This window comes from Rheinheimera sp. NSM (assembly GCF_052380015.1).
Lineage (GTDB): Bacteria > Pseudomonadota > Gammaproteobacteria > Enterobacterales > Alteromonadaceae > Alishewanella.
Map to the genome: position 1 here is coordinate 576,716 of NZ_JBQTCI010000003.1, position 40,893 is coordinate 617,608.

Annotated in this window: 45 protein-coding genes (1 of these 45 running past the window's edge); 16 read left to right on the forward strand and 29 right to left on the reverse strand. The window is 49.8% G+C overall.

The features are described from left to right. From dnaE to rpsB, 16 genes are all read right to left on the reverse strand, one after another. Positions 1-844 carry the 5' end (the start) of a DNA polymerase III subunit alpha gene (gene dnaE, locus ACTZWV_RS12080; RefSeq protein WP_444786779.1) on the reverse strand. The gene continues 2,627 nt to the left of window position 1, outside the view, so 844 of the gene's 3,471 nt are visible here — the first part of the coding sequence; the start codon lies at positions 842-844; its stop codon lies beyond the left edge, outside the window. Then, on the reverse strand, positions 841-1,440 hold the full coding sequence (gene rnhB / locus ACTZWV_RS12085; RefSeq protein WP_444786780.1) for a ribonuclease HII: 600 nt from the start codon (positions 1,438-1,440) through the stop codon (positions 841-843). Before rnhB ends, dnaE begins: the two co-directional genes overlap by 4 nt. Further along, positions 1,418-2,584 carry a lipid-A-disaccharide synthase gene (gene lpxB, locus ACTZWV_RS12090; protein WP_444786781.1) on the reverse strand — a complete coding sequence of 389 codons (1,167 nt, stop codon included), beginning with the start codon at positions 2,582-2,584 and terminating at the stop codon, positions 1,418-1,420. Before lpxB ends, rnhB begins: the two co-directional genes overlap by 23 nt. Beyond that, positions 2,584-3,375, reverse strand: coding sequence for an acyl-ACP--UDP-N-acetylglucosamine O-acyltransferase (gene lpxA, locus ACTZWV_RS12095; RefSeq protein WP_444786782.1), 792 nt, complete (start codon positions 3,373-3,375; stop codon positions 2,584-2,586). The genes lpxB and lpxA overlap by 1 nt, the downstream gene beginning before the upstream one ends. Further along, entirely contained in the window at positions 3,356-3,808 is a 453-nt protein-coding gene (fabZ, locus tag ACTZWV_RS12100; protein WP_444786783.1) for a 3-hydroxyacyl-ACP dehydratase FabZ, read from the reverse strand. Before fabZ ends, lpxA begins: the two co-directional genes overlap by 20 nt. A 14-nt stretch (positions 3,809-3,822) precedes the next feature. Further along, complete coding sequence (gene lpxD, locus ACTZWV_RS12105; protein WP_444786784.1) at positions 3,823-4,875, reverse strand: UDP-3-O-(3-hydroxymyristoyl)glucosamine N-acyltransferase; 1,053 nt, start codon at positions 4,873-4,875, stop codon at positions 3,823-3,825. After that, positions 4,875-5,393 (reverse strand): OmpH family outer membrane protein, encoded by a 519-nt coding sequence (locus ACTZWV_RS12110; RefSeq protein ID WP_444786785.1) that lies wholly within the window; start codon positions 5,391-5,393, stop codon positions 4,875-4,877. Before ACTZWV_RS12110 ends, lpxD begins: the two co-directional genes overlap by 1 nt. Positions 5,394-5,417: 24 nt before the next feature. Next, complete coding sequence (bamA, locus tag ACTZWV_RS12115) at positions 5,418-7,907, reverse strand: outer membrane protein assembly factor BamA (protein WP_444786786.1); 2,490 nt, start codon at positions 7,905-7,907, stop codon at positions 5,418-5,420. 26 nt (positions 7,908-7,933) lie between these two features. Beyond that, positions 7,934-9,289, reverse strand: a complete 1,356-nt coding sequence (gene rseP, locus ACTZWV_RS12120) for a sigma E protease regulator RseP (protein WP_444786787.1) — start codon at positions 9,287-9,289, stop codon at positions 7,934-7,936. Next, on the reverse strand, positions 9,289-10,482 hold the full coding sequence (gene ispC / locus ACTZWV_RS12125; protein ID WP_444786788.1) for a 1-deoxy-D-xylulose-5-phosphate reductoisomerase: 1,194 nt from the start codon (positions 10,480-10,482) through the stop codon (positions 9,289-9,291). The genes rseP and ispC overlap by 1 nt, the downstream gene beginning before the upstream one ends. Then, positions 10,482-11,345: a phosphatidate cytidylyltransferase gene (locus tag ACTZWV_RS12130; RefSeq protein ID WP_444786789.1), complete on the reverse strand. Its 864-nt coding sequence runs from the start codon at positions 11,343-11,345 to the stop codon at positions 10,482-10,484. Before ACTZWV_RS12130 ends, ispC begins: the two co-directional genes overlap by 1 nt. A 5-nt stretch (positions 11,346-11,350) precedes the next feature. Beyond that, positions 11,351-12,115 carry a polyprenyl diphosphate synthase gene (gene uppS, locus ACTZWV_RS12135; RefSeq protein WP_444786790.1) on the reverse strand — a complete coding sequence of 255 codons (765 nt, stop codon included), beginning with the start codon at positions 12,113-12,115 and terminating at the stop codon, positions 11,351-11,353. A gap of 131 nt (positions 12,116-12,246) precedes the next feature. Continuing rightward, entirely contained in the window at positions 12,247-12,804 is a 558-nt protein-coding gene (frr, locus tag ACTZWV_RS12140) for a ribosome recycling factor (protein WP_444786791.1), read from the reverse strand. 59 nt (positions 12,805-12,863) lie between these two features. Next, positions 12,864-13,604 (reverse strand): UMP kinase, encoded by a 741-nt coding sequence (gene pyrH, locus ACTZWV_RS12145; protein WP_173500900.1) that lies wholly within the window; start codon positions 13,602-13,604, stop codon positions 12,864-12,866. A 119-nt stretch (positions 13,605-13,723) separates the two neighbouring features. Beyond that, entirely contained in the window at positions 13,724-14,596 is an 873-nt protein-coding gene (gene tsf / locus ACTZWV_RS12150; RefSeq protein WP_444786792.1) for a translation elongation factor Ts, read from the reverse strand. Between the two features lie 106 nt (positions 14,597-14,702). Next, positions 14,703-15,431, reverse strand: coding sequence for a 30S ribosomal protein S2 (gene rpsB, locus ACTZWV_RS12155; RefSeq protein ID WP_444786793.1), 729 nt, complete (start codon positions 15,429-15,431; stop codon positions 14,703-14,705). A gap of 310 nt (positions 15,432-15,741) precedes the next feature. Between rpsB and map the strand changes: the two genes are divergently transcribed. The 3 genes from map to dapD are packed head-to-tail and all read left to right on the forward strand — an operon-like array spanning position 15,742 to position 20,009. Next, entirely contained in the window at positions 15,742-16,530 is a 789-nt protein-coding gene (gene map / locus ACTZWV_RS12160) for a type I methionyl aminopeptidase (RefSeq protein ID WP_444786794.1), read from the forward strand. Positions 16,531-16,551: 21 nt separating this feature from the next. Continuing rightward, positions 16,552-19,176 (forward strand): bifunctional uridylyltransferase/uridylyl-removing protein GlnD, encoded by a 2,625-nt coding sequence (gene glnD / locus ACTZWV_RS12165; RefSeq protein WP_444786795.1) that lies wholly within the window; start codon positions 16,552-16,554, stop codon positions 19,174-19,176. An 8-nt stretch (positions 19,177-19,184) separates the two neighbouring features. Next, the gene (gene dapD, locus ACTZWV_RS12170; RefSeq protein WP_444786796.1) at positions 19,185-20,009 is read left to right on the forward strand and encodes a 2,3,4,5-tetrahydropyridine-2,6-dicarboxylate N-succinyltransferase; all 825 of its coding nucleotides are present in this window, start codon (positions 19,185-19,187) and stop codon (positions 20,007-20,009) included. Between the two features lie 63 nt (positions 20,010-20,072). Here dapD and ACTZWV_RS12175 read toward each other — a convergent pair whose 3' ends face one another. Then, on the reverse strand, positions 20,073-20,267 hold the full coding sequence (locus tag ACTZWV_RS12175; RefSeq protein WP_444786797.1) for a hypothetical protein: 195 nt from the start codon (positions 20,265-20,267) through the stop codon (positions 20,073-20,075). A gap of 210 nt (positions 20,268-20,477) precedes the next feature. Between ACTZWV_RS12175 and cysZ the strand changes: the two genes are divergently transcribed. Then, on the forward strand, positions 20,478-21,239 hold the full coding sequence (gene cysZ, locus ACTZWV_RS12180; protein ID WP_444786798.1) for a sulfate transporter CysZ: 762 nt from the start codon (positions 20,478-20,480) through the stop codon (positions 21,237-21,239). Between the two features lie 9 nt (positions 21,240-21,248). Here the strand turns inward: cysZ and ACTZWV_RS12185 are convergent, their stop codons facing one another. From ACTZWV_RS12185 to ACTZWV_RS12195, 3 genes are read right to left on the reverse strand one after another with little or no spacing between them, the layout of a single operon-like run. Then, on the reverse strand, positions 21,249-21,698 hold the full coding sequence (locus ACTZWV_RS12185; RefSeq protein ID WP_444786799.1) for a flavodoxin: 450 nt from the start codon (positions 21,696-21,698) through the stop codon (positions 21,249-21,251). After that, positions 21,686-22,492 carry a tRNA pseudouridine(65) synthase TruC gene (gene truC / locus ACTZWV_RS12190; RefSeq protein ID WP_444786800.1) on the reverse strand — a complete coding sequence of 269 codons (807 nt, stop codon included), beginning with the start codon at positions 22,490-22,492 and terminating at the stop codon, positions 21,686-21,688. Before truC ends, ACTZWV_RS12185 begins: the two co-directional genes overlap by 13 nt. After that, positions 22,489-22,809: a YqcC family protein gene (locus tag ACTZWV_RS12195; protein WP_444786801.1), complete on the reverse strand. Its 321-nt coding sequence runs from the start codon at positions 22,807-22,809 to the stop codon at positions 22,489-22,491. Before ACTZWV_RS12195 ends, truC begins: the two co-directional genes overlap by 4 nt. A gap of 109 nt (positions 22,810-22,918) precedes the next feature. Between ACTZWV_RS12195 and ACTZWV_RS12200 the strand changes: the two genes are divergently transcribed. After that, entirely contained in the window at positions 22,919-23,218 is a 300-nt protein-coding gene (locus tag ACTZWV_RS12200) for a DUF3301 domain-containing protein (RefSeq protein ID WP_444786802.1), read from the forward strand. Here the strand turns inward: ACTZWV_RS12200 and ACTZWV_RS12205 are convergent. Further along, entirely contained in the window at positions 23,211-23,528 is a 318-nt protein-coding gene (locus ACTZWV_RS12205) for an Mpo1-like protein (RefSeq protein ID WP_444786803.1), read from the reverse strand. The genes ACTZWV_RS12200 and ACTZWV_RS12205 overlap by 8 nt on opposite strands. A 20-nt stretch (positions 23,529-23,548) precedes the next feature. Next, complete coding sequence (locus tag ACTZWV_RS12210; RefSeq protein ID WP_444786804.1) at positions 23,549-24,199, reverse strand: GNAT family N-acetyltransferase; 651 nt, start codon at positions 24,197-24,199, stop codon at positions 23,549-23,551. Between the two features lie 134 nt (positions 24,200-24,333). Between ACTZWV_RS12210 and ACTZWV_RS12215 the strand changes: the two genes are divergently transcribed. Beyond that, a complete protein-coding gene (locus ACTZWV_RS12215; protein ID WP_444786805.1) occupies positions 24,334-24,561 on the forward strand; it encodes a DUF2789 domain-containing protein in 228 nt (75 codons plus the stop codon). A 35-nt stretch (positions 24,562-24,596) separates the two neighbouring features. Here ACTZWV_RS12215 and ACTZWV_RS12220 read toward each other — a convergent pair whose 3' ends face one another. Further along, entirely contained in the window at positions 24,597-24,956 is a 360-nt protein-coding gene (locus ACTZWV_RS12220) for a DUF3192 domain-containing protein (protein WP_444786806.1), read from the reverse strand. 176 nt (positions 24,957-25,132) lie between these two features. On the opposite strand from ACTZWV_RS12220, the gene ACTZWV_RS12225 reads away from it, so the two are divergent. Together ACTZWV_RS12225 and ACTZWV_RS12230 are read left to right on the forward strand one after the other, a co-directional pair. Then, positions 25,133-25,423 carry a hypothetical protein gene (locus tag ACTZWV_RS12225; protein ID WP_444786807.1) on the forward strand — a complete coding sequence of 97 codons (291 nt, stop codon included), beginning with the start codon at positions 25,133-25,135 and terminating at the stop codon, positions 25,421-25,423. A gap of 2 nt (positions 25,424-25,425) precedes the next feature. Beyond that, positions 25,426-26,205 (forward strand): Zn-ribbon-containing protein, encoded by a 780-nt coding sequence (locus ACTZWV_RS12230; RefSeq protein WP_444786808.1) that lies wholly within the window; start codon positions 25,426-25,428, stop codon positions 26,203-26,205. Here ACTZWV_RS12230 and syd read toward each other — a convergent pair. Next, the gene (syd, locus tag ACTZWV_RS12235) at positions 26,190-26,741 is read right to left on the reverse strand and encodes a SecY-interacting protein (RefSeq protein WP_444786809.1); all 552 of its coding nucleotides are present in this window, start codon (positions 26,739-26,741) and stop codon (positions 26,190-26,192) included. The genes ACTZWV_RS12230 and syd overlap by 16 nt on opposite strands. A 20-nt stretch (positions 26,742-26,761) precedes the next feature. Between syd and queF the strand changes: the two genes are divergently transcribed. From queF to ACTZWV_RS12275, 8 genes are all read left to right on the forward strand, one after another. Further along, a complete protein-coding gene (queF, locus tag ACTZWV_RS12240; RefSeq protein ID WP_444786810.1) occupies positions 26,762-27,658 on the forward strand; it encodes an NADPH-dependent 7-cyano-7-deazaguanine reductase QueF in 897 nt (298 codons plus the stop codon). Between the two features lie 442 nt (positions 27,659-28,100). Next, positions 28,101-29,669, forward strand: coding sequence for a GGDEF domain-containing protein (locus ACTZWV_RS12245; protein WP_444786811.1), 1,569 nt, complete (start codon positions 28,101-28,103; stop codon positions 29,667-29,669). Between the two features lie 33 nt (positions 29,670-29,702). After that, on the forward strand, positions 29,703-31,061 hold the full coding sequence (gene ppnN / locus ACTZWV_RS12250) for a nucleotide 5'-monophosphate nucleosidase PpnN (RefSeq protein WP_444786812.1): 1,359 nt from the start codon (positions 29,703-29,705) through the stop codon (positions 31,059-31,061). Then, positions 31,061-31,873, forward strand: a complete 813-nt coding sequence (gene xni, locus ACTZWV_RS12255) for a flap endonuclease Xni (RefSeq protein ID WP_444786813.1) — start codon at positions 31,061-31,063, stop codon at positions 31,871-31,873. Before ppnN ends, xni begins: the two co-directional genes overlap by 1 nt. 22 nt (positions 31,874-31,895) lie before the next feature. Continuing rightward, complete coding sequence (locus ACTZWV_RS12260) at positions 31,896-32,300, forward strand: DUF3192 domain-containing protein (protein WP_444786814.1); 405 nt, start codon at positions 31,896-31,898, stop codon at positions 32,298-32,300. Then, positions 32,290-33,693, forward strand: coding sequence for a hypothetical protein (locus ACTZWV_RS12265; RefSeq protein WP_444786815.1), 1,404 nt, complete (start codon positions 32,290-32,292; stop codon positions 33,691-33,693). Before ACTZWV_RS12260 ends, ACTZWV_RS12265 begins: the two co-directional genes overlap by 11 nt. Positions 33,694-33,857: 164 nt before the next feature. Next, positions 33,858-34,865, forward strand: coding sequence for an isocitrate dehydrogenase (locus ACTZWV_RS12270; RefSeq protein WP_444786816.1), 1,008 nt, complete (start codon positions 33,858-33,860; stop codon positions 34,863-34,865). Positions 34,866-34,934: 69 nt separating this feature from the next. Next, positions 34,935-35,159, forward strand: coding sequence for a VF530 family protein (locus tag ACTZWV_RS12275; RefSeq protein ID WP_444786817.1), 225 nt, complete (start codon positions 34,935-34,937; stop codon positions 35,157-35,159). Positions 35,160-35,172: 13 nt separating this feature from the next. On the opposite strand, the gene ACTZWV_RS12280 is transcribed toward ACTZWV_RS12275, so the two are convergent. The 5 genes from ACTZWV_RS12280 to ACTZWV_RS12300 form a co-directional block, all read right to left on the reverse strand. Beyond that, on the reverse strand, positions 35,173-35,742 hold the full coding sequence (locus ACTZWV_RS12280; RefSeq protein WP_444786818.1) for a nucleoside deaminase: 570 nt from the start codon (positions 35,740-35,742) through the stop codon (positions 35,173-35,175). Positions 35,743-35,894: 152 nt separating this feature from the next. After that, positions 35,895-36,365, reverse strand: coding sequence for a xanthine phosphoribosyltransferase (gene gpt / locus ACTZWV_RS12285; RefSeq protein ID WP_444786819.1), 471 nt, complete (start codon positions 36,363-36,365; stop codon positions 35,895-35,897). 30 nt (positions 36,366-36,395) lie between these two features. Further along, complete coding sequence (deoD, locus tag ACTZWV_RS12290; protein WP_444786820.1) at positions 36,396-37,097, reverse strand: purine-nucleoside phosphorylase; 702 nt, start codon at positions 37,095-37,097, stop codon at positions 36,396-36,398. A 9-nt stretch (positions 37,098-37,106) separates the two neighbouring features. Beyond that, positions 37,107-38,321 (reverse strand): phosphopentomutase, encoded by a 1,215-nt coding sequence (locus tag ACTZWV_RS12295; protein ID WP_444786821.1) that lies wholly within the window; start codon positions 38,319-38,321, stop codon positions 37,107-37,109. Positions 38,322-38,534: 213 nt separating this feature from the next. Further along, on the reverse strand, positions 38,535-40,700 hold the full coding sequence (locus ACTZWV_RS12300) for a prolyl oligopeptidase family serine peptidase (RefSeq protein ID WP_444786822.1): 2,166 nt from the start codon (positions 40,698-40,700) through the stop codon (positions 38,535-38,537). Positions 40,701-40,893: the final 193 nt, after the last annotated feature.

Genomic DNA, 40,893 nt, shown 5'->3' on the forward strand with positions numbered 1-40,893 from the left:
GAAACGCCGGCAAAAAGTATTCACCCAGGCGGATGGTGACATTACAGCGTTTGGCAATTTCGACTGAGTTTTCCAGCGCTTCGGGCAAGTCAGCAAATAACTGCAGCATGTCTTGCTCAGATTTCAGGTATTGCTGCTCTGAGTAGTTTTTCGGCCGGCGCTTATCATCCAGCGTATAGCCGTCATGAATCGCCACCCGAATGTCATGCGCCGGGAAGTCTTCCGGCAGTAAAAACACCACTTCATTGGTGGCAACCAGCGGTAACTCATGTTGCTCTGCCAGGGTTACCGCTTTTTGAATATACAGTTCTTCATCCGGCCGGCCGGTGCGGGTAAGCTCGAGATAAAAACGTTGCGGAAAATACTGCTGATAAAATGCCAGTAACTCTGTCACGCTCTGGTTATTTTCTTTTAGCAACGCTTTACCGAGCAGGCCGTCTTTGCCGCCGGACAAGATAATAACACCTTGCGCGTACTGTGCTAACCAGTCATGGTCAATTTGTGGTTTACCCTCGACATGGCCGCGCAGATAAGCTTTAGATATCAGCTGGCTGAGGTTCTGATAGCCGGTATTGTCGGCCGCAAGCAACAACATACGGCTGCTTTCACTGCCAAACAGCGGGTGCTGCACCCAACAATCTACGCCGATAATGGGTTTAATGCCGGCCTCGTGCGCAGTGCTGTAGAAGCGTACCAAACCACAGAAGTTCATCTGATCGGTTAACGCCAGTGCCGGCATACCGAGCTTTTGTGCTGCTTTAATAATGGGTTTTACTTTGGCAACACCGTCGACCATAGAAAAGTCGCTGTGCACGCGCAGATGAATAAAAGCCGGCGCGCTCATAGGCTCTGTTGCTCCAGTACCAAGCGTACCGGTTTAAAGCTGCGCCGGTGTTGGCTTAACACGCCGTGTGCCGCTATTGCCGCCATATGCGCAGCAGTCGGGTAGCCTTTGTGGGCGTCAAAGCCATACTGCGGATGCGCCTGATGCAGACTGTGCATTTCAGCGTCACGCGCTACCTTGGCCAAAATAGACGCTGCACTGATTTCCGGCACTAACAAATCGCCTTTTACCACGGCCGTGGCCGCAATGCCAAAATCGGGTGTACGGTTACCGTCTACCAATACCCATTGCGGTTTAATACTCAGGCCGGCCACAGCGCGACGCATTGCCAACATAGTGGCGTGTAGAATATTCAACTCGTCAATCTCGTCAGGTTCAGCACGGCCGAGCGCCCAGCACAGCGCATTTTGCTTAATCAGCTCAGCCAGTTCCGTGCGGCGTTTTTCCGATAATTTTTTTGAATCTGTTAAGCCGGCTACAGGTTTGGCCGGGTCAAGAATAACCGCCGCGGTTACTACAGCACCAATCAGCGGGCCACGACCCACTTCATCCACGCCGCAAATAAGCTGAACATCAGGCCGCTGGTACAGCATCATTTTTAACTACCTGTAGTATCGCCTGCGCAGCTTTGGCACTGGCGTCGCACTTAATGCTTTGATGAATGGTACGGTACTCTGCCAGTAAGGCATCGCGTTCGGCACTAAGCTGCGGTGTCATCGCCTCTGCCAGCGCCTGTGGCGTAACCTGATGCTGCAACAGCTCAGGCACCATAGCGCGGCCGGCTAATAAATTCGGTAGGCTAAAATGCGCCAGCTTTACCAGCCGCCGGCCAATTTGATAGGTTAACCAATTGGCGCGATAGGCTACCACCATTAAACACTTGGCCAGCATTGCCTCAAGCGTCGCCGTACCTGAAGTTATAAAGGTCGCATCGGCAGCCAACAGCACCTGGCGTGCCTGGCCGGTAAATTCGCTGATCTGCAGCTGCGGCGCTATTTGCTGTTTAATCGCATTAAATTGCGCCGCCTTAGCCGGCGTCACCATATTGGTAACGAACTGTATATCAGGGAACTGCTGTTGCAGCAGTAAGGCTGCCTGCAGAAAGTCAGGTGCCAGCAGTTTAATTTCGTTAGTACGGCTGCCCGGCATAATCGCCAGTACCAGCTTATCCGGTTGTAACCCCAGTTCGGCTTTTGCTGCGGCTTTATCCACATCCAGCGGCATCGTATCGGCCATGGTGTGGCCAACAAAGGTGCAAGGTACCTGATATTTGTCGTAAAAGGCTTTTTCGAACGGTAACAGCGACAACACCATATTGGTGGCCGCGGCAATTTTAAAGATACGTTTGTGCCGCCATGCCCACACTGATGGGCTAACGTAGTGCACAGTTTTAATACCGGCCTGTTTCAGCTTTAGCTCAACCGGCAGATTAAAGTCCGGCGCGTCGATGCCAACAAACACATCGGGTGTATCGGCGAGCAAAGCAGCAAGAATTTCGCGTTTAACCTGCAGCAAACGTGACAAACGGCCCAGCACCTCAACAATGCCCATTACCGCCAGCTCTTCCATATCAAACAGGGCGTTAAAGCCCAGCGCCTGCATACGCGGCCCGCCAATGCCGTAAAATACCGCATCCGGATGAACAGCTTGCAATGCTGTGATCAGATCAGCACCTAAAATATCGCCGGAGTGTTCTCCGGCGATAATAGCGACTTTTAACGGCCGTTCAGTTGCAAGCATCAGCGCACTATACCTCTGCTGGCGTTGGCGATAAAATCGGTAAACAGCTTAAGCTCGGGCACTTCAGCGGCTTTGTCCTGCAGTGCGGCTAAGGCCTCGGCTACGGTTTGACCTTTACGGTACACTTCTTTATAAGCACGGCGAATTTCTAACAGCGCTTCGCTGCTGTAGCCGCGGCGTTTTAAACCTTCAGTATTAATACCGGCCGGCACGCAGGGCGCGCCATGCACCATCAGATAAGGCGGTACATCCTTCAGTACAATAGAACCACCACCGCAGAAACTGTGGGCACCAATATGCACAAACTGATGCACGCCGGTCATACCGCCCAGAATAGCCCAATCGCCAACATGTACATGGCCGGCAGCCTGAGCACCACTGGCGAAGATGGTATGGTTGCCGATAACACAGTCATGTGCAATGTGGGTGGTATTCATAAACAGGTTATGGCTACCGATAATGGTCTTCCCCTGGTCCTGCACCGTACCGCGATGCACCGAGCAGCCTTCACGAAATACGTTGTAGTCACCAACAATAAGTTGGGTGGCTTCACCTTTATACTTTTTGTCCTGGCACGACTCACCGATACTGGCGAACTGAAAAAAATGATTACCCTTACCAATGACGCTGGGGCCTTTAATCGCCACATGCGATTCCAAAACGCAGTCGTCACCAATAACTACATCATGGCCAATGTAGCAAAACGGCCCGACTTTAACGTTATTACCCAGTTTGGCACTGGCTTCAATTACAGCAGATGGATGGATCACGTTATAGCTCTCTTCTGGCACACATCAGCTCAGCCGAGCAGACAATTTGGCCTTCAACCTTAGCTTCGCCGTAAAACTTCCACATGTTGCGGCGTTCTTTTAAAAATTTCACTTCGAGGATCATGGTATCACCGGGCACCACCGGCTTTTTAAAACGGGCTTCATCGATAGCGGCGAATAAGTACAGCTCGTTTTCAGAGCGCTCGGTCACTGTTTTAAAACCGAGAATACCGGTAGCCTGCGCCAACGCTTCAAGAATTAATACACCAGGGAAAATAGGCATGCCCGGAAAATGACCGGTAAAAATAGGCTCATTAATAGTGACGTTTTTAAGTGCCGTCAGACTTTCACCCGGAGTGTAGTCTAATACACGGTCAATCAGTAAAAACGGATAGCGATGTGGCAATAAGGCCATAATCTCCTGCACCTGGAGACTATTAAGTTGGTTAGCCAAGGTTGTTCCTCTGTTTAGTGATCAGCACCAGTTGCAGTTTGCATACTGGTCAGCTGTTGTTCCAGCTGCTTTACCCGCTGATAAAGTTGGTCTATCTGACGTAACTTAGCGGTATTTTTACGCCAATCTAAATTGCTGACGGCAGGAATACCGGAAGAGTATACGCCTTTTTCCGTAATGGGTTTCATCACCATAGCCATACCGGAAATATGCGCACCATCACATATTTCAATATGGCCGTTAATCACCGCCGCACCACCGATAATACAATAGCGGCCAATACGGGTACTGCCGGCCACGACAGTCGCACCAGCAATTGCGGTATGCTCACCGATATGCACATTGTGGGCAATCTGGCACAGGTTATCAATAATCACATTATTGCCAATCACGGTGTTATCTATAGCACCACGATCGATAGTAGTATTAGCACCAATTTCGCAATCAGCACCAATCACCACAGTGCCGGTTTGCGGGATCTTAACCCAGTTACCCCGCTCATTGGCAAAACCAAAGCCATCAGAACCAAGCACTGCACCACTATGCACTATAGTATTACTGCCAATTTTAACAGCATGATACACCGAAACATTAGGCCAAAGCCGCACATTATCGGCCAATACCGCCTGCTCGCCGACAAAACAGCCGGCGCCAATCTGAACATTTTCGCCAATAACGGCACCTGCAGCAATAACAGCATTCGGGCCTATAGCCGCCGAAGCCGCAACATCGGCAGTCGGGTCAATACTGGCTGAAGGATGCACACCGTTGGCAGCTGCAGGAGTAGAATCCAGCAACTGTGCTACCCGGGCAAAAGCCACATAAGGATCTTTTACCAGCAGTGCATTTACTCCCGGTGGTACAAAGGCGCTATCGTCAGCACTTACCAGCACAGCTGCAGCCCTGGTTTCGGTCAAATATTTACGGTACTTGCTGTTAGACAAAAAACTGATTTGCCCCTCACCGCCACGCTCCAATGTCGCGGTAGCTGTGATGCTGCATGTCGCATCACCAATCAGTTCAGCGCCCAAATGCTCAGCAAGTTCAGCCAGACAGTAACTACGCATTATTTAGCTTTACCTACCTGAGCAGCAACTGCCTCAGAAATATCATATTCCGGTTTAGCAAACACCGCAGCGCCTGAGTTCAGAACCATATCAAATTTTTCACGTTCTGCTACAACATCAATAGCGGTTTTGATTAATGCCAACACTTTATTGCGTTCTTCAGCCTGGCGGTTACGAATTTCTTCGTCCAGTGGCCGTGCTAACTGCTCATACTGTTGGCGCTGATTCGTCACTGCTGTCTTTAATTCTTCCTGCTGTTTTTCGCTCATGGTAGGGCCATCACGACGCAGCTTTTCAATATTAAACGTAATGTCTTTTTCCAGCTTTCCTACCGCTTCAATACGCTGCGCGAATTCATTTTTAATCGTTTCCTGCATAGCGGCAGACTGTGGGATTTTTGCCGCTACAGCTTGCACATCCACAAAACCGATTTTCATTTCCTTTGCTGCTACAGTGCCGGCCAACATCATGCCGGCTAACAATACCAAAGCGGATTTTACTACACGTGTATTCAACATCTTTTATTCCCTATATTTTCTGTTCTAGAAAGTTGTACCAATATTAAAACTGAAGTTTTCCTGCAAATCGCCTTCGTACTTTTTGATGATTTTAGCCAAACTAAAGGTTAATGGTCCCATCGGCGAAATCCACTGTAAAGATACACCAGCCGTAGCACGAATCAAACTGGCATCTGAATAATCCTGCAGCGCAGGCTCATTCTGAAACCTTACAGTCTGAGTCAACGTTGCATAACGATTGATATCAAACTCACTGTCCCAAACATTACCTGCATCAACAAACAAGCTGGTGCGCACAGAATTACGATAATCATCACTTAAAAATGGTGTTGGCGTGATCAGCTCCAGTGTTAATATACCCATGGCATTACCGCCGATAGACCGTGGTGATACCGAGTAGGTATCATTTTCCGGACCTGACGGGAAGTTGCTACCACCAGTATTAGGATCGGGCAAGCCCGGTACCGATTGTGCTTGGCGGAAAATCGCATGCGGCCCGATAATGCGGCTTTCAAAACCACGTAAGTTCTGACCACCGGCATAGAAGTTCTCAGTAAACGGCAAGGTGTAATCATAACCATTTTTTGAGCCATAACCATTACCGTAGCCCAGCTCTAACTTCGCCAGGAATGACCAGGCATGATCATTACTCAACGGAATATAGTTACGCCCTTCAAAAGAGGTTTTAAAGTAAGTTAGATCAGAATTAGGTGTAGTCGCTTTTATGCTGGCACCTAAATAATGCCCCGCCGTTGGAAACAGACCACGATTTAGCGTGCTACGTACCCATGACGCAGACATCTCGTAGTTGGTAAAGTGATAACCACCATCAGGGTTTTGCGCGTCAAGTAACACGGCACGGAAATGGCGTAATTGATCATACTCATTAATTGAGTTGATCTTGTTAACGATATAGTTGGCGCCAAAATTTAACCGGTTATATTCATTGATCGGATAACCGATATTGGCACCAAAACCATAGCGCCGCTGGTTATAAGCTTCAAGGTTGGAAGAGGCACTGCTGTAATCGATATCAGAATAAAACACCTGGCCACCCAAGCTAACACCATCAAGGGTGAAGTAAGGGTCGGTATAGCTGAAATTAATCGACTTCTGATATTTATTGGTATTCAGGCTGACACCGGCGCTGTTACCGGTACCAAAAAAGTTTTCCTGCTGCACACCGATCTGGAACGACAACCCCATGTAATTTCCGTAGGAAATACCGGCATTAAAACTACCTGACGGTTGCTCTTTAATATTAAAACCTATATCAACTAAGTCGTCGATACCGGCCACCGGCTTAGTGGCAAAATCTACGCTCTCAATATACGGCAAACGCTGAATACGCTGTTTAGACAGCTCCAGCGCATCATTAGACAACCAGGCGCCTTCCATTTGTCGCAACTCACGGCGCAACACTTCATCGCGGGTATTGCTGTTACCACTCATATCGATGCGGCGTACATATACACGCTTGCCCGGATCAACGCTAATGGTTAGCTCAACCTGTTTAGTATCATCATTAATTTGCGGAATAGTCCGCACTTTAGAGTTAGCATAACCAAAGCGGGCTAATAACTTAGCAATGCTCTCTTCGGTATAAGTAACCAAAGCGCCGTTATACAGTTCACCGTTTTTTAACGGCAGGATCTGGCGGATAAATTCGTCCTGGCCAATCAAGTCGCCAACAAACTTCACACCACTGATGGTGTATTTTTCACCTTCGGTGACGTTCAATGTTACATAGACAGATTCTTTGTCAGGACTGACCGATACCTGTGATGAGTCGATGTTAAAGCGCAGATAACCACGGTCTAAATAGTGGCTGTTAATCTTTTCTATATCACCCTGCAGCGTTTGTTTTTGATAACGGTCGGAGGATAAAAAACGCCACCAGGGCAAATCCTGTTTAGACTCGATGTCTTGCAGCAGCTCTTCATCAGAAAACAGCTGGTTACCCACCACGTTTATCTGGCGGATAGAGGCAGCGTCACCTTCTTCAAATTTAATTTTCAGATTTACGCGGTTTCGCGGCAGATAAGTAACTTCAATGTCTACTTCCGCCTGGTACTTACCCACACCGTGGTAAAACTCTGTTAAGCCGTTTTCAATGCTTTTTAAAATGGTTTTGTCCAGCGGCTCGCCTACTTCAACGCGGTTACCGGCTAAACTTTCTTTAAGCTGTTCTTCTTTAATATCTTTATTGCCATCAAACTCTATCAGGTTAATGGTCGGGCGCTCACGTAACCGGTAAATAACCGTATTGCCATCGCGATATACTTTAATGTCATCGAAGTGGCCGGCGGCATAAAGTGTGCGGATACTGCGGGATAAATTGTACTCGGTTACCGTATCGCCAACATTAAAGGGTAAATTATTCAACGCCGCGCCCAGCGCAACGCGTTGCAGGCCTTCAACCTGAATATCCTGAACCGTAAATGATTCTTCAGCGAGCAGCGGGTTACTGGCAGAGGCAAGTAACATCGCAGCTACTAATCGTTTAATTGTCATTATTTGAACTACTTATGATTAGTTATTTACAAACGAGAAATATCGTTGAGCAGCGCAATTCCCATTAACGTCAGCAGGATTAACGCTCCGAACCGGAAACCTATTTCCTGCGTCTTTTCAGAGACAGGTTTGCCACGTATTAGTTCCAGCAGCATGTACATTAAGTGCCCGCCATCCAGTACCGGCAACGGCAGCAAATTGATGACGGCTAAGTTAACACTTATCAGCGCTAAAAACGATAGAAATGCCACCAAACCTATACTGGCCGTAGTGCCGGCACCCTGAGCGATAGAAATGGGGCCGCTTAAATGCTTAACCGACACATCGCCGGTGACCAGCTTGCCAATCATGGCAACGCTAAGCCGGGTTAGCTGCCAGGTATGCGCCACACCGGCACCTACCGCATCCAGCACACCATAGCGTTGGGTATACAATACGCCGGCCGGCCAATCACTGACTTTAGGTGTAATGCCCAATATGCCCTGCGAAAAACCATCTTCGGTTATCGATAAGGCCGGAGTTACCGTGAGTGTTAACTCATTACCGTCCCGTAACAACAACAGCGTTAAAGGCTGCTCAGCAGCATTAACAATAATACCCTGCAGTTGTGGCCAATCGCGGATAACCACATCATCTATCTGTAAAATTTTGTCATTAGCCTGCAGCCCTGCAGCTTTGGCCGCTGAGTCTCCGGCTACTGAAGCAACTTCGGTTAATGCTGTTGGCCGCGCTAACTGCAGGCCCAGGCTGTCAAACACACTTTGTGTTTCCGGATCAAATTGCCAATTACGGGTATCCAGTTGCACATTACGCTGTTGTTGGGTGGCAAGGTCTTGCAAGCCCAGTGTTATGCTGTCACTGCCGATTTGCTCCACTAACAGTAAATTAACGCTGCTGGCATCGGTGGCCTTGCGCTGATTCACCGACACGATTTGCTGCTGTGCGTTAATACCGGCCTGCGCCGCTATAGACTGCGGCGCCACATCAGCAATTATCGGCCGCATAGTTTGCACGCCCAATATATACATCAGCCATAAAGCAAACACAGCAAAAATAAAGTTTGCCGCCGGGCCGGCGGCAATAATTGCCATCCGTTGCCACACAGTTTTGTGGTTAAACGCGAGGTCTTTAAACTGCGGCAACACGGGGTCTACCCGCTCGTCCAGCATCCGTACATAACCGCCCAGTGGAATGGCGGCAATAACAAACTCAGTACCCTGTTTGTCACGCCAGCGCAGCAAGGCTTTACCAAAGCCAATGGAGAATCGTTTGACCAATACTCCGTTTTTTCGGGCAACCCAAAAATGGCCGAATTCATGCACCGTGATCAGTACACCCAGGGCGACAATAAATGACAACAAATTCCAAATCGCACCAGACATTAACGTAGTTTCCTTAGCTGTAACCGCGCATGCTCACGTGCCTGCTGATCCAGCGCCAATATATCATCCAGCGTGCGGACACGAAAGCCGGCAAATTGTTCCAGGCTATGCCTATTAACAGCGGCAATGTCGGTAAAGCGGATTTGCTGCTGCAAAAAGGCTTCAACAGCGATTTCATTGGCAGCATTAAGCGCCGTGGTCGCGCCCTGACCGTGTTGGCATGCCTGCATCGCCAGGTATAAATTCGGGTAGCGCTCAGGCTCAGGCTCAGTAAAAGTAAAATCACGCATCTGTTTAAAACTTAATGGTGACACCGGGCTGGCCATACGCTTTGGAAACGCCAACGCATGCGCGATAGGTGTACGCATATCCGGCTGACCTAACTGCGCCAGCACAGAGCCGTCGGTGTATTGCACCATAGAATGAATAATACTTTGCGGATGGATCACTACCTCTATATCGCCGGCCTGACAGTTAAATAACCAACGCGCTTCAATAAACTCCAGACCTTTGTTCATCATCGTCGCGCTGTCGACAGAGATCTTATGCCCCATGCTCCAGTTCGGATGCGCCACGGCCTGCGCCGGGGTAATCGAGGCAAAGTCGGCTAAAGGCAAGGTCAGAAAAGGCCCGCCACTGCCGGTTAGTAATAACTTACTGATACCAAATTCGCTGATTTGCTGATCATGGGTATGCTGCTGTAACGCGGCGGGTAAACACTGAAATATCGCATTGTGCTCGCTGTCTATCGGCAACAAGGTGGCACCATGGCGCTTCACTTTGTTGATAAACAACTCACCGCTCATCACCAGCGCTTCTTTGTTTGCCAGCAGTATGGTTTTACCCTGCTCTACTGCCGCCAGAGTTGGCAACAAACCGGCTGAGCCGACGATAGCGGCCATCACAATATCAGCGTCAGGGTGCGCCGCCAACTGGCACAAGCCGTCAATACCGGCTAACACTTCTGTACGGCTGCCGGCTTGCTTTAGCGCTACTGCCAACGCCTTAGCTGCATTGCTGTCCAACATAGCAGCAAAGCGCGGTTGATACTGCAAACACTGCTGTAACAGCTTATCGCTTTGCGTGGCAGCCGTTAGCGCCAATACCTGGTAATCCTGCGGGTGCGCAGCCAGTACCGATAAGGTACTAACGCCGATAGAGCCGGTGGAACCGAGGATAACCACCTGACGCATCAGTAAAAACCACCAAAAATAGCCAGAAAAATAGCAAACAGCGGCGCCGTCGCCGTTAAGCTGTCGATACGGTCTAAAATACCGCCATGGCCGGGCAAAAATGCCCCGCTGTCTTTTTTACCGGCCACGCGCTTAAACATGCTTTCGGTCAGATCGCCAAACACAGATAGCACGGTAAGTAAGAAGGCTGCGATATACCATACTGTAGTCTGTGCCGGCCAATCCTGTAGTGCCGCAACCACGGTTACTACTATGCCAACAAACAGCAGGCCACCAAGCATACCCTCTATTGTTTTGCCCGGGCTGACTTTGGGCAACAATTTATGTTTGCCAAACGGCTTGCCGACAATATAACCACCAATATCGGCGGCCCATACCAGGCCAAGCAAGCAGCAAATTAACCAGGCACCGGTAAAGTTTGATGCAGCATAATCCGTCGAACGGATAAATAACACCGCAGCCCAGGCAGGGATCAGCGTTAACCAGCCCATCAGGGCTTTGCGCCAATCACTGTTAGCCCACAATCTCTGGCTACGCGGATAAGTAAGCACTAACACTATTGCCAGCAACCACCAAGCCACGCCAGCCAGCAATAAGCTGCTGAGCAGCACATTGCTTTCAACCGGCCAACTGGCCTGTACCGGCAATAGCCAATATAACAGCGCCAAGATAGCCGCTGTCAGGCCAACGTAAACCCAGCGCATCGCTTTGGTTGCTAAACCACAAAAGCCGCTCCACTCCCAAGCGCCAAGCAAAAATGCGGCTGAGATAAATAGGGCAAAACCGGCCAGCGGTAAATAAAATACGGCCATTAAAGCCAGTGGCGCCAATATCAGCGCGGTAATTACGCGTTGTTTAAACAATATAGTTATCCTTTACCCAGCGTCGCCAACTGCCGGATTTGCTCCCCGGTACAGCCAAAACGACGCTCACGGTTAACAAAGGCGGCTATGGCTTCTGAGAACACCTGTTGATCAAAGTCAGGCCACAGCGTGTCTGTAAACCAAAGCTCGGCATACGCAGCCTGCCACAGTAAAAAATTGCTGATGCGTACATCGCCACCGGTGCGGATCAATAAATCCAATTCCGGCTGTTCTGACATCTGTACCTGTGCAGCAAAAGTGTGTTCGTTAATATCCGCTACCGTCAGCTCACCGCTTTGTACCTGAGTGGCCAACATACGGGCCGCATTCACCATGTCCCAGCGGCCGCCGTAGTTAGCGGCAATATTCAGTGTCATCGCAGTATTAGCTGCGGTCAGCTGCTCGGCTTTAGCGATATTAGCCTTTAATTTATCACTGAAAGCCGATAAATCACCGACAATTTTCAACCTGACATTGTGCTTATGCAGTGTTTTTACTTCGCTTTGCAGCACCATCAGAAACAGCTGCATTAAAGTTGATACTTCTTCTTCCGGCCGGCGCCAATTTTCGCTGCTAAAGGCAAACAATGTCAGCGAGCTAATTCCCAGCTCACGACAGAAGCTGACGCTGCGGCGTACCGCTTCCACGCCTTTTTTATGGCCCCACACCCGCGGTTTACCTTGCCGCTGTGCCCAGCGACCGTTGCCATCCATGATAATTGCCACATGCTGCGGCAAGTTTTGCGGCTTGAGCTGCGAGTCTGCAGTCATAACGTGCGACCTGTCCTTAACTTGTACTACCCGTCAGTCTGCTGCTGACGTCAGATAAAACTATTACCGGATAGAAAAAAGCGCCGTAATGCCAAAGCGTCACGACGCTATAATGTTAACAGAAGGCCAAATCAGACTTCCATTAGTTCCTTTTCTTTCTCTGCCAACACTTCGTCAATTTTCTTGACGAAAGTGTCAGTAATTTTCTGGATCTCATCCGCTGCGCGACGCTCGTCATCTTCGCTGATTTCTTTATCTTTTTGCAGCGCTTTTAAATCCGCATTGGCATCACGGCGAATATTACGCACGGCAACACGGCCATTTTCGGCTTCAGCGCGTACCAATTTCACCAGGCTTTTACGCCGCTCTTCGGTCAGTGCCGGCAAAGGTACACGAATGATGGTGCCGGCAGACATCGGGTTTAAGCCCAGGTCAGACGCCATAATGGCTTTCTCTACGGCAGCTGTCATGCTTTTATCGAATACGGTAATGGCCAGGGTGCGGGCATCATCGATAGATACGTTAGCCACCTGGCGCAGCGGTGTATCTGTACCGTAGTAAGAAACGGAAATGCCATCCAATAAGCTTGGGTGAGCACGGCCGGTGCGCACTTTGGTTAACTGTACTTTAAGCGCATCAACGCTTTTTTCCATCCGTACTTTGCTGTCTGTAATAATGTCGTTAATCACGATCGGTATCCTTGTTTGTTCATGGCGTCTATTTCGCACGCCTTACTCAGCGGGCTAGTTTACTGTAAATTTTCCGCGTGGTCGATGACCGTGCCTTCCTGCTCGCCCATAATCACCCGTTTCAGCGCGCCGGCAGTATTCATATTAAACACACGAATTTGCAAATTATGGTCCCGCGCCAGCGTAAAGGCAGCTAAATCCATCACTTTAAGCTCTTTATCCAGCACTTCGTTATAAGTCAGCTGACTGTATAGCGTTGCAGTCGGGTCTTTTACCGGGTCGGCCGAGAACACACCGTCAACCTTAGTGGCTTTTAATACGGCGTCGGCTTCAATTTCAATACCGCGTAAACAGGCCGCTGAATCGGTGGTGAAAAACGGGTTACCGGTACCAGCAGAGAAAATAACCACCCGGCCCGATTTTAACAAGCTGATGGCCTCAGCCCAGCTGTAGTTGTCACAGACGCCATTTAACGGAATGGCGCTCATCATTCGCGCGTTCACGTAGGCACGGTGCAATGCATCACGCATTGCCAGACCATTCATTACCGTCGCCAGCATCCCCATGTGGTCACCCACTACGCGGTTCATCCCGGCTTTGGCCAAGCCTTCACCACGGAAAATATTACCGCCGCCGATTACTATGCCAACCTGTACGCCTAATTCGACCAGTTCTTTTATTTCCTGCGCCATCCGGTCCAGCACTTTGGGATCAATACCAAAGCCCTCATCGCCCATCAGTGCTTCGCCACTGAGTTTTAATAAGATCCTGCGGTAAGTTGGTTTTGGATTCGTGCTCATGAGATCCCCATAGTGCGTGGTTAATTAGGATTATTGCGGGTAAAAAAAACCGCGGCCAGGTTGTTAGACCTGAAGCCGCGGTTATTCTAGCGGGTTTTGCCGTCAGGCAGAAGAATAAATTACTTCTTCGCTGCCGCGATTTGGGCTGCAACTTCAGCCGCAAAGTCTTCTTCTTTCTTCTCGATGCCTTCGCCTACTTCCAGGCGAATGAAAGAAACAGCTTTAGCACCATTTTGCTTCAGGAATTCACCGGTCGTGATTGACGGGTCTTTCACAAAAGGTTGACCAGTTAAGCTCACTTCACCGGTGAACTTGGTCATACGGCCGGCAACCATTTTTTCAGCGATTTCTTGTGGCTTACCAGAGTTAACCGCAATTTCAACCTGGATTTGACGCTCACGCTCAACCACTTCGGCAGAAACATCTTCCGGGTTAACATAGCCAGGGTTATTCGCAGCAACGTGCATCGCTACGTCTTTAGCGATATCTTCGTTACCGCCTTCTAACACGGCTAATACACCGATACGGCCAGAGTGCACGTAAGAGCCAATCACGGCGCCTTCAACTACTGCAGCACGGCGTACGTTGATGTTTTCACCAATTTTGGCAACCAAAGTAGCACGGGTATCTTCAACTGAAGTACCGTTTAAATCAGCGGCTAAAATTGCTTCAGCAGTGAACAGCTTGTTAGCGTGGGCTAAATCAGCAACCGCGTTAGCAAAGGCCAGGAAGCTGGCATCACGGGCTACGAAGTCTGTTTCACAGTTAAACTCGATAGCTAAGCCGTAACCGTTAGCTACGCGGGTTAAAATAGTACCTTCAGCGGCAATACGGCCTGCTTTCTTGGCAGCTTTGGCCAAACCACTTTTACGCATCGCATCGATTGCTGCTTCGATATCACCTGCAGTTTCTTCCAATGCTTTTTTACAATCCATCATGCCAGCGCCGGTGCGCTCGCGAAGTTCTTTTACTAAAGCGGCAGTTACAGCCATGGGAGCTTCCTCGTATTAATTCGGGTTGGACAAACAGGGGCCGGGGCCCCTGTCGCAATTTGGCACTGTGTTAGCGCAAGCTTAGCCTGCGCTAATGACAGAGAAATTACTCTGCTTCAACGAAGGCTTCGGCTTCAGCCTGTACTTCGATGTTTTTGTCACGACCTTCCAGGATAGCCTGACCTACAGCAGCCAGGTATAACTGGATAGCGCGGATCGCGTCATCGTTACCCGGTACTACAAAGTCAACGCCTTTTGGATCAGAGTTGGTATCAACGATAGATACAACCGGAATACCCAGGTTGTTAGCTTCTTTGATCGCAATGTGTTCATGGTCAGCGTCGATCACGAACAGCACATCTGGCAAGCCGCCCATGTCTTTAATACCGCCTAAGCTCTTTTCCAGCTTGTCCATTTCACGGGTACGGTCTAAAGCTTCTTTCTTGGTCAGCTTGTCGAAAGTACCGTCCTGGCTTTGCGCTTCCAGATCTTTTAAACGCTTGATTGACTGACGAACAGTTTTCCAGTTAGTCAGCATGCCACCTAACCAACGGTGGTTTACGTAGAACTGATCAACTTTGCTTGCCGCTTCTTTGATTGCTTCAGAAGCCGCACGCTTAGTACCAACGAACAGGATCTTGCCCTTTTTCGCTGCTACTTGCTGAATGAATGCCAGTGCATCGTTCATCATAGGAACAGTTTGTTCCAGGTTGATGATATGTACCTTGTTACGCGCACCGAAAATGAATGGCTTCATTTTTGGATTCCAGTAACGGGTTTGGTGACCGAAGTGCACGCCCGCCTGGAGCATGTCGCGCATAGAAACTTTTGCCATGATTTATTTTCCTGTATAAGGGGTTAAGCCTCCATGTATCCCATATGCCGACCTTGGTCTGGCTGTGGTTCAGCGCAGAGCAAAGCACCCCGGAATATGTGCCGATACATGTGTGTTTTGTTTAGATTCCGCCAATTAACTAAGCGCTATCTCTATCTAAGAACAAAAGGTTCTGCAATAAAAGATAAAGCAATTTGCTAATTTGCGGCGCGCTTTATACCATAGGCACCTTACAAACACAATCAAATGTGTATTTTTGCAGCAGTACGGCGGGCAACATAGTCCTTCGGTATAACCAGAGAGAACAGGCATGACAGCAAGCATCAAAACCCCGGCCGAAATTGAAAAAATGCGTGTCGCAGGTCGCCTCGCCGCCAACGTGTTGGAAATGATTGAGCCCTATGTAACAGCCGGTGTTACCACCGATGAGCTGAACACCATCTGTCACAATTACATTGTTAACGAGCAGCAGGCGATACCCGCGCCGCTGAACTACCACGGCTTTCCCAAATCCATCTGCACCTCGGTTAACCAGGTGATTTGTCACGGCATACCGGCCGACAAAAAACTCAAAGAAGGCGATATTATTAATATCGACATCACGGTCATTAAAGATGGCTACCACGGCGATACCTCGAAGATGTTCGTTGTTGGCAAGCCAAGCATCATGGCCGAGCGGCTGATCCGCGTTACGCAAGAGTGCATGTACCTGGGCTTGAAAAAAGTAAAAAACGGCGTGCGCTTAGGCGATATCGGCCATGTTATCCAGCAACACGCAGAAAAGCACAGCTACTCGGTGGTGCGTGAATACTGTGGCCACGGTATAGGGGCGGTATTTCATGAAGACCCGCAGGTACTGCATTACGGCAGACCAGGTACCGGTGAAATACTGAAAACCGGCATGTGTTTAACCATAGAACCGATGATTAACGCCGGTGGCCGCCACAGCAAATTGTTGGCCGATGGTTGGACAGTGGTAACCAAAGATCGTAGTTTATCAGCCCAGTTTGAACATACTATTTTAGTCACCGATACCGGCTGCGAAATTTTAACCCTGCGCAGCGACGATACCATAGAGCGGATCTTAACGGCGGAGTAACCGCCCCAACGGAGTAGCAGTATGAGCCAGGCGGTAACCTACAGCAAAGCGCTTCCGGACAGTTACAGCCTGGAAGCTTATAAAAAGCATTTTGCTGACTTTCATGACTGGCTAAGCCGCAGCTTCTCGCAGCATCCGGTTAATGCGCTGGTAAAAGCCCGCGCCCGTTTTATTGACGATGTACTGGTACAGCTATGGCACAAGTACGAGTTACATAAAAGCAAAGACTTAAGCCTGATTGCCGTGGGCGGCTATGGCCGCGGCGAGTTGCACCCCTGCTCTGATATTGACTTACTGTTACTGGCCGATGGCCGGTTATCCGCAGCGCAACAAGATGCTATCGCGCAGTTTATTACCGTGCTGTGGGATTTACGCCTTGAAGTTGGCCACAGCGTGCGCACGGTAAAAGAATCAATAAAACTGGGCAAAGACGATATCACTATTGCCACCAACCTGCTGGAAATGCGCCTGCTCACCGGCAATAAACCGCTGTTTGAGCAACTGCAGGTTGAAGTCAGCAAAGACAGCTTCTGGACCAGCCAGGCATTTTTTCAGGCCAAACGCCACGAGCAACAACAGCGCCATGCGCAGTATCACGGCACCGCCTATAACCTGGAGCCCAACTTAAAGGCCAACCCGGGCGGCCTGCGCGATATTCAAACCATTGGCTGGGTGGCCAAACGCCATTTTCAAACCCGCACCATGCGCGAGCTGGTGGCCTACCAGTACCTGACTGAAGATGAATACCAGGAACTGATGGAATGTGAAGCCTATTTATGGCAAATGCGCTTTGCGCTGCACATAGAAGCCGGCCGTAACGAAAACCGTATCCTGTTTGACTACCAGCCGGCAGTCGCAGAGCGGCTGGGCTTTGGCGCCGACGGTAAGGCTTCGGTGGAACGGATGATGAAGCGGTTTTTCCGCACCGTACAGCGCGTGGCAGAGCTAAACGAAATGCTGTTACAACACTTTGACGGCAGTATTTTAAACCACAAAGAAAAAGTGAAAACCCTGCTGCTGGATGACTACTTTGAACTGCAGGGCCATTTGATCGCCGCGCGCGATAACGCGGTATTTGCCAGGCGCGACAACCTGCTGCGGCTGTTTTGGCATATTGCCAATAACTCCAATATTACCGGTGTACATTCTTCGACTATGCGGCTGATCCGCCAGGTGCGGCGCCGTTTAATGGGCGATTTACAGGACTATGAAGCCTGCCGGCAGCTGTTTTTAGCCATTATCCGCCATCCGCGTGGTATGGATAAAGCCATCACCTTAATGCACCGTTACGGTGTGCTGGCGGCTTACCTGCCGCAGTGGCGCAATATTGTCGGCCAGATGCAGTTTGATTTATTCCACGCTTACACCGTGGATGAACATACCCACCGCTTGCTGAAGAACCTGTATAAATACACGCTAAGCGAACACGAAAGCGAGTTTCCGCTCTGTAGCGATATCGTGAAAAAGATGGAAAAACCGGAGCTGCTATACCTGGCCGGTATTTTCCATGATATTGCCAAAGGCCGCGGCGGCGACCACTCCGAGCTTGGTGCTATGGATGTGCGCGAATTTGCCAAGTTGCACAAACTCAGTGAGTTTGACAGCAAACTGATTGCCTGGCTGGTTGAGCACCATTTGCTGATGTCGGTCACGGCACAGCGCCGTGACATTCACGACCCGGCGGTAGTGGCTGAATTTGCCGAAAAAGTCCGCGACGAAACCCGGCTGAATTATCTGTACTGCTTAACACTGGCCGATATCCGCGCCACTAACGACAACTTGTGGAATGACTGGAAAGGCTCCTTACTGCGCGAGCTGTTTTTAGCCACGCAAAAAGCCTTTCGCCGCGGCCTGGAAAAACCGATGGACCTGCGCGACCTTATTCGCGAAAATCAAAGCGAAGCCATGCCACTGCTGTTAAAGCAAACCTTCAGTGAAAGCGAAATCCTGCAGTTATGGAGCCGGATTAAAGCCGATTACTTTGCCCGCTACAGCGCGCGGCAAATTGCCTGGCACTGCGAACATATTTTGCGGCATAAAAACCCGGACGAACCGCTGGTGCTGATCAGCAAGGCGCCCATCCGCGGTGGTACCCAGGTGTTTATTTACACTAAAGATCAACCTAAGCTGTTTGCCCGGTTAGTGGCGGCGCTGGACAGTAAAAAGGTGAATATTTTCGATGCCCAGATCATGACCAATAAAGACGGTTATGCGATGGACACCTTTGTTATTCTGGAGCAAAACGGCGAGGCGGTGAATTCGCCGTCACGCCAGCAAAGCATTAAACGTGCGTTGGAGCTGTATATTCTGGACAAACCGGATTTATCGCGGCAAAAAACGAAGTTATCGCGCCAGATGCGCCAGTTTAACGTGCCACCCAAGGTCGTGTTTTTACCCGGCAACACTGCCAGGCGCACTATGGTAGAACTGGCAGCATTGGACACCCCGGGGCTACTGGCCAATATCGGCGAAGTATTTCAGCGCTGCGATGTCAATATCCATGCGGCTAAAATCACCACCATTGGCGAGCGGGCAGAAGACTTTTTTATGATTTCAAATAGCGACGATCAGGCCCTTAGCAGCGAGCAACAAAGCGCGCTGAAACGGGCACTGATCGAGCAACTATCACAGCAAACAGAAGGCTAACAAAGACAATGTCAGAGTTAAAAAGCATTATCGAACAAGCATTTGAACAACGTGCCGACATCACCCCTGCTACTGTCAGCAGCGAAGTAAAACAGGCAGTAGAGTCGGCCATCAGCATGCTGGATAACGGCAGTGCCCGGGTGGCGGAAAAAATTGCCGGCGAATGGGTAGTACATCAGTGGCTGAAGAAAGCCGTGTTGCTGTCGTTTCGTATCAACGACAACCAGGTGATGGACGGTGCAGAAAACCGCTTTTTCGATAAAGTACCGATGAAATATGCCAACTACAGCGATGCGCAGTTCCGCAGCGATGGCGTGCGCGTAGTGCCGCCGGCCGCGGTACGCCGCGGCAGCTACATTGCAAAAAACGTCGTGCTGATGCCCTCTTACGTCAATATCGGCGCCTATGTCGGTGAAGGTACTATGGTAGACACCTGGGCTACCGTGGGCAGTTGCGCACAAATTGGTAAAAATGTGCATTTATCCGGCGGCGTCGGCATCGGCGGTGTATTAGAGCCGCTGCAGGCTAATCCAACCATTATTGAAGACAACTGCTTTATCGGCGCCCGCTCTGAAGTGGTAGAAGGCGTGATCGTTGAAGAGGGTGCCGTGCTGTCGATGGGTGTATACATCAGCCAGAGCACACGTATTTATGACCGGGAAAGCGGTGAAATCAGTTACGGCCGCGTACCGGCCGGTGCAGTGGTAGTGCCAGGCTCAATTCCATCAAAAGATGGCAGCCACAGCTTATATGCCGCTATTATTGTGAAAAGAGTCGATGCACAAACCCGCGCCAAAGTAGGCATTAACGCCCTGCTGCGTAGCATAGAATAACTTACTGCTACAAAAGCAAAACGGCAGGTATAACCTGCCGTTTTTTATTGCACTGCTGCAGCGTTAGCCGATATACAACATCACCGCAAAGCTGACTAAACCCACAGCGGCAAACATACCGTACTCCAGGCGCTTTTCAAATTGTTTCTCCGCCCCCACTTCCGCCGGCACCAACAGCGCCGAAAACAAACAGGTTAATCCTGCCAGTAAGCACAGTGTGGTTACCCCAAACACCAGCGCAGAACCTAACATCGCCATATGCCACCCTTAGTTGCTGTTAAAACCGGTTAAGCCGCGTCGCGGCAAAAAAACTGCGCGCATTCTAGCATAAAAATACCACTGTTATGCCAGAGCTCTGTTACAGCGTTATATTCTGTTACCAAAAAACCGCCGTCAATACAGCGGAATGTCAGCCAAACACCTTATACTGCCTGCATAGCTGTTGCCGGTATTTTAGCTGAGGATGTAATGTACTACTTTTTTCGTGGCCTGAGTTTGATCCATACCAAGGGTTTAAAGCGTTTTGTGCTGGTACCACTATTGATCAACCTGGTGCTGTTTTCCTTTGCGTTTTACATCTTACTGGCTCAGGTAAATGCGATGGTCGCGGCTGTGCAGCACTATCTGCCTGGCTGGTTGCACTGGTTAGAGTATTTACTGATCCCGCTGGGCGTAATGACACTGGTGATTGGTTTAGCCTACAGCTTTACCATGGTGGCTAATTTTATTGCCGCGCCCTTTAATGGCTTGCTCAGTGAAAAAGTGGAAGCACATCTCAGTGGTAAAACACTGCCCGATGTCGGCGTAGCAGGCTTTATAAAAGATGTCCCGCGTATGCTGGGCCGCGAATGGCAAAAACTGCTGTACGCCCTGCCGCGTGCCATCATTTTATTTGTACTGTTTTTGTTTCTGCCGCTGGTAGGCCCTGTACTGTGGTTTTTATTTACCAGCTGGTTGCTGGCGATACAGTACGTCGATTACCCGTTTGATAACCATAAAATTGACTTTCGCACTATGCGCACGCAACTGCGCAACCAACCCGGAACCAGTTTTGCCTTTGGCATAACGGTCAATATCGCCTGTATGATCCCGCTGTTTAACCTGGTTGTGATGCCGATAGCCGTATGCGGCGCCACCGCCATGTGGGTTGATAAGCTGGCAGCGCAAAACGACCCGGCACTAAAAGCACCAGGCGCTAAAGCCTACAACAAGCTGGACAAATATTGTTGATAAGTACTGTTAGCTTTGTGCAGTAAACTGCTGCTCAAGCCACGGCAAAGCAATCGTCTCCGGCTCCAGCGTTTCGCCGGCGTCTATGCGCAGCATCGGCGCCAGCTCTGTGCCCTGAATTTCCAGCAACAAGGCGCGTAGCTGCTCGCCGGCACCGCAGAAGGTATCGTAACTGCTGTCACCCAGCGCAATAACCGCAAATTGTTTGCCGGTTAACAGCGGAAAGCGGCTTTGTACATCAAGGAAAAACGGCAGCAGGTTATCCGGAATATCGCCCTGCCCGGTGGTAGAGCTTATCAGCAACCAGATATCAGCATTAAAGCTTAATACCTCATCCAGTTTTGCTTCCTCATACAGCGCCACCTCGTATCCCAAGCCGGTTAATAACGGCTGTGCCTCTTCAGCTACATACTGTGCAGCACCATATACGCTACCGACAATCAGGGCTATTTTTGCCATTTTTCCTCCATAAAAAGCTCAGCAAATTGTTGCTGATAATAAGTGTCATCTACCGGCCAGCCAAATTGGGCAAACAACGGTGCAAGCTCGTTCAGACCAGCATTGAACTGCAAAGTTTCAGCGGTGACCGGATGCGGTAACTGTAATTGTTTAGCCACCAACATTAAGCGACGGCAATTAAAGTGCTGTTTAAACAACGCATTGTGTTTGCCATCACCGTGGCTGGTGTCGCCGACAATCGGATGGCGTAAATGCGCCAGATGGCGGCGCAACTGATGTTTGCGGCCGGTTATTGGCTGCAGTGCCACTAACGAGTAACGCGCAGCCGGGTATCTACTTACCGGTATGGGCAATTCTATCTGCTGTAACGGCAGGTAGCGGGTAATGGCCTGCTGCGGCGCTTTATCGTCACGACTGAATTTGTCGGCAATTTTATCCAACTGTTCTTTAAGCGGGTAATCCAGCTCGCCGCCCTGCGGCAAAAAGCCGCGCACCACTGCCAGGTAGTGCTTACGCCACAGCTTTAGCTGCTGTTGCTCGCCCAGCAGGCGCGCGACATCAGCAGATAATGCAAACAGCAGTACGCCTGAAGTGGGCCTGTCTAAGCGGTGCACCGGGAAGACATGTTGGCCGATCTGATCGCGCAGCGTTTGCATAACAAACACCGTTTCGTGCTTATCTAAAAAAGAACGATGCACCAACATGCCGCCGGGTTTATCTATCGCCACCATATATTCGTCCTGATACAGGATAGTCAGCGGCGCTTGTAACACAAAGGGTTCAGCTGAGCTCATGCATCACCCGATAGCGTATTATCAATACGCGCAATAATACCCAGCAGCGGGGCAAGCCGCGCACCGTAAGCATTAAAAGCATGTTCTGCCATCGGCAGTACGCTGATCTTGGTCGGTAAGGCTGAGTGTGCATCCAGCAATGCCTGCAGCCGTGGCAGAAAGATAAATTGCAGCCATTGCTCAAGTCTCATAGTGTCGCAGCAAAATGGTGCCGTACTGGCCATCGCTTTAGCATCGGGCGGCGCAGCACTCCAGAGTTGCTGCTGTTTCAGCTCGCTTTCCAGTTCAATAAGCAGGGTTTTAACCGCGTCTGACATAACTACCTCATAGTAAGCAGCGCAGTTTAGCATAAGCAAAAGCCACAGCCAGCCCTTGTAAAACAGCACGCTAATCAGCATTATCAGCCAATAGCTTTAGGAGTTAAGTATGGGTTCGGTATTATTGCTGCTGGCGATCAGCACAATTTGTTATCTGTTTTGGCTGCAGCGTAAGCAGGACGAACGTGCCGTCGTCGTAGCGCGCCAGTTGTGTCAGCAGCAGCAATTACAGCTGCTTGATTGCGGTCGTAGTGGCCATAGTTTTCGCAGAATTAACGGCCGCTTACGTTTTATTACGCTATACCAGGTCGATTTCAGCGGCGATGGTGAAAGCCGTTATCAAGCGGAACTGTTGCTAAGCGGTATGCGGTTAGCTGCCTTTAACTTACCGGCTTACCGCATTAATTAGCCGGCAATTTGCGTTTTAACTGCCCGGTAAGAAAGTCTTTTAGCATGACCCAATCAGCCGCCAGGCTGTAAAACGGATAGTCAAAGGTAGCCGGCTTATTGTGTTCAAACATAAAATGGCCAACCCAGGCAAAACCGTAACCAATAACCGGCAATAACCACAACCAGAGCCATTGCTGCGTAAACAACGCATACAACAGCACGGCGAGCACTAAAGCGCTGCCAATATAATGCAAAGCCCGGCATACCGGGTTACGGTGCTCGCTTAAATAATACGGGTAAAACTCAGCAAAACTATTGAATTTATTCATAAACTTTATTCACTGCTACATCACACAGCCAACTGCTGCCGTGGCCGGAACATCAGGGTACCGCTTACCGTATTAAACGCCAGTTCGGTCACCGGCTGATATTGATCATCAGCAAAAAAGGCCTGGTATTTCTCCAGTGTAACAAAGACACCAATGCCGGCAGAGTGCTGATCTTTGTCGACAATCGAATCCACCGCATGGATCAGATAATGCCCCAGTCCAAGATGTTGCTGCTTGGGGGCGACAGCAATAAAGGCCAGCATATGGTAGCGCTGCACCGGCATAGCGGCATGAATTTTTTGCTCTTTTTCCAACAACTGCTTAGTAGAAACGTAACCGGCCGTCAGCAGCATTTTCAGCCGCCAATGCCACAACCGCCCGGCACCGATGCCGGAGTCCGGTGCGATAACACAGGCCACGCCCAGCAACTGCTCGCCGTTAAACAGTCCTATCATTGGCTGCCTGGCTTGCCAAAAGGTATTGAGCTCTTCTCTGATCGCGGCCCGCAACCGTTGCTCATAGTCCGGCTTGTCAGCACGAAAAATTTCCATAAACAACGGGTCATCATGATAAGACTGATACAACAACGACGCTGCCAACTTTAATTCATCAGCACTGAGTAACATGGCTTTTAACCGGTCCAACTCTACTGTATTCAGTTCAGCTAACATACATTCCCCGACTGCTATTGTTGTTTTTTTATCCACAATAGCAGTGCGGCTATCAATTGCCAAGCAACCCATTGCAGCAATCAGCAGCAAAGCTGACTATGCTTACAACAAGGCTTTAAACAGGAGAAGCTTTTATGGATATGTCAGAGCACAATTTACGTACTTTGTTTGCCCAGCTCGGCCTGAGTAACAATGAACAGGCAATAGCGCAGTTTATCCGCCAACACAGGTTGGCACCGGGCGTGGCTATTCAGGATGCGCCGTTCTGGAACAGCGCCCAGGCCAGCTTTTTGCGTGAATCGTTAAAACAAGACGCCGAATGGTGTGAGATTATTGATGAGTTAAATGCTCTGTTGCATTAAGCAACAGAGCGCCATGATTACAAAGACGTTCAGGATTACAGGTATTTGTAGGCTTTATCGCCCCAGCCGGTTAAACGATTTTGTTTAAAAATCAGCGGCGTGCATTCTTCTTTGGTGGTTTTACCATCACTTTTATGATGATGGGTGCGGTAGAATAATACTGTTACCGTTTCACCCTCATGGCTGAACGACTCGGTGAAATCCGGCGTACCCAATAATGTACGTATATCTTCAGCACTGGTATCTAATGCCAGTTTACTGATTTGTTGCTGATTATACTGCTGGGTTTTCTTCCAGCTGCGATCATCATCAAACTCGTGGTCGCCGCCCACAGCAATAACACATCCCGACAACGTCACTGCCAAAGCCGCAGCAATAAAAAATTTACCTGACATAATGATTTTCCTGTGTTGTTTTAGTTAACCGGCCGCTATTTCAGGCTCCTGTGCATACAGCAAAGAGCATGCCACAGATTAAAGCCATATAAAACAGCAAGTTAACAAACACCAGCTACTCTTCAACGCGGATTAGTGGTAAATTCCGCCACTAGTTAGTCAAACAGGCAAACAACATGACAGACCCGGTACAACTGCTGCAACAAGTAGCTGCTCAGCTGCAACAGGAAGGAAAAACTCCCAGTCTGGCCCTGTTTCGCGCCCGGTTAGCTGGCCGGATTGCGCCGCAGCAGCTGTTTACGGCTTATCAGCAGTGGCGTAATAACCCTGTAGTGGCTGCAGTGACTGAAAGTGTTGAGTCCACGGCTACAATGCCTGAAACGGCGGTCGCTGATAACGAGCTGGCCGCCAGCCTGGCGCGGATTGAAGCCAAGCTGGATTTACTGCTCAGTAAGTTGGATAAGTAGCCATGTATGTGGCGCAGCTGCAATTCAAGCTGATTGCGGATACGGATTTTGGCAGCGCTGAAGCCGCTATTCGCCGCTATCTTGAAGCACTGATTTTTAACGGCCAGTTATTAGGCCGCGAATTCCCTACTGCGTGGCAGCAAGACAGCTTTAGCAGCCGCGTTGTGCTACCGGCAGAAGATGCGCTGCTGCAAAAATATCACAGTGCTCGCGGCACTGAAGCACTGGAGCAACTGGCCGCTGCCGGCCTGGCCTACCCGCAACTGCAGCTGCAGGGTATGGATCTGATGTCACAACATACCGACCCGTGCCAACAGCCGGGCTTTTACTTTCTGTACAGCCGTTTTAATGACACCTGCTCAGCGCTGCGCTGTGGTGAGCATTTCGCACCGGTGCCGTTATATCAGCTGAAAACCACACAACCGGACCATGAAAAGCTGATCCGTTGGCAGTTACAATATCAGGCGCTGGACGAAATACAGATGCAGCAAAGCCGCGTACTGCTGAAAAGCGCTGAGCGCAGTTTGCAGCAACTTAACAGCCGGTTAAACAAACAAGGCCGGCAGTTAGCACGGCAACTGGAACACGCCAACGGCAAGGCCGTGTACTACGCACTCTATAGTGGCAGCAGTAACGACTGCTCACAGGAAGCCGGAAAAACCTGCCCCGGCTGCGGGGGGAATTGGCGCTTAGCCCAACCGCTGCATCAGCTGTTTGATTTTAAATGCGAGCCATGCCGTTTAGTCAGTAATATTGCCTGGGATTGTCAGAGCCCGTCATAACTGCAAGGCGTAAGCTGCGCAAAAAAATCAGCCAGATTATCCGCCAGCTTTTCTTTTACTTCCTGCCCGACATGCTCCAGATAGACTTCACCGCTGCTATTTAACACCGAAAGTAAAATATCATCATCTTCCGTGGTGGCAAAAAATACTGTTTCACGCTGTTTTAACCGCCGTTTCATTATGATATGGCCGATGATATTTTCCTGCAGCCGTTTTACATCTTCACTGTTCCATACCATCAGCAGTGCCAGTTTACCGCGCGGATGCGCAGCGGCCAGCCCGGCACCGTAATACTGCTGATAAAACGTTTTAATATCACCATGCAACTGCAGCTCCAGCGCTTGTTCTACATTACTGAAGTCTGCTGCCGGTTGCTGTAACAGCGGCTGCCATTGCACAGTGTTATCAACAATATCGCCAACCTGACAAGGCGATGGGCTGGCCGGGTCTGCCCAGGTACTGAGTGTCAGATTTTGCTGTTGATGCCATTGTATGGCTTGTTGGATAAATTGGCTGTAATTCGTTGCCAGAGCCACGCGACCTTCCGTCAAACTTTATGATAAACTTGCGCCATTGTAACGCTAACTACGCCGTGATGACAAAAGCAGACATGACCAGCAGCCATTCAGATCTTCTTGCCGGGTTAAGCCTTGGTAAAGTAACCGCCTATGCCGATAAATATGATGCCGGGCTATTACAGCCGGTGCCGCGCAGTTTGGGCCGGGATGATATTGGTTTAGACCCTGCTGCCCTGCCTTTTGTCGGCCAGGATATCTGGCACGGTTACGAGTTGTCCTGGCTTAATGCCAAAGGCAAACCCATGGTAGCCCTGGCCACCTTTGTGGTGCCGTTTGACTCTGCCAACCTGATTGAATCCAAATCGTTTAAACTGTACCTCAATAGCTTTAATCAAAGCCGTTTTCCTGATCTTGGCCAGGTATATCAGCATTTACAGCGCGATCTATCAGCTTGCGCCGGTAAGCCGGTAAAAGTCAGCCTGCACAACGTAAATGAAATTATGGCATTTCAGCCAACCTGGATCCCGGGCCGCTGTATAGATGATCTGGATATTGAAATTGATCAGTACCAGTATGATGCCAGCCTGCTGCAAACCCAAACCGACGCTGATATTGTCGAAGAGAAGCTACACTCGCATCTACTGAAATCAAATTGCTTAATTACCTCACAACCCGACTGGGCCAGTGTTTATATCCACTACCGCGGCAAGGCGCTGGATCATGCAGCGCTGTTACGTTATCTGATCAGTTTTCGCAGCCATAATGAATTTCATGAACAATGTGTAGAGCGTATTTTTGCTGATATCTGGTCACGTTGTCAGCCGTCTTTTCTTGCCGTCTATGCCCGTTACACCAGACGCGGCGGTTTAGATATCAATCCCTGGCGTGCCAGTGAGCTGTGCACCCCACCCGCTATCCGCCTGAGCCGACAGTAACTATGTTTTAATACATAACGGCTTTCACGGTATTAGCAATTCACTAATTCTGAAAATTAATTTAAGTGCTATTTATCAATAACTTCAGTAAAAAGCACTTAACTGTACACTTTGCAGAACAGGTAAAATCTGTAATTCAGCATGAAATAGTACAGATCAACTTTCAAAAATAACTGATTTCTGCTTAAATAGTCGGCGTTTGGCAGACGGACTGCCGGACAGTAGTTCCAACAAGGAATGCTGATTATGCAATATCTTACCTCTACTGAAGAACAATCCTGGTTACCTTATTACCTGTGTAAAAAGTAAACCGGTAAAAAAACATCCCCTACCACAGCGGGCTTTGCCCGCTGTTTTTTTTCCATTCAGCTCATTTCTGTACAAACAGTGATCGCATTTACAGCGATAGTCGATATACTTAAGCCTAAACATGCATTTAACCATGAACTCTCAGGTGGTGGCCTTGCAGGACGACTCTAAACAACAGCTGACTAATGCTTTGAAAGCGCGCAAAACGCTGGAAGACACTTATGAAGCGCAGTTTAAAATCCTGGCGTTATTTGTGTCCAGATTATCATTGGCATGTAAAGGTGTTGATATTGATCTGGATAACCGGTTAGCGAAACTTCGCACCGAGCTTAATCGCGGCACCGACCTCGAAAAGCTATTGCCTTTTATTGAAGCTACCAGCGACAACCTTAAACTGTTGGAATCACGCCACCAGGCGGACATTCAGCGCATGCAACAGGGGCTGGCTGACGCCGGTAAAATGTTGCAACAACAAAAAGGTCTGCCGGATCAACTGCGCCGCGATTTACGCCTGCTGTTGGGTAAAGTTGGCCAGCCCTCCGCCACCGTGCATGCCTTTTTACCGCATTTAACCGAACTGGCCAAACTGTATCAAAACGTACTGCAAGCTAAACATCAACTGGCAGATGACAGTGAAGATGATGTGCGCTACGGCCATATTTGCCGCCAAATCAGTGTCGAGTTAACTAACCTGCTTAGCGAGCTGGCTTTTGCCGAAGAAAGCGCGGCTGAAATTGATGAAATTCGTCTGAGCTTGTTGGGTAAGCTGCCGATTGATGCCCTGCTGGAAGCCTGCTTAAAAACCATCGGTATTATTATCAGCAGTATTAACCGCGAACGGCAGTCAGCTGAACATTTTCTGCTAAAGCTGAATGACGCCCTGACCAACGTGCAACAATCGGTGGTATCGTCGCTAAGCACCTCTGCTGATATGAAACAAAAAATGCAGGTGCTGAATCAACAAATTGAGCAGCAAATTGAGCATTTAGGCCATGCCAGCCAAAAAGCCACCTCGCTGGAACAACTCAAATTATTGGTCAGTGATAAGTTAACCGCTATTACCGGCTCTTTGCGCGAGAAAGAACAACTGGAACAGCAGGAGCGGCAACAGCTGCTGTTAACTTTAGGTAATATGGAACAGCGATTGGGCGAGCTGGAAACAGACGCCGGTACCTTTAAAAAGCGCATTGCCGAGCAAAATTTCCGCAGCCTGCAAGATGCCCTGACCGAAATACCTAACCGCGCCGCCTTTGATGAACGCTATCAGTTAGAAATTAAACGCTGGCAACGCTACAACAAGCCGCTTTGTGTGGTGCTGGCAGATGTTGATCACTTTAAAAACATTAATGACAGCTACGGCCACAGCGCCGGTGATAAAACGCTGAAAGTGATCGCAAAAACGCTGAAACTTAACCTGCGCGAGACCGATTTTATCGCCCGTTACGGTGGCGAAGAATTTATTATGCTGTTTCCGGAAACTGAATTGGCCGAGCTGGAAAAACGGCTTAACGCATTAAGAGAAAAAATAGGGAAAATCCCGTTTAAATTCAAAAACGTAAATGTGCCTATTACCATATCATTCGGCGCAACCCGGTTTACAGAGCAAGACACCAACCGCAGTGCTTTTGATCGCGCCGATGAAGCGCTGTACGAAGCCAAAAAAGCCGGCCGTGATAAAGTGGTTCTTAAACCTGCCTCCTGAGACGGCATTAACTGATTGTATAAAGGAGCACATATGCATGTGCAATTAAACCCGCTTGGGTCTATGGATTTATTGTCCCAACTGGAAGTCGACCATTTAAAGCAAAATACACAACAAGCTGCCTTTACCTTATTTCGTAATTGTTGCCTGGCAGTACTTAACGTAGGCAGCCATACCGACAGCTCAGCTGAAATTTACGACCAATATAAAGATTTTGCCGTTAACCTGCTCAGCCGCGAACGCGGTATTAAAATAGAACTGTTTAATCCGCCCCTGAGTGCTTTTGTCGACGGCCAGATTATTAAAGGTATCCACGAGCATCTGTTTGCCGTACTGCGCGATATTCTGTTTTACCATAGCCGGCTGCAAAGCAATAAGAGCTGGCTGGATTTAAACAACAGCACTCATATTACCCACACCGTATTTGATATTTTGCGTAACGCCCGCGTAATAGATGCCAGCAACGAGCCGAATATGATTGTCTGCTGGGGCGGCCATTCCATTAACGAAACCGAGTATAAATACACCAAAGAAGTAGGCTATGAACTGGGTCTGCGGGGTATGGATATTTGTACCGGCTGTGGCCCCGGCGCAATGAAAGGGCCAATGAAAGGCGCCACTATCGGCCATAATAAACAACGCATCAGCAGCGGCCGTTATCTTGGCCTGACGGAACCAAGCATTATTGCCGCCGAGCCGCCCAACCCTATCGTCAATGAACTGGTGATCCTGCCGGATATTGAAAAACGATTGGAAGCCTTTGTCCGCGTAGCGCATGGCATTATTATTTTTCCGGGCGGTGCCGGTACCGCAGAAGAGCTGCTGTACCTGTTAGGCATTATGTTGCATCAAGACAACCGGCAGCAAAGCTTGCCGGTTATTCTAACCGGACCAAAACAAAGCGAAGCTTACTTTCGTGAAATTGCCGGTTTTATTGAAAACACTCTCGGCAACGAAGCGCTGAAACTGATAGAAATTATCATCGATGACGCCCCAGCAGTGGCGCGTAAGCTGAAACTGGGCGCGGCAGAAGTGCGCCACTACCGTAAGTCGGTAGGAGATGCTTACCATTTTAACTGGACACTGCAAATAGAGCCCGACTTCCAGCAACCCTTTGTCCCGAATCATCAGAATATGGCCGCACTGGACTTGCACACCAACCAGGACAGCGCCAAACTGGCCGCTAACCTGCGCCGTGCTTTTTCCGGCATAGTCGCCGGTAATGTGAAAGACGAAGGCATTAAAGCCATTCGTCAGCATGGTCCGTTTCAAATAACCGGTGAAGCTAAACTGATGCAAATGATGGATACCTTATTACAGGCGTTTGTAGAACAAGGCCGGATGAAATTACCGGGTAGCAAATATGAGCCTTGTTACCAGGTACTGCGTTGATGGCACACTTGTTATTGATAGATGCCCTGAACCTGATCAGGCGGCTGTATGCCGTGCAGGAGCGGCCGTATCTGCCATTAGCAGATGATGTAGCAGAAGGCACTAAAACGCAGATCATCCGCAATACCGAAAACATGTTACGCCAGGCTCTGGCCAGATTGCAGTTGGAGTTGGAGCCAAGCCACGCGCTGCTGGTGTTTGACGGCCGTGACAGCCTGTGGCGTAAAACACTGTATGCCGATTACAAAGCCAACCGTAAACCAATGCCGGCTATTTTGGCCGATGCCCTGCCGGGCTTACAGCACACCGCGCAGACCCTGGGTTTTAACAGCGTACAACAGGCTGATTATGAAGCCGACGATGTCATAGCCTCCATTGCTGCCCGGTTAGCACAGCACGGCCAGCAGGTAACCATAGTATCTACCGACAAAGGTTTTTTGCCGTTGCTGGGGCCTCATATCGCTATCTATGATGCCTTTGCCAGACAGTTTCAAACAGAAGAGGCGGTGCTGCAAAAATTCGGCGTTGGCACTGAGCAATTGGTACGCTACTGGAGCCTGGTGGGTGACAGCACCAATAACATTCCCGGCGTACACGGCATAGGCCCCAAGGGCGCACACGATCTTATGGCACTGGGCGCAACGCTGACACAGGCGCTGGAACATCCTGATTGCCATAAAAAGCTACGCGAGAAAATTCTGCAGCACAAAGAGCAAATCAAAATTTTTATGCAGATTTTAACGTTAAAAACGGACGTGCAGTTGGGGCTTAATTTGCAAGATATGCGCATCCAACAGCATGCAAACCCTTAGCACACCGGAGGCTGTACACGCTATGCTATCAATCAAATCCCGCAAGCTGACGTTTTTTCTGTCCGGCCTCGGGATTTACCTGTTGCTGACACTGGCGGTGCTGTTTTGGTACCAGGATGATGTTGAGCAAATGAACTGGGTAGACCGCGAAGTGTTTAACCATAAAATTATCAGCAGCTACAGTACTAATGCTAATATTCAGCAACAAGACGTTATGCAGCGTTTAGGCAGCCCCGACATTACTACTGCTGTGCAACACAATGGCACCCTGTATCAGCTGTTATACTACCGCACCCACCGCAGCGTCACTGATGGCATTACCACCGCAGATGAATGCACGGCACTGTTGTTTAAAAACCGTCGCTTAATTGCATTGGGCGAGCCTGCCGTGGCGCAGTATCAGGCAATTGCAGCTAATGGCGGCTAACAACCCGGCCTGGCTGCGCTATCAGCATTTATTACAACAAGGTGTTGAACAGCTTAACAGTGTAACAGATATGAGTTCTGTGCTGACAATCAGCCGGCAATTGGCAGCGCAGCGGTTGGCTATCGCTGATACTCAGGCCGCCGACATTGATACTACAGACTTACTGCAACAGATAGCCGCTTTGCCCGAAGCGGCGCAGCCGGCTGAGCTATTGCTGCTGTTTTGTCAGCTTTATCGCTGGCCGGCTAAAGTACGCCAATTGTTACTGGTGGCCGGTTTTTGCAGTGCGCTGGCCAAACAGCTGCCACAAGCGGCTGAGCACGCTAAGTTACAGCCTTATCCTGCGCTGCTGGCGGCGAAGTTACTGCACAAACTACCGCAGGCTGCTGCTGTTACAACGCTGCTGAACAACTGTTATCCAACCGAGCGAAATATAGCCCCCTGGCAGCAAAATCCGCTTAGTCTGCTACTGACACAATGTGAATATCTGTGCCGCGATACAGAGTCAACCCAACCGATTCGGCAACGCATTGGCCTGCGCATAGCGTTGAGTAAAAGCGAATATGAGCTGCAATTATTACAGCGCTTATTACAGCCGCCCCGGCCTGGCATTGAGCTGTCGGACAACAACGATTTACTCAGCCAGTCACAATTTACCCGGCTGTGTGATGCCGACACCAAACAGTTAGTGCTGTATCTGGGCCAATCCGCAATGTTAGCCGCGCCGGTACTGGCACTGGCGACAGAACTGAACCGGCAACAACAACCGGTTACTGACTTGCGGCTGGCGTTAAATTTGATAGGCCGGCAGCAACTGCCTTATATGCTGGCCGAAGCGGAATTGCTGGCGAACCTACAGCAATTACAACAGCCGGCACAGGCCTTATTGCATCAATTCAGCTTCTGTATGGCGCAGGCGCTGCGCTTATTACCCACCCTGCAGCTGTCGCTGCCACAGAGCCGCACGCTGGCGCTGTGTCTGTGCTCTGAGTTGTGGCGCAATGAAACAGCTTATACCAGTGGTTTACTCAAACGCACCACACAAGGCTGGCACAGCGCCATCGATAACCGCTGTTACACCCAAGACGACGCCTGTGCCGGCCGGCTGACCGCTTTGTTACAGCATTATCGCCTGCAGCAATGGATAAAGCCGGCTCAACACTGGTTGCAAAGCCTTAGAGGCAACGCAGTGCCGGGCGACAACAACACCCTGGCACTGCTGTTGGCCTGGCACAGTAGCCTGGTACTGTTTACCCCGCATAGCACACAGACACTGCAACGTATGTTCAGCCTTGCGCAGCGGCCATTGCTGCTGCCTGCCGACAGCGATACCTGGTTGCAGCAGTTGCTGGCCGGCAGTAACTGTTATTATCCGCTTGAATTAACATTGTAGTTTTATTACAACATTCACCCGCTTTATAGTGCCTATAACGGCGAAAACAGCGGTAAACTTGCGCCAAACTGGCACTTTTGGCCGAAAAATGCTATATTCTGCGCCGTTTTCAGGCCCGCCAGAGGCCCTCTTTCCGAATAATTACGACAGCTAAGGATCCCCCCATGAGTAAGCAAACTATTACTGTCATTAAAGGCGATGGCATAGGCCCAAGCATTGTTGAAGCAGCCATCCAGGTACTGGACAAAGTGGGCTGTGACTTCGACTACGAGTATGTCGATGCCGGTTTAACCGCACTGGAAAAAACCGGTGAGCTGTTACCCCAGGCCACGCTGGATGCCATAGCACGTAACAAAATTACGTTAAAAGGCCCGCTGACTACCCCGGTAGGCGAAGGCTTTACCTCTATTAACGTAACACTGCGGAAAAAATTTAACCTGTATTCCAACGTACGCCCGGTAATCTCCTTTAAAGGCACCAAGGCACGTTACGAAAATATCGACATCATCACTATCCGTGAAAATACCGAAGGCATGTATTCCGGCCACGGCCAGGTAGTGTCTGCTGATGGTATGGTTGCCGAAGCCACCAGTATCGTGACTAAGGACGGTGCCGAGCGTATTGCAGTGTTTGCCTTTGAAACGGCACGACGCGAAAAGCGCAAGAAAGTGACCATTGTGCACAAGGCCAACATTCTTAAATCCACCTCTGGTTTATTCCTGAAAACGGCGCGTGAAGTGGCGACCCGTTACCCGGATATTGAAGCCCAGGAAATGATTGTCGATAACGCCTGTATGCAGTTGGTGATGAACCCGCAGCAGTTCGACGTTATTGTTACCACTAACCTGTTTGGCGACATCTTATCTGACTTATGTGCCGGTTTAGTCGGCGGCTTAGGCATGGCACCTGGTGCCAACATCGGTGCCGATTGCGCTATCTTTGAAGCGGTACACGGCAGCGCCCCGGATATTGCCGGTAAAAACCTGGCAAACCCAAGTTCAGTGATCCTGGCGTCTATTCAGATGCTGGAATACTTAGGCATGCAGGATAAAGCAGAGAAAATCCGCAGTGCACTGGCCGATGTTATCGCCAGTGGCGATCGTACCACGCGTGATTTAGGCGGCAGCTTCGGCACCACCGACTTTACCGCTGCGGTATTAGAGCGTTTATAAGCAATATTGCTGTTAGAATAGCCACCTTAGGGTGGCTATTTTTTTACCGGCAACAACAAAGGACTTTACATGTCTCAACCGAAAAACCCGCTACACGGTGTAACGCTGGAGCAAATCGTCACCGCCTTAGTTGATCACTTTGGCTGGCCGGCTCTGGCACAGCAGGTAGATATCAACTGCTTTAAATCAGAGCCATCAGTAAAAAGCAGTCTGAAGTTTTTACGCAAAACGCCGTGGGCACGACAAAAAGTAGAAGAGTTGTATGTGGCAAAAAAGCTGTATCAGCAAGTCTGATACAGCTTTTCGTCTAACCGTTGTAAATAGCGCCGCCGCCACTCACATAGCTTTGCAGTACCTTGTTAGCCGCATCGCGCTGTACCAACCGCACTACTTCAACACCGGCATTGGTAAGATAATCATAGCTGCTGTCATACACCGGGCCTTCGTCAAAACCTATAGCACGGGCGTCGTCAGCTGTAGCTGCACAGACTAAACGCTTTACCCCACTCCATAAGGTGCCGCCTAAGCACATAGCGCAAGGCTCGCACGAGGTAAACAGCTCACGCTTAACGCCATCGGCCGATAAACTAAAGCTCTGCACGCTTTGCTCTGCCAGCATTATCGCCATCATCTCGCCATGCGCAGTGGAGTTATGCAGTGGCATTACGCGGTTTACACCAACACTGACCAGCTTGCTGCTGGCGCAGTCAAAAATAGCACTGCCAAAAGGGCCGCCGGTGCCGCGCAGCACGTTTTGCTTTGACAGCTCTACCGCCAGTGCCATTTTTTCATCGTCGTTTTGATACACTTTTTGCCAGTCGACTACGTCGTTAATCCAGTCCGGCAAGTGCAGGGTTAATTGTTGTATTGCGGTCATAATTACTCTCTAAAAAGATTCAGCACTTTAAGCTGACAAGAACCGGATTGCCCTAAGCGGACCGTTGAAGCCCCGGACGGGCTGAGACGAGCCCCCAGGGATGGGTTTACGGCGTGTTCGCGTGGGCAATCCGGTTCGCAGGGGCTAAACCTTTACTTCTCAGCCAATGGCTTGCTATAAGCCAGTTCCATATCCCATGGCAGCTGGATCCAGGTGTCCTGCTCGATGTCCGTTACATACTTATCCACCAGTGGCTTACCTTGTGGCTTGGCATAAACGGTAACAAAACAAGCTTTCGGGAAATGCTCACGCAGGGCTTTGGCCGTTTCACCGGTATCCACCAGGTCATCCACAATCAGCAATTTTTCTGAGTCCGCCAGGCTGGCGTCTTTTAAAATGCTTAAACTACCTTGCTTATCATGCTCGTAACTGGCAACGCAGATACTGTCTACCACGCGGATATTCAGCTCACGGGCTAAAATAGCCGCCGGCACCAGGCCGCCACGGCTTACTGCGACTATGGCGTTGTAGTCATGGCCTAACAGCTGATGTGCCAGCTCTTTGGTGGCGCGGTGAAAAGCTTCCCAGGACACGTAAAACATTTTATTGCTGGATAACGACATGGTTCAATCCTGTAGTCAGTTAAACGGTGATCAGAGGCAGCCCAGTGCCACTTCGACCATTTCATTAAAGCTGTTTTGGCGCAGCTCTGCGCTTAACGCCTCGCCGGTGCGGATGTGGTCGCTTACCGTAAAGATAGCCAGTGCATTAATGCCGTATTCTGCAGCCACACCGTACAAACCGGCGGCTTCCATTTCAACTGCCAACACACCGTACTTTTCTAAGGTGTCGAACAGGGTTTCGCTGGGGTTGTAGAACAAGTCAGAGGTAAACACATTACCCACTTTAACGTTAATATTTTTTGCGCGGGCAGCAGCTACCGCTTTTTCCAGTAACTCAAAGCTGGCCATAGCAGCAAAGTCCATCCCCGCCAGGCGGTTGCGATTAACGTTAGAGTCGGTGCTGGCGCCCATGCCAATAACCACGTCACGTACTTTAACATCCAGTGGCAAGCCACCGCAGGAACCGATGCGGATAATGTTTTTTACGCCGTAAAACTTCACCAACTCGGTGGCGTAAATAGACATCGACGGTATGCCCATGCCGGAGCCCAGTACGCTAACCGGCTTACCATTATAAGTACCGGTATAACCAAACATATTGCGCACTGTATTGACGCATACGGCATCGGTTAAAAAGGTTTCAGCAATATGCTTAGCGCGCAACGGGTCGCCCGGCATTAATACTGTAGGGGCAAAAGCGCCTTCCGGCGCATTAATATGCGGAGTTGCCATAAATATCTCTTAGTTAATTTTATTCAGGAAGGAGTCGCCGTACGCCATAGCGTCCAGCGTAAAATAATCGGCCAGTGTCTGGCCAATATCGGCAAAGCTCATGCGTTCGCCAAGATCAGTGCCCTGCATGCCGGGTTTGTATACCAGCACCGGAATATATTCACGGGTATGTTCAGTACCAGGCCAGGTTGGGTCACAGCCATGATCCGCGGTCAATATCATCAGTGTGTCATCATCACAAGCGGCCATTAATTCCGGCAAGCGGCGGTCAAAATACTCCAGCGCTTCGCCATAACCTATAGGGTCACGCCGGTGGCCAAAGTTCTGATCAAAATCGACCAGGTTGGTAAATACCAGGCTGTTGTCCGTCTGCTGTGCCATCTGTGCCAGGGTTTTATCAATCAGTGCTTCCAACCCGGTGGCTTTTAAACTTTCACTGATGCCCTGGTGGGCATAAATATCGGCTATTTTACCGATGCTTACCACCCTACCACCAGCAGCAGTAAGTTTATCCAACACAGTGGGTGCCGGCGGCAGTACAGAGTAATCGCGGCGGTTGCCGGTGCGGGCATAGTTGTTTGCGTTGTCACCCAAAAACGGCCTGGCGATAACGCGGCCAATATTGTAATCATCCAGCAGTTCACGCGCGACCAGACAAAAATCCAGCAGCTTTTGCAGGCCAAAATGCTCTTCGTGCGCCGCCACCTGAAACACGCTGTCGGCTGAGGTATAACAAATCGGTTTACCGGTTTTAATATGTTCATCACCCAGCTTTACCAAAATATCGGTACCTGAAGCATGGCAATTGCCCAAAATACCGGGCACGCCGGTGCGCCGGCACAGCTCGTCTATTAATGCCGGCGGAAAGCTGTCGGTTTTGTTATGGAAATAGCCCCAGTCAAACAGCACCGGTACACCGGCAATTTCCCAATGGCCACTGGGGGTGTCTTTACCGCTGCTCAGCTCGCGGGCATGGCCATAGCCGCCAACTATGCTATCGCTGTCGGCTACGTCGGCTGCAATGCCATGCGATGCTGCAGCGCCGGCTTTAACCAGCCCCAGTCGCGCCAGATTAGGCAACGCCAGCTGACGGCCGGTTTTAGCGCGAAATGCTTTGGCAATACTGGCGAAGGTATTAGCACCGACATCGCCAAAGGTGTCCGCATCCGGCGCATAACCGATACCGAAACTATCCAATACCAGGATCACTGCTTTTTTTGCCATAGTCCTGCTCCTGCCATCTGTGTTATTCGTTGGTGTATCTACTGCGACCAGCATAACCGCTATAGGGTTCGTGCAACAGTGGCCGACACATTTAAAAAAAGGGCACGCAGTGTAAAACGAACGCTGCAGCTTTACAATAAGGCCGGAGGGCTTTGCCGTTAGCCAAAGACAAAAAACCCGCCGGTTGGCGGGTTTTTTATGCCATAGCCGCGGTTACGGCAGCTGCTGATAGCCCATGTTATACAGCGTAAAGCTGAAGATATCTGCCATCTGTTCAATCTGCTTTGACACCGGCGTACCGGCACCGTGACCGGCATTGGTTTCAATGCGGATCAGCTGCGGATTTGCTCCGGCATCTTTGGCCTGCAGCTCAGCCACAAACTTAAACGAATGCGCCGGCACCACGCGATCGTCGTGATCGGCTGTAGTCACCATAGTGGCAGGATGCGCCACACCGGCTTTAACATTATGCACCGGTGAGTAACCCAGCAGGTAATCAAACATTTCTTTACTCTGCTCGCTGGTACCGTAGTCATACGCCCAGCCGGCACCGGCAGTAAAGGTATGATAACGCAGCATATCCAGTACACCCACGGCCGGCAGTGCTACTTTTACCAGCTCCGGCTTCTGTGTCATTACCGCGCCCACCAACAAGCCGCCGTTTGAGCCACCACGAATAGCCAGTTTATCTTTTGAGGTATAGCCTTCTTGTTGCAGGTACTCTGCCGCAGCAATAAAGTCGTCAAATACATTTTGCTTTTGCAACTGCGTACCGGCGCTATGCCAGGCTTTACCGTATTCACCACCACCACGCAGGTTCGGTACGGCGTAAACACCGCCCATATCCAGCCATACCGCATTAGGGATACTGAACCCCGGTGTCAGGCTAACGTTAAAGCCACCGTAACCGTATAACATGGTTGGGTTAGTGCCATCGCGTTTTAAGCCTTTTTTGTAACTGATGATCATCGGTACTTTAGTGCCGTCTTTTGAGGTATAAAATACCTGCTCAGACACATAGTTATCGCTGTTAAAATCCGCGCCCGACTTACTGTACACCTCTGAGCTACCGCTTGCCGGCGCAAAGCTGTATATGGTTTGCGCTGTAGTGTAGTTAGTAAAGGTGTAATACAGCGTATCATCAGCTTTCTTGCCACTGAAACCACCTACGCTACCCACACCCGGCAGGCTGATATCACGCACCAGTTTGCCGCTGTAATCGTATTGCTGAACTTTGGCGATAGCATCAACCATATACTCGGCAAAAATGTAGCCGGCGCCGGTTGAGGCACTCAGCACATTGTCGGTGTGCGGGATCAGATCAACCCAGTGCTCAGGCTGTGGCTTAGCCGCATCTACCGTTACCACTTTTTTGTTCGGTGCATTGAGGTTAGTCACCAGATACAGTTTGCTGCCATCGTTATCCAGTAAGTCGGTATCAGAATCAGTGTGATCCAAGATGGTCACCAGAGCGCTGGCAGGCTTGGTTAAATCTTTTAAAAACAGCTTGTTGCCGGAGGTTGATACGGCAGCAGAGATCAACAGATAGCGGTCGTCTTCTGTAACAGAAGCGCCAACATAACGGTGCTTTTCGGCATCAGTGCCACCAAAAACGACCGGGTCATCTTTTTGTGCTGTGCCCAGCTTATGGTAATACAGCTTATGCTGATCAGTTTTGGCCGACAACTCACTGCCATCCGGCTTGTCATAGCTGGAGTAGTAAAACCCTTCGTTACCTAACCAGCTTATACCACTGAACTTTACATCAACCAGTTCAGTTTCCAATTGCTGTTTGGTTTCAACATCAATAACGATAATTTTGCGCCAGTCACTGCCGCCCTCTGAAATAGAATACGCCAGTTTGGAGCCGTCTTTCGAGAAACTGACTTCGGCCAGAGACGTGGTGCCATCTTCACTAAAGGTATTAGGGTCAAGAAATACTTCGCTGCTGCCATCTTCTGATTGGCGGTACAACACATACTGGTTTTGCAGGCCGTCATTCTTATAAAAATAGCTGTATTTGCCTTCTTTAAACGGCGCACTGACTTTTTCATAATTCCATGATGCCGCCAGTTTTTGCTTGATCTGCTCGCGGTACGGAATTTGTTCCAGATAGTTAAAGGTGACGTTATTCTGCGCCTTTACCCAAGCTTCAGTTTCACTGCTGCGGTCATCTTCCAACCAGCGGTACGGATCAGCAATTTTTTGTTCAAAATAGCTGTCTACTACCTCAGTTTTGGCGGTTTGCGGATAGTTGATAGTCAGTTTTTTAGTTTCAGTCATAGTAGTACTGTCAGGTCCGGTTACACTGTCGGTGCCGGGGGCGCCGCCACAAGCGGCCAGCAAGGATATAGTAAGAATGCTTAAAACATGTTTCATCTGCGCGGACTTCCTGTTTCTGGTTGTTATAAACGCCAACGAGCTTAACAAAGAAGCCCGCCCTTGCCTATTTCAACAGAACGGATTTTGCCGGCGATTAAACGAAAAAACCCTAACCAAAGGGTTAGGGTTTTAATGATGGTGCCCAGACCCGGAATCGAACCAGGGACACGCGGATTTTCAATCCGCTGCT

Bases quoted from the DNA above. Each gene is read 5' to 3' on its own strand.
- rnhB (WP_444786780.1), bottom strand. From the start codon at position 1,440: ATGATGCTGTACCAGCGGCCTGATGTTCAGCTTATTTGCGGCGTGGAT.
- lpxB (WP_444786781.1), bottom strand. From the start codon at position 2,584: ATGCTTGCAACTGAACGGCCGTTAAAAGTCGCTATTATCGCCGGAGAA.
- lpxD (WP_444786784.1), bottom strand. From the start codon at position 4,875: ATGCGTAGTTACTGTCTGGCTGAACTTGCTGAGCATTTGGGCGCTGAA.
- ACTZWV_RS12110 (WP_444786785.1), bottom strand. From the start codon at position 5,393: ATGTTGAATACACGTGTAGTAAAATCCGCTTTGGTATTGTTAGCCGGC.
- bamA (WP_444786786.1), bottom strand. From the start codon at position 7,907: ATGACAATTAAACGATTAGTAGCTGCGATGTTACTTGCCTCTGCCAGT.
- rseP (WP_444786787.1), bottom strand. From the start codon at position 9,289: ATGTCTGGTGCGATTTGGAATTTGTTGTCATTTATTGTCGCCCTGGGT.
- ispC (WP_444786788.1), bottom strand. From the start codon at position 10,482: ATGCGTCAGGTGGTTATCCTCGGTTCCACCGGCTCTATCGGCGTTAGT.
- uppS (WP_444786790.1), bottom strand. From the start codon at position 12,115: ATGACTGCAGACTCGCAGCTCAAGCCGCAAAACTTGCCGCAGCATGTG.
- pyrH (WP_173500900.1), bottom strand. From the start codon at position 13,604: ATGAGCACGAATCCAAAACCAACTTACCGCAGGATCTTATTAAAACTC.
- tsf (WP_444786792.1), bottom strand. From the start codon at position 14,596: ATGGCTGTAACTGCCGCTTTAGTAAAAGAACTTCGCGAGCGCACCGGC.
- rpsB (WP_444786793.1), bottom strand. From the start codon at position 15,431: ATGGCAAAAGTTTCTATGCGCGACATGCTCCAGGCGGGCGTGCACTTC.
- map (WP_444786794.1), top strand. From the start codon at position 15,742: ATGACAGCAAGCATCAAAACCCCGGCCGAAATTGAAAAAATGCGTGTC.
- glnD (WP_444786795.1), top strand. From the start codon at position 16,552: ATGAGCCAGGCGGTAACCTACAGCAAAGCGCTTCCGGACAGTTACAGC.
- dapD (WP_444786796.1), top strand. From the start codon at position 19,185: ATGTCAGAGTTAAAAAGCATTATCGAACAAGCATTTGAACAACGTGCC.
- ACTZWV_RS12175 (WP_444786797.1), bottom strand. From the start codon at position 20,267: ATGGCGATGTTAGGTTCTGCGCTGGTGTTTGGGGTAACCACACTGTGC.
- cysZ (WP_444786798.1), top strand. From the start codon at position 20,478: ATGTACTACTTTTTTCGTGGCCTGAGTTTGATCCATACCAAGGGTTTA.
- ACTZWV_RS12185 (WP_444786799.1), bottom strand. From the start codon at position 21,698: ATGGCAAAAATAGCCCTGATTGTCGGTAGCGTATATGGTGCTGCACAG.
- truC (WP_444786800.1), bottom strand. From the start codon at position 22,492: ATGAGCTCAGCTGAACCCTTTGTGTTACAAGCGCCGCTGACTATCCTG.
- ACTZWV_RS12195 (WP_444786801.1), bottom strand. From the start codon at position 22,809: ATGTCAGACGCGGTTAAAACCCTGCTTATTGAACTGGAAAGCGAGCTG.
- ACTZWV_RS12200 (WP_444786802.1), top strand. From the start codon at position 22,919: ATGGGTTCGGTATTATTGCTGCTGGCGATCAGCACAATTTGTTATCTG.
- ACTZWV_RS12205 (WP_444786803.1), bottom strand. From the start codon at position 23,528: ATGAATAAATTCAATAGTTTTGCTGAGTTTTACCCGTATTATTTAAGC.
- ACTZWV_RS12210 (WP_444786804.1), bottom strand. From the start codon at position 24,199: ATGTTAGCTGAACTGAATACAGTAGAGTTGGACCGGTTAAAAGCCATG.
- ACTZWV_RS12215 (WP_444786805.1), top strand. From the start codon at position 24,334: ATGGATATGTCAGAGCACAATTTACGTACTTTGTTTGCCCAGCTCGGC.
- ACTZWV_RS12220 (WP_444786806.1), bottom strand. From the start codon at position 24,956: ATGTCAGGTAAATTTTTTATTGCTGCGGCTTTGGCAGTGACGTTGTCG.
- ACTZWV_RS12225 (WP_444786807.1), top strand. From the start codon at position 25,133: ATGACAGACCCGGTACAACTGCTGCAACAAGTAGCTGCTCAGCTGCAA.
- ACTZWV_RS12230 (WP_444786808.1), top strand. From the start codon at position 25,426: ATGTATGTGGCGCAGCTGCAATTCAAGCTGATTGCGGATACGGATTTT.
- queF (WP_444786810.1), top strand. From the start codon at position 26,762: ATGATAAACTTGCGCCATTGTAACGCTAACTACGCCGTGATGACAAAA.
- ACTZWV_RS12245 (WP_444786811.1), top strand. From the start codon at position 28,101: ATGAACTCTCAGGTGGTGGCCTTGCAGGACGACTCTAAACAACAGCTG.
- ppnN (WP_444786812.1), top strand. From the start codon at position 29,703: ATGCATGTGCAATTAAACCCGCTTGGGTCTATGGATTTATTGTCCCAA.
- xni (WP_444786813.1), top strand. From the start codon at position 31,061: ATGGCACACTTGTTATTGATAGATGCCCTGAACCTGATCAGGCGGCTG.
- ACTZWV_RS12260 (WP_444786814.1), top strand. From the start codon at position 31,896: ATGCTATCAATCAAATCCCGCAAGCTGACGTTTTTTCTGTCCGGCCTC.
- ACTZWV_RS12265 (WP_444786815.1), top strand. From the start codon at position 32,290: ATGGCGGCTAACAACCCGGCCTGGCTGCGCTATCAGCATTTATTACAA.
- ACTZWV_RS12270 (WP_444786816.1), top strand. From the start codon at position 33,858: ATGAGTAAGCAAACTATTACTGTCATTAAAGGCGATGGCATAGGCCCA.
- ACTZWV_RS12275 (WP_444786817.1), top strand. From the start codon at position 34,935: ATGTCTCAACCGAAAAACCCGCTACACGGTGTAACGCTGGAGCAAATC.
- ACTZWV_RS12280 (WP_444786818.1), bottom strand. From the start codon at position 35,742: ATGACCGCAATACAACAATTAACCCTGCACTTGCCGGACTGGATTAAC.
- gpt (WP_444786819.1), bottom strand. From the start codon at position 36,365: ATGTCGTTATCCAGCAATAAAATGTTTTACGTGTCCTGGGAAGCTTTT.
- deoD (WP_444786820.1), bottom strand. From the start codon at position 37,097: ATGGCAACTCCGCATATTAATGCGCCGGAAGGCGCTTTTGCCCCTACA.
- ACTZWV_RS12295 (WP_444786821.1), bottom strand. From the start codon at position 38,321: ATGGCAAAAAAAGCAGTGATCCTGGTATTGGATAGTTTCGGTATCGGT.
- ACTZWV_RS12300 (WP_444786822.1), bottom strand. From the start codon at position 40,700: ATGAAACATGTTTTAAGCATTCTTACTATATCCTTGCTGGCCGCTTGT.